The organism is Maritimimonas sp. 2304DJ26-3, assembly GCF_056591635.1.
Genome location: NZ_JBWQOK010000003.1, coordinates 173015 through 230685 on the forward strand (window position 1 = coordinate 173015; position 57671 = coordinate 230685).

The following is a 57671-nucleotide window of genomic DNA, read 5'->3' on the forward strand; positions in this document are numbered from 1 at the left end:
ATTCATTTAGTAAATTTTCAAATGATTTTAGATCCGCACCAGAAGGTGCGATATACATGTTTTGATCAAAACCAGCCAATGCTGTTTTATCATTTCTAGCTATGCGTAGACATCTATACATAAAAATACGTTCGGTATCAATAAGATGTTGTAAGACTTCTTTAATGCTCCATTTTTCTAGTTGATACTTATAATCTAACTTATCATTAGGTATAGATTTAAAGAAACGTATAACATTTTGCTTACCAGTTGAATAACTGTCAATAAGTTCACTATCATTTGGTAATTTATCAATATATCTACCATAATACTCATTAAAGTCTGACGACTTCAAGTCTGATTTTTTCATGTGCTGTTAATTTTATAATTCAAAAATACTACATTTATGGACTGTTATTTTCATCCAGAATAAATATAATCAATAGTCCAGATGTTTCCTTATAAAACAAGTCTTAAAGTCAATAGAAATAATAACCAGCCAATTTATGTACAACTTTCTAATCAATTTATTGAATTGATAAAAGATAGAAGGTTACCACCTGACACTAAGTTACCAGGAAGCAGAACTTTATCTGAGCTTCTCAATGTGCATAGAAAGACAATTGTTGCATGTTATGATGAGTTGTTAATGCAAGGTTGGGTAGAAAGTATTCCTAAAAAAGGAACTTTTGTAAATAATAGTTTGCCAAAACTGAACCGTAGAGATTTTTTAGAGAATGAAAAATTAGCCAATGCAAACAAGATCAATTTTTCATTTTACAAAGATGAAGTCTTAGATGATCAGCCATTTTCTACAGGGCAAAAATTTACTAAGATTAATGATGGAGTTTCAGATGAAAGATTGACACCAATTAATGAATTGGCAAGAATTTATAGAAAAATATCTGGACGCAGAAATAGTTTTAAACATCTATCGTATGGATCAACTTATGGAAACGATGAACTAAGAGATGTGTTAGTAGATTATCTTAATAAAACCAGAGGTTTAAAAATCACAAGAGATCAAATTCTAATAACTCGAGGTAGTCAAATGGGTATTTATTTAGCGGCTCAATTGTTATTAAAAGAGAATGATTCAATTGTGGTTGGTGAAACTAATTATCTGACAGCAGATCTAACCTTTATGTATCAAAAGGCTAATATCGAACGAGTTTCTGTAGACGAAAATGGATTGGTAACTGATCAACTAGAAGAATTATGTAAGAGGAAAACTATTAAAGCGATTTATATCACATCTCATCATCACCATCCAACTACTGTAACGTTATCCGCTGAAAGGCGTATTCATCTATTAAATTTAGCGCAGCAATATAATTTTGCAATCATAGAAGATGACTATGATTATGACTTTAATTATAATCATGCACCAATTTTACCTTTAGAGAGCCATGATACTTGTGGTAATGTAGTTTATATAGGTTCGGTTTGCAAAACGGTGGCTCCGGTATTTAGAGTAGGGTATTTAATTGCCCCTAAAGAATTTGTTGATGAAGCTGCCAGATTACGTAGAATAGTTGATCGACAGGGAGATGCTTTATTGGAATTGACATTTGCTGAATTCATAAAATCGGATGATTTAGATAGACATATAAGAAAGGTTTTAAAGATTTATAAATCTAGGCGAGATTTATTTTGCAGACTTTTACAGGAAGAATTAGGTAAGTATTTTTCTTTTGATGTGCCTAAAGGAGGAATGGCAGTTTGGGTAACTTTAAATAAAAAGTATTCTTGGAAAGATGTATCTAGAATTGCAAAAACTTATGACCTTGATATAGGGAATTGGCAACGATACGACAGGGTTAATTCAGGCCATAATTCTATACGAATAGGTTTCGCAACATATAATGAAGAAGAAATTAGAGTATTGATTGGGAAATTAAAGAAAACGATGAAAGAAATTAGTGAGAAGGGAAAATTTTCACGAATTTTTTAGGAAGTTCTTTAGTTATAGAGATAGTTTCCTCAGTAAATGGATGTTTGAACTCTAATGTTGATGCGTGTAAATACAATCCTTTACCTTTTAATATTAATCCTTTTTTATAATATTCTTTATCACCTAAAATAGGGTTTCCAATACTAGCTAAATGTTTTCTTAATTGATGTCTTCTACCTGTTTTTGGATTGAGTTCAACCAGGTTTAAATATTCAAAACGCTCCGAAATAATGGTTTTTAAAATTAGAAATTCTGATAAAGAATCTTTGTTATCTATCTTTAGATCTATCGAGCCACTTTTCTCCATTTTTTTTATAGTAATAGCGTGGTATATTTTTCTAACCTTTTTGTTTTCGAATAATTTATTCAATTCAATAATACTTGATGTAGTTTTACCAACTAATAAAAGCCCACTCGTGGGATAATCTAATCGATGCACAGGATGTGGTTTTGTACTATCTTTTAAAGGGCTATTTTTTAGATTCTGCTCTAAAGCATTATCAATTGTTGCAAACTTATTACCGCTAACTGATATTCCAGATGGCTTATTAATAATTGCTAAGTGGTCATCTTCAAATAAGACTTCTAAACTTAAATCAAAAGCTTTTGATTGCTTATTTTCGGATGTTTTATATAATTCAATGGTTTCTCCACCTGTAATCAATAATCCTGTTGAAGCCGTCTTTCCATCTACAAAAATCAATCCTTTTTTAATGGCTTTTTTAAGACTCGATTTAGTTGTAATAGAATTAAAAATGTTTATACCGTATTCTTGCAATCGAATAGGATTTTCTAGTTTTATTACCTTGTGGACTTCAATAAGTTGCATTAAAAACCAACAGCTGTATCGTCACCGCGTCTATCAGCACCACCTTCTAGTTTGCCATCTGGTAAAACCAAAATACCATCTACCTTACCAATTACTGGTGAATCTTCTTCGTTAATTTTGTAGCCCAAAGCTTCTAACTGATTAATTAACTCTTTTGAAAAAGAATTCGGTTCCATTCTAATTTCATCAGGCAACCATTGATGATGAAATCGAGGAGCATTTACAGCTTCTTGCATAGTCATATCAAATTCATGCACATTTAAAATAGTTTGTAAAACAGAGGTAATAATAGTAGAACCTCCTGGAGTGCCAACAGACATTAATAATTTACCATCTTTTACAACAATTGTTGGTGTCATAGAACTTAGCATACGTTTTTGGGGAGCTATGCTATTTGCTTCGGCTCCAATTAAGCCAAACATATTTGGTACACCTGGTTTGGCACTAAAATCATCCATTTCGTTATTAAAAAAGAAACCTAGTTCATTAGAATACAATTTAGAACCATAGGCTCCATTTAATGTTGTTGTTGCTGAAATTGCATTACCAAACTGATCTATAATAGAGTAGTGGGTAGTTTCATCACTTTCAACTATTTCAACATTTCCATGTGAAACATCAGAAGATAATGTTGCTTTATCAAAATTAATATCACTCATTCTATCAGTTAGATATTCAGAGCTTATTAACGTATTTTGCGGAACTTCAACAAAATCTGGATCACCTAGGTAAAAACTTCTATCTGCATAGGCTCTTCGTTCAGCTTCAGTTATGATTTGTATAGTTTTAGTAGAATTATGACCATGTTGAGATACATCATAAGGTTCAATCATTTTTAATATCTGAGCTAAACAAATACCACCACTAGAAGGTGGGGACATCGATACTATTTTTAAATCATCATAATTGAATGTCACTGGATCTCTCCAACGTACTTCATACTTCGCAAGATCTTCTTCGGTAATAATGCCTCCATTATCTTGAATAAATTTTGCTAAAATTTTCGCGGTTTTTCCTTTATAAAATTCATCACGACCATTTTTTAAGATTCTTGTTAAAGTTTCCGCTAAAGCGGGATATTTAATAGTGTCATTCTCTTTCCAATGGCAATCAAAAGGAATAGAATCTTTATTAGCTTCTGGAAAATATTTCTGATAATGTTTTATACGGTCTTCTTGTTTTTTGGTTACAATTACACCTCTTTTTGCAAGATCAATTACAGGTTGAATAATATCTTCTATAGGCAAAGTTCCTAATTTTTCATGAACAGCAAAAACACCTGCAACACTACCTGGTACACCTACGGCCATAGCACCTAAAGTGCTTTTTCCTTTTATTACATTGCCCTGATTATCTAAAAACATGTTTTTTGTTGCTGCCAATGGTGCTTTTTCGCGATAATCTATTGCACCAATTTCACCATCATTTTTTCTATACACCATAAAACCGCCACCGCCTATATTACCAGCATATGGATAGGCAACCGCAAGCGCTAATTCGGTTGCTGCCATAGCATCGAAAGCATTTCCGCCTTTTTTTAAAACATCAACTCCAATTTTTGAAGCTTCAGCTCTAGCTGAAACCACCATTGCTTTATCTACAATTAAACCTCTTTTTTTAGGAACTTCAACTTCTAATTCTGGCGCATTTTTACATGATGTGATAAAAAGCAGAAGGCTAAAAATCAATAAGATTTTTTTCATGATAATTCTTTTAATTTTAGGTTGGAAAAATTAATTAACTCATTAAAAAAAGATGAGAATTCATCTTCGAATTCACTATAAAATTCTTTTAATTCATTAACTGCGTTATTCATTTTTGATTTATTTTGAGTGCGTCTATTCATTCCTTCTAAAACGTTGGCAATGCCATCAATTGAAGCATAACTTAACAGCCAATTACCAGAAATCATATAGGGCATCATTTTTTGTATTCTAGCAGGGAGAATTTCAAAATTATTCTCTAAAGATTTGTAAAAATTGTCAACATATATGTCTAAGGAAATATTGCTATAATTCTTCCAATTCTTAGCTAAAAAATGATCGTATAGAATATCAACAATAACTCCAGAATAATGACTGTAGTTTTTGTGTAAACGCTTGGTACTTGTGCGAACAGTTTTATGGGTGTCCGTATAGCTGTCTATCTCGCGATGTAGTAAGATACCTTTTTGAATTTTCTCAGGATACTTTTTGTATTGTTTTCCTCTTATTCCATCGGCTATAAAGTTGCCAATGGTTACCAATTCATCATCACCAGATAAATAAATATGTGCTAAAAAATTCACATTGTGAAAATAGCAAATAAAAAAACAACTTTAAGAGTCTCTCAAAGTTGTTTTACGTGTGATTGGTTAATTGGGTTTATGTTAAGGATTTACAAAATCCCAGTTCATTTTGCTAAATAAACTGACTAATTCATCTTTTTTGTCTTTTTCACAAACCATAAATTCATAAGCTCCTTCACTGATGAGCACAGATAATCCCTTATTACTAACAGAAGAAGATAATTTTTGTAAATATGAATTTGTCCAGTCTCTATTTGATGGGTTCGGAAGACTATATTTTGAAATATATTTTACATTTTTTAGGGATTTCTTGGTGCTTTTTGCATCTTCGCCATAACCAAGTAGCCCTTCATACATTAATATTCTATGTAATGATGTTCTAAAATACTCTATTTCGTTGTCGGCTAAAGTCCAATCACTTAAATAAGGATTTGGTTCTAGTACAATTTCACCTCTAAAATTCTTCTTATTCCAATTTGGCAATGTTCTTATAGCATAATCTCTAAATACCATATCGAACTTCTTAGGATCGGTAAATGATAACCAAATTCTTTCTACAATCTCATCTCGCTCTTCTTCGGTGTAAAATGATTTACCTAATAGCTTAACTATATCGCCTACCATTTCTTTATCTAAAGGTAGAGCTTCAATATCAGGAGTGGATTTTTTATACTCTTTCGTTTTTTGCTTGAACTTTATTTGTGTATAATCTGGCTCCTCACTCTGACCATAAATGGTTAAGCAAGTTAGAAATAGTAGCGTAAAAAGAAAGGGCAACTTCTTCATTATAAACTCTTTTCTTTATTATTAATTAACAGTTAGAAAAACTGCTCATAGTAGAACGGTTTTTTTTACAGTTAATTATATTATCTCTTAAATTTATGGTGTTACGAGTTCCCATTTAATCTTTTTAAACAAATCTGTTAATTGATCTTTTTGCTCTACTTTACAGACCAAAATATCATAATAACCTTTTGTTACTAAGGCAACTAACCCTTTTTTAGCTAGTTCAGAGTTTGTAGTCTGTAAATAAGAATATGCCCAGTCATCATCTTTTGGTTCTTCTAATTTTATATTTTTTGTTATTAATAGTTCGTTAAAAGAAGACTTTACAGCAACAGCATCATCACCATAGGCTAATAAACCATAATGATCTAATATTTTATTTAATGCCAATTGAAAATAAGGGTATTCATTGTCATTAATTGTCCATTCTGTAAGATAAGGATTAGGTTCTAAGACCATTTCTCCTTTAGAATTAACTTTGCCCCAACTATCGTTTGTTTTTATTGCAAAATCTTTATAAACAAAATCAAATGTTTCTGGATTTTTAAATGCTAACCAAGCTTTATTAATAATCTCAGTTTTTTGCTTTTCATTATATAAAGAATTACCAAGTAAATCGATAATATCGGATAATAATTGCCTATCAATACCTAACTCAGTAGTTCTTGGTATTGCTTTTTTGTACTTATATATCTTACTACTGAAGGTAACTTTAGAATAATCCGTTTGTCCAACAATAGGTAGAGTAAAAGTCAAAAATGTAAGGGTGAATAGTATTTTTTTAATCATATGTTTTATTTAGTTAGACATCATTTTAAAATGTCGGTTTAAATTGCTATTGATATAACAACATAAACACTAAAAGTCCTACCAATAGATGATAGAAAATTTAACTAAACTAAGCACCTGAAAATTAATGGTTTATAAGGGGTGTTCATAGCTTAACTGCTGCAATATACAAAAAAACTACTTTTAAAATAGAATAATATATAAATAGCAACAAATAACCAATAAATGGTTATTCGCAGTTATTAAAATGAATAAAGTGCTAAAAATTAACTATTAAGCATTACCGGCATTACCAACATAGTGATGTTTTCACCATCTTCTAAACCATCTATTGGAGTTAAAATACCTGCTCTATTTGGTAAAGACATCTCTAATAAAACATCATTAGAATTCAAGTTACTTAACATTTCCTGTAAGAATTTAGAATTAAACCCAATCTGCATGTCATCACCTTCATAGTTACATTGTAACCGCTCGTCAGCTTTATTAGAAAAATCTAGATCTTCAGCAGAAATATTTAAAGCAGTACCAGCCATTTTTAAACGAATCTGATGTGTGGTTTTACTTGAGAAAATAGAAACCCTACGTACAGAGTTTAAAAAAGTACCTCTGTCTAATGTCAATTTATTAGGGTTTTCTTTAGGAATTACTGCTTCGTAATTAGGATACTTACCATCAATTAGTCTACAGACTAAGATACTACTGTCAAAAGTGAATTTAGCATTAGATTCGTTATATTCTATAGTAACATTATCCTCAGAACCAGCTAAAATATTTTTAAGTAGGGTAAGAGGTTTTTTTGGCATAATAAACTCTGCTACTTCACTTGCGGTAACATCAGTTCTAACATATTTCACCAATTTATGAGCATCTGTAGCTACAAATGTTAAACTTTCTGGCGAAAACTGAAAGAATACACCACTCATTACTGGTCTAAGATCATCATTACCAGAAGCAAAAATTGTCTTGTTAATAGCAGTCGCTAAAATGTCGCCAGCAATAGTTGTGGAACTAGGAGATTCTAACTCAACCGCTTTAGGGAATTCAGCGCCATCCGCGTAGGCGAGAGCATATTTACCGCTATCTGAACTAATTTCTATGGTATTGTTGTCTTCAACAACAAAGGTTAAAGGTTGCTCAGGAAATGTCTTTAAAGTATCTAGTAACAAGCGTGCAGGTACAGCAATAGAACCAGCTTCATCAGCTTCAACAGCTATAGTTGTACTCATAGTAGTTTCAAGATCGGATGCAGATATTTTTAATTGATTACTTGTTAAATCGAATAAAAAATTATCTAAAATAGGTAAGGTGTTATTACTATTTATAACACCACCTAATACTTGAAGTTGCTTTAATAATTGCGTACTAGAAACAATAAATTTCATTAAAATGAATTTTTAAAAATGGAATACAAATATATTTTATTTATACGAAGTTGCAAAGGATAAATTCTACTCAATTTAATAAGTTAATAACAAAAATGTTAAGGTTTTCACAATTAATTATTATTGGCTAATTTTATGTTTAGATTTGCTCGCAATCGATAGTTAAACCTTTTATGAAACAGTATATTTTACTAGCCTTTTGTTGTTTTTTTACTTCCTTAAATTTTGCTCAAAAACCTTTAAGACAAAACTCATCTGAGATTTATGAGTCTTTACAAAAACTAAACTTTCTAGGGTCAGTTTTATATGTTGCAGCACACCCAGATGATGAGAATACAAGGCTTATTTCTTACTTTTCAAATCATGTAAAAGCAAGAACTGCTTATTTGTCTTTAACTCGTGGAGATGGCGGTCAAAATTTAATCGGACCAGAAATTCGAGAATTATTGGGCGTAATTCGAACACAAGAACTCTTGGCAGCTAGAAATGTAGATGGAGGAGAACAGTTTTTTACTAGAGCAAATGATTTTGGTTATTCAAAGCATCCAGATGAGACATTGTCAATTTGGGATAAAGATGAGGTACTAAAAGATGTAGTCTCTATAATTAGAAAGTTTAAACCAGATATAATTGTAAATCGATTTAACCATAGAACACCTGGTTCAACGCATGGGCATCATACCACTTCAGCTATGTTAAGCGTTGAAGCTTTTGATTTAGCCAATAATCCAAATTATAAGACGCACTTTGGTAAACCTTGGCAACCTAGACGTATATTTTTTAATACGCATTGGTGGTTTTATGGTAGTCGAGAGAAGTTTGCGGAAGCAGATAAAAGCAATATGCTAAATTTTAATACTGGTGTTTACTATCCGTCTAGAGGGTTGTCTAATAATGAAGTGGCAGCCATTGCTAGTAGTCAGCATTTATGTCAAGGTTTTGGAAGATTAACTACTAGAGGTGCTGAAGATGAATATATTGAGTTGTTGAAGGGAAATTTACCAAACAATAAAAACAATGCTTTTGAGGGAATAAATACTTCTTGGAATAGAGTAAAAGGAGGAAATGCAATTGGAGATATATTATATACTATTGAGAAGAATTTTGATTTTAGAAACCCATCTGTTCATGTACCTAAATTATTAGAAGCATATCAATTAATTGAAAAGCTTGAAGATGAACATTGGAAGAAGATTAAATTAAAACAAGTCAAGCAGATTATTGCTTCATGTTTGGGATTGTATCTAGAAGCTTCAGCTTCTAACAATTACGCAAACCCTAACGGAAATGCCGATATAAATATTGAAGTGCTAAATAGAAGTGAAGTAGAAGTAAAATTAATAAAGGCAAGTTTTAATGGTACTTCTTTTGACTTAAATCAAAATTTAGAGAACAATGAAAAATATACATCAAAGCAAACTATTAATATAGATGCTACCAAAGAAGTGACTGCACCTTATTGGTTGCTAGAAAATGGTAGTTTAGGAATGTATACGGTAAAAGATTATCAGCTTATTGGTACTCCAGAAACAAAACCTTTAGAATTACTTTTTTTGTTACAAATAAATGGAGTAAATATAGTGCTTAACAAGCCAATTATTCGTAGGTATTCCAAACCAGATAAAGGTGAGTTGTATGAACCGTTTCAAATTGTGCCTAAAGTAACTTCAAGCATTGTTGAAGATGTAATCATTTTTGCAGATGAGAAATCGAAAGAAGTTGTAATAAAGGTTAAGGCTAATGCTGATAATGTTAAAGGAAAAGTGTCTTTAAATCATTCTAAAGGATGGCAAGTGAGTCCTTCTTCTATCGCTGTTTCTATTAAGCAAAAAGGTGGTGAGAAAACAGCGACATTTAAAGTGACTCCGCCAGCTACTCAGAGTGAAGGAAAATTAAATCCTGTTGTTGCTGTAGATGGACAATTGTTTGATAAAGAATTGATCGAAATTATTTATGATCACATTCCCAAGCAGTCAGTTTTGTTACCTTCTAAAGCTAAGGTGGTAAGATTAGATATAGCCAAGAAAGGACAACGAATAGCTTATATTCAAGGAGCAGGAGACCAAATACCCGAAAGCCTTCGCCAGATAGGTTATACCGTGATTGAATTAAAAGATGATCAAATCACTTCAGACAATTTACAAAATTTTGATGCGGTTATTCTCGGTATAAGAGCATATAATGTAAATGATCGTTCTAAATATTATCAAAAAGATCTACATGACTATATTGAGAACGGTGGTACGTTAATGGTTCAATACAACACAAGTAGAAGGCAGACTGTTGATAAGGTTGCTCCTTATAATTTAAAGCTTTCTAGAGACCGTGTAACGGATGAAAATTCTAAAGTTACTATTTTAAACCCAGGGCATGAGGTAATGAGTTATCCTAATAAAATTACCGATACTGATTTTGAAGGATGGGTTCAAGAACGTGGCTTGTATTTCCCAAGTGAATGGGGATCTGAATTTACACCTCTGCTAGAAATGAATGATAAAGGAGAAACTTCTAAAAAAGGAAGTTTATTGATTGCAAAGCATGGGAAAGGACATTTTATTTATACCGGACTAAGCTTTTTTAGAGAATTACCAGCTGGCGTTCCTGGGGCTTATAGATTGTTTGCAAACCTTTTGTCAGTAGGTAAAAATGACATTGAAAAACCAATTAAAAATTAAACTATGGAAGAAGATAAACCACCATTTTTGGGTTCATGGAATAAAGTCTATGCTTTTGTTCTTATTTTTCAAGTAGTCCTTATTATCTTTTTTACAATTTTCACCAAAATATACTCTTAATGCATATTCTAGATTGGATTATTTTAATCAGTATTTTGATTTTTATCGTCGGATATGGCGTCTGGAAATCTAGAAATATCAATAGTACAGAATCATTTTTGCATGGTGATAAAAGTTTAAAATGGTATACCATTGGCTTATCAGTTATGGCAACTCAAGCTAGTGCTATTACATTCTTGTCTACTCCTGGACAAGCTTATGAAGACGGAATGCGGTTTGCTCAATTCTATTTTGGACTACCATTAGCGATGGTGATATTGTGTATTTTTGTACTACCATTATTTTTTAGATTAAAAGTATTTACTGCCTACGAATTCCTTGAAGGTAGATTTGATTTAAAAACACGCTCTATAACGGCTATTTTATTTTTAATCCAACGAGGATTAGCTGCGGGACTTACCATATTTGCGCCATCAATTATATTGTCCTCTATTTTAGGATGGAATCTTAATATCACTAATTTATTAATAGCCGCCCTAGTAATTATTTATACCGTTTCTGGAGGTACAAATGCCGTGAGTCAAACGCAGAAGCAACAGATGATTATTATCTTAACTGGTATGTTTGTAGCCTTTTTAATTTTGATTTTTAAACTACCACCAGATATTACTTTAAATGAAGCAGTTGGTGTTGCTGGTAAAATGGGTAAATTAAATGTTGTCGATTTCGAATTTGATTTATCAAATCGCTATAATATCTGGTCTGCATTGCTTGGAGGTACATTTTTATTTCTTTCCTATTTTGGTACAGATCAATCTCAGGTGCAACGTTATTTATCGGGTAAGTCGCTTACAGAAAGTAGGTTAGGATTGTTGTTTAACGGTATTTTTAAAGTACCAATGCAGTTCGCCATCCTATTTGTAGGTATTATGGTATTCATGTTCTATCAGTTCAATGCTTCACCATTGCACTTTAATAAAGCAAATGTAGATGCTATTCAAAATTCTGAATATGCTACCGAGTATAGTCAGCTAGAAAGTGAATTGGCAACTGTAAGTAAAGAAAAACAGGATGCAATCTATAAAGTTGTAGAAAATAAAAATGATGCTACAGCTGTAGCGGAAATGAAAGGTTTATTGAATAAAGAATTAAGTATTCGACAATCTGCTAAAGAGCTTATTGCTGATTATGGAGAGAAAAGTAATCAAGATTTTGAAGTAGAGGATGGAGATTATGTTTTTATTACGTTTGTAACTAAACATCTACCTATTGGTCTCATAGGGTTGCTTTTAGCAGTTATATTTTCTGCTGCTATGTCTTCGACAGCATCTGAGTTGAATGCTTTAGCTACGACTACTGTAGTTGACATATACAAGCGTTCTTTTGTAAAAGATAAAGATGATCAGCATTATTTAAAAGCATCTAAGTTATTCACCTTTATGTGGGGGATTATAGCTTTAATATTTGCTTCTATTGCTTCATTGTTTGATAATTTAATTGAAGCCGTAAATATTATAGGTTCGCTTTTTTATGGTACTATTCTAGGGATTTTTGCTGTTGCATTCTTTGTAAAAAAAGTAAAGGCTAACGCGGTTTTCATTGGAGCTATTGTGGCTGAACTTTTTGTAGTAGCACTATTTGTTTTAGATAAGCAAGGCACAATTTCTTTAGCCTACCTTTGGCTAAATCTTATCGGATGTTTAGCGGTAATAATAATTTCTTATATAGTACAACAGATAATAAGTAATAGAGAATAAAAAAACCTCAGCAAAAGCTGAGGTTTAAATTTATTTAAAAAATAATCTCCTTACTTTGTAGAAACTGGGATAATTAATCTAGCTTTTTCCCAAGCAAAATTAATAGCATCTTTACCAACTTCATAAGCTAAAGATTCTTGGTTATCTTCTACAAATTCAGGTTTTACCTTTACTCTAACAGCATCATCACCTTCTTTGTAAGAATAAGCTCCCCAAGCATCATTCTTGGTATTGAAAATAGCTACCCATTCACCATCTTTTTTAGGAATAATAAAGAAGCCATATTTACCAGCTTTTAAAGACTTGCCACCAATAGTAACGTTATTGTCAAATGTAACAGTAGTGTTTTCATTCGCGCCAGCTCGCCATACTTTGTCATACTTTTCTAAACCACCCCATACAGTTCTACCTTTTACACTAGGTGAACCATAATCAACAGTTACATTTACACTATTTATCGTGCCAGTTGCACTCTTTCTAGGACTTTTTTGTGCACATGCAACACTAGTTACAAGCACAAAACATAGTAAAAAACTCAGTTTTTTCATCTATTCGTTTTTAAATTATTATTTAGTTTCTGTCGTTATTAATGAGTAGCCTTACAAATTATTTTGACCACTCGGCAATTGACTCTTTATTCATTTTTACCCAGTTTGCATTACCAGCTTCTTCAGCACCTTTCATAGACGCAGTAGCAGCTTCGATAGCTTCTTTCTTCTTTCCTAGACCAGCTAAGATTAATGCTTTTTCACGCTTCATCCACCATGCTTTTTCATTCATTTTTGTAGCCTTGTTAATCCATGTAAGCGCTTGGTTTAAGTCTTTACCATTATTTCTGTAGTATCCTGCAGAAGCATAATACTCATTAGCAGATGGACCAGCCATTACTTTGGTAATACTTTCTACTGCTTTAGAGTCAGTAGGCACGTTGAATGGTACACCAACATATACATCTTCCCATAACATTCCAAGAGTCGCTCCGTCATTTTTTAGATCATCGAAGGTCATAGTAAATGTTTGAATTGGCATTGGCATTTTTTGCACAGGTACAATAGCAGTTAAAGCAACTTTTGCATCACTCCAATCTTGTGGAGTGCCACCACCTGCATGATCAGTATAGAAATATACTTTCCATTTATCTGCGTTAGGCTTTGTGAAAATTGCGTAAGTACCTTTTTTTAATGTATCTCCAGCAATAGTAATATCGTCTTTAAAAGTAATTTTTGTTCTAGCATTAGCGCCAGTACGCCAAACTTTGTCATATGGAACTAATTCTCCAAATATTTTTCTTCCTTTCATAGAAGGTCTAGAGTATTCTAAAATAACATCTGTTAAACCAACAGTTTGTTTCAATTTAGAAGATGGACTAGGAGCGGGAGTTTGAACTTGAGCATTGATAGAAAAACTTGTAGCAACTACCAATAAAAGCAATGAAATTTTTTTGATCATGATTTATTAAATTTAGGTTATTTTATAGTGTTTCAAAGATACTATAAATAAAGGCGGGTTAAATATGCTTTAACTTTTCTTTAACTATACTTTCTTTTACGGATGTAGCTAAAAATGAATCCAAATAGAGCTAATGAAACAAGTGGTATTAAAACATTAATCAGTTGCCATTTTGTTTTTTCAGCAAATGCTTTTTGTTTATCTAAAAATTGAAGTTTAATTGTTTTAGAACGTAAATTAATAAGTCCAGAATCATCTAATAAATAATTAATAGCATTTAATAAAAAAGTACCATTTCCATAATTTAAATTGGTCCATTTATCTAAACCTAATTCAAGAGGTTGCCTTTGATGTACTTGATTTGCTATGATATCACCATCTGAGATTAAGATCATCTTATTTAAATTGCTTTTGTCTTTAAATAAGCTGGTCTCGTACGGTTTTATTCTATTGGCGTATGCCGAGTTAAACTCACCTTCTAATAAAACACCTAATATTTTATTGCCATTATTATAGTCTTGTGGTATAGGTTTTTTAGAAACTTCTTCTAATGAGATAATACTTGGCGACCCTATTGGTTTAGAAAGTGTTGAACTCTGTAATAAAATAGTTTTACTGATGTTGTTTTTCAAAGTGTCAATAGAGCTCGCAAAACGAAGGTTGACAGGATCAGTATTTGTAGTAATTGCATGATTATTTTTTGAAGTAATTACTGGATGGTATTGCCAAAGAAAATCTTGGTATTGTGTTCTATTACCAACTTGACCAGAAGCTAAACGTATTGTAGAACTATACATATCTTTTACCAGATCATAATTTAAACGAACGCCATAGCTAAACAATAGATCTGTGATATCAAGATCTCGATTAAAAGCTAATGACTGTCCGTTTTGCATTAAACTATCCAATTCTGCAACTACATTATCTATTAACCATAAAGATTTACCTCCATTTGTGATATATTGATCTAGTGTGAATTTTTCTTGCGCAGAGAATTTTTCAGTTGGTTTAGCTATTATAGCTAAATCATAATCAGTTAATTTTTTTAAAGTTTGCTGCGGGTTAATAGCAACAGAATCTAATGTAAAAGGAGCTAAACGATAATATTGACTCAATTTTCTTAAAAAACTGGCTAGATATATGTCATCTAGTTCGCCATTTCCTTTCAAAACTGCTATTGTTTGTTGTTTTTCAGATGAAACTTTATGCAAAGCATCCGTGAAAGCATATTCTAAATTCTGAATTGAACCCTGCAATTGCTCTTCTTGCGAATTAGCTGATTGACTAGCTAATAGATTTACATTTTCCTTTTTGTCTTTGTATTCTATCGTTGCCCAAGGAAATATAACAGCTTCAGATACTTTTCCATCTTCTTGTACTGATAATCTACTTGGCTGTAATCCTTGTGTGATAAGTTCGTCAGCTTGATCTAATGGATCAATAAATCGGAATTTGATATTATTATTTAGAGCTTTTAATTCTTCTAGGTGTTGGCGAGTTTCCGTTTGAAGTCTTTTAAATTCTGATGGAAAATCTCCTTGTAAATACACAGTTACAATGGCAGTTTCATCTATTTTGTCAAGAATAGTTTTAGTGGTTTCTGATAACGTATATCGCTGATCTTTTGTTAGGTCAAAGCGTTTGTAGAGTTTATTAAATGCTACATTCAGTAAAATCAATATAATAAGTAAAACGAGTGCTTTTGAATACTTCTTCATTATTCTTGTTCCAATTTTAATTTGGTTAAAAACAAAAAGAAAACAGTGACGCTTACAAAGTAGATAAAGTCACGGGTGTCTATCACACCTCTAGAAATACTATTAAAATGTTCTTTCATTCCAAAATTTTGAATCCCGCCAAGGATATTTAAATCTGCTAAGGCTTCAAAACCGTAATACATAAAAAAGGAAATAATAACGGCTAAAATAAATGCTACAATTTGATTATTTGAGAGAGTGGAAGTGAACAATCCAATAGAAGTATAAGCACTTGCTAAAAATAACAAACCAATATATGAACCAACGGTACTACCCATATCTAAATTACCTATAGGGTTACCTAGTTTAATAATACTAAAAACATAAATAAGTGTTGGTATTAATGCTAAAATAATAAGTGCTAGAGCTCCTAAATATTTGCCCAAAACAATTTGCCAATCGGTCAAAGGTTTTGTTTTTAAAATTTCTATAGTGCCTAATCTAAATTCATCTGAAAAACTGCGCATGGTTATTGCAGGAATTAAGAATAGGAAGAACCATGGCGCAATAAAAAAGAATGCATTAAGATCTGAAAAACCTGCATTTAAAATATTGAATTCACCTTTAAAAACCCATAAAAAAAGCCCGTTGATTAATAAAAAAACAGCAATCACCAAATAACCAATCGGCGATGCAAAAAATGAATTGAGTTCTTTTTTTAGTATTGCTAACATTTATTTTAAACTATGTAATTTATCTACACTCCAAGCTTCTGGTTTATCATTAAACATGGCTTTTGTTATTTTCCAAACAGCTTTAAATAATTCAGAATTTCGATAATTCTCTAAATCTTGCTCAGTCTTCCAGTAACTGTATGTGAAAAATATATTAGTATTTGTTTTGTCTCTATATAACTCTAAGAATTGACAACCTTCAAAATCACGAATTTTATCCTTAACATTTTCAAAGTTTGTCAAAAATTCAGTTATTTTTTCGGGTTGAAAACTCATTTTTACAATACGAACAAACATACTATTTAAATCTTACAGTTATAGTATCTCGATAATCTAATCCTAATAAGCTAGAAGCACCACCAACGGTTTTTAAATTACTTCGATAAATAGCAATTTCTAAAAAATCAGCTGAATTAAAAATAGCCAACTTTTTACCATCGTCTTGTCTATTTTCTGGCAAAATATCAAAATTAACCACATCGTTATATTGTCTAAAAATAGTATTGAAAGAATAGTTACGGGCAACTACTTCGTAATCTCTTCCTTTTCCAATTTCATTAAATAGCTTTTTGCTGATATTGCTTATCACATTACCATAATTATCTATGTATATGACACTACCAACAATCTGTGTTTTCTCTTCATTTATATAAGGATGTACCTCGGTTAGTCGTTTATAATTTTCAATTTCTTTACCAATTACTTCTAATGTTCCACCCCGAGCGATATGACAAGCTACTTTTACAAAGACATCTAACACGTTAAAACTACTTATAATTGCATTGTGAATGGTTATTTCAACCATTTTTTCTGGTTTGATTTCAGAAGCTATCATAGAGATCACACCGTTATCTGGGCATATAAAATATTGATCATCAAGTTGAAGAGCAATATGTTTATTCTCTGTACTCAATTCTGAATCTACACCGATGATATGTATACTACCTTTTGGAAAGTTCTGATATGCGTTTTTAACAATATAAGCTGTTTCTGTAATATTAAATGGAGATACCTCATGTGAAATATCTATTACTTTTACATTGTCTAACTCACTGAAAATAGCCCCTTTAATAGCTCCAACAAAATGATCTTTTGTTCCGAAATCTGTCGTTAAAGTTATTAAAGGCATTTGTTAATTATTTCCGAAGGTTGTAAGTGGTTTGTATAATAAAATATGTAAATTTATTGTGCAAATCTAATGATTTATAGATTACAATTTTGCAGTTTATGCGCTAGTTTTAAACATATAATAAACATTAAAAATAATATCATTTGAACGAGAGAATTATTGAATTAACAGAAATAAATCCTAAAGATTTTTTTGGAACCCAAAACAGTAATATTGAACAATTAAAAAAATACTTCCCTAAGATTAAAGTAGTTGCCAGAGGAAGCAAAATAAAAATTTATGGTGAGAAAGAGCTTTTAGACGAATTTGAAAAACGCCTAACAATGCTTGTTGAACATTTTAATCGCTATAATAAATTGGACGAAAACAGCATAGAACGATTATTAACCGCTACCGAATTAGAGGATAAAAGCTCTAGAAAGGCTGGCGAAGTGTTAGTGCATGGAGTTAGCGGAAAGTTGATTAAAGCACAGACTACTAATCAGCGTAAAATGGTAGATGAGATTGCTACCAATGATCTTGTATTTGCTGTTGGCCCAGCAGGTACTGGTAAAACATATACTGCTGTTGCCTTAGCTGTTAAAGCATTGAAAGAGAAAGAAGTGCGTAGAATTATCTTAACAAGACCTGCTGTAGAATCTGGCGAGAACCTTGGGTTTTTACCTGGTGATTTAAAAGAAAAATTAGATCCTTATATGCAACCATTGTATGATGCTTTGCGTGATATGATTGCTCCAGAAAAATTGGCATCGTATATAGAAACTGGTGTTATACAAATTGCACCATTAGCATTTATGCGCGGGCGTACCTTAGATAATGCTTTTGTGATTTTAGATGAGGCTCAGAATACTACGCATGCGCAAATGAAAATGTTCTTAACACGTATGGGTAAACGGGCTAAATTTATTATTACAGGTGACCCTGGTCAAATTGATTTGCCTCGTAAACAAGTCTCAGGATTAAAAGAATCATTATTAGCCTTAAAAGATATTAAGGGTATTGCAATGGTATATCTAGATGATAAAGACGTGATTCGTCATAGACTTGTTAAAGATATTATCTCGGCATATAAGAGTATAGAAACTGAATAAATTTTAGTTGTTCGTCAAGCGTCTTTAACTTATTTTTGCGGCTTTCAACGCAACACAACATGAATACAATAAACAATACCGATTTTAACTTTCCTAAACAGAAATCGGTATATCGAGGTAAGGTACGTGAAGTTTACAATATCAACAATGACTTATTGGTAATGATTGCTACCGACAGGTTATCGGCTTTTGATGTGATTATGCCTCGGCAAATACCATATAAAGGACAAATCTTAAATCAGATTGCAGCAAAAATGATGAAAGCTACTGAGGATATTGTTCCTAATTGGATCATGGCTACTCCAGACCCTAATGTAGCTATTGGCCATTTGTGTGAGCCTTTTAAAGTTGAAATGGTTATTAGAGGGTATTTATCCGGTCATGCAGCACGTGAGTATAAAATTGGTAAAAGAGAATTGTGTGGCGTAGAAATGCCCGAAGGTATGAAGGAAAATGATAAGTTTCCTGAGCCAATTATTACTCCTGCAACAAAAGCAGAAAATGGAGAGCATGATGAAGATATTTCTCGTGAGGACATTATTAGCAAAGGCATAGTTTCTGAAGAGGATTATACTATTTTAGAAGATTATACTCGAAAGCTTTTTTCCAGAGGTACTGAAATTGCCGCTAAACAGGGATTAATTTTGGTAGATACCAAGTACGAATTTGGAAAAACTAGAGATGGTAAGATTGTGTTGATTGATGAAATTCATACTCCAGACTCTTCGCGTTATTTTTATGCTGACGGTTATAGAGAACGACAGGCTAGAGGAGAAGCTCAAAAGCAACTATCTAAAGAATTTGTCCGTCAATGGTTGATAGCTAATGGCTTTCAAGGAAAAGAAGGACAAGTTGTGCCAGAAATGTCTAATGAAAAAGTGCTAGAAATTTCTGATCGTTATATAGAGTTATATGAGAATATAACTGGAGAACGCTTTGTAAAATCTGATCTTTCTAACATAGTAAATCGAATAGAGGAAAATGTTTTGAATTATTTGAATAAGTAAAAATTCAAAAGCTACCATTTGACTAAGGAAGAAAAAATAAAGAAAATCAAATCAGAAATATTTGAATGTGAAAATTCATTGAAGAGAATGAAAAAGAGGATTCCAATTGGAGTTCTTTTTGGTATAATATTTTCTTTTCTTTTACCCTTTCTTCCAGGTAAAGGAGGACAGGAGCGAATAATTGAGAGATTTGAATATCATTTTGCGGTAATATATTCAGCAATTTTGATTTTTATTATTTATGCTATTAGTTATGAAATAAGTAGGAGAAAAATTAAAAAGAGAATTAGAGAATTAAGGTTAAGCAAATATTTAAAGGAAAAAGATTAAGGTTTTACTTTACCTAATATCTAATACAACTTCTTTTTTTAAGATATTCAACTCAATCATACAGTTTTTCATTTCCTCGTAGGTTCTTTCAATATCATTATCTAAACCAATAGAGAAACGAATTAATCCATCAGACAGGCCCATTTCTGTTTGTTCATCTTCAGGTATTTCAGATGAGGTTCCGGTACCTGGGGCATTAAATAATGTTTTATAGAATCCTAAACTTACGGCTAAGTACCCTAAGTTACGGTCTTGCATTAATTCCATGAACTCATTTGCCTTTGCCAAAGATCCAACATCAATTGCTAACATTCCGCCAAAGCCATATTCTTCGTTATACATAGACTTGAACAATTCATGTTGCTTATGGTTTTTTAATCCAGGATAACTTATCCTAATACCATCTTGCTCAAACTTTTCAGCCAAGTATTGCGCGTTTTCACTATGTTTTTTAATACGAATATGTAAAGTTCTTAAATTCTTTAAAACACTAGAAGCACGTAAACTATCCATCACGGGGCCTAACAGCATAGAAGCGCCATCATTTACATTACGTAACTCATTAATAAAATCTTGTGTTCCGCAAACTACACCACCAACGGTATCACTAGATCCATTAATAAATTTAGTTAATGAATGGATTACAACATCAGCTCCCAACTGAGCCGGAGAAATGTTTAGAGGCGAAAAAGTATTGTCAACAACTAATTTTAGATTGTATTTTTTTGCCAATTTCGCTAAAGCTGGAATATCTGCAACTTCTAATAAAGGATTACTAACCGTTTCACAATAGATAACCTTGGTATTCTCTTTAATTGCTGCCTCAACTTTTTCTAGATTGGTAATATCTACAAACGTATTTTCTATATTAAATTTAGGTACAAAATTCTTTAAAAAGGCATATGTACCACCATAAATAGTTCTTGCAGAAACAATATGATCACCTGCATTACATAATTGCATTAGCACGGGAGTAATAGCTCCCATACCAGAAGCGGAAACATTAGCTGTTTCTGTACCTTCCATTGCAGCTAAGGCTTCACCTAAATATAAATTACTTGGGCTGCTATGACGTGAATATAAATAGCATCCTTCTGAGTTGCCTTCGAACGTATCTGACATTGATTTAGCGGCCATAAAGGTATATGTAGATGAATCTGAAATAGATGGATTTACACCTCCGAATTCGCCGAAGTATTGTAAATCTTGAATGTTGTTTGCAGGTTTAAATTTCATTGGTGTTATTTTTTGCAAATAACATTATTTTTAGTTTATTTTTCAAAATAAATACTATAATTTAGATAATTAATCTATTAAAACTAATAATATATTATATTTTATCTATATTTGATTTAATTTTTAGAACTAATTAGATAAATTTTCTTTATGGAATTCGATAGTATTGATAAAAAGCTATTATATCTACTTCAAAAGGACAGCAAAGTAACCACCAAAAGACTTTCTCTAGCACTTGATTTATCTGCTACAGCTGTTTATGAACGTATAAAAAAACTTGAAAAAGCTGGTGTTATTGAAAAATACGTAGCGGTTGTAAATAAGGAAAAAGTAAACAAAGCTTTTGTAGTTTTCTGCCATATTAAATTAGTACAACATAGTAACGAATACTTAACTAAGTTTGAATCGGATGTTATTAGATTAGACGAGGTTTTGGAATGTTATAACGTTAGTGGAGAGTACGATTATATTCTAAAAATTGTAGTTAAGAATATGAAGGCGTACAGAGAGTTTATCAATACTAAGTTGACTAAGTTGCAACACATTGGTAGTACACATAGTATATTTATAATTAGCGAATTAAAGAATAGTACAGAGATTTCTATATAAAAAAATCCGGCTGTAGCCGGATTAAATATTCTATTTATAGATTAATTCTATTTTTTAGCTTTTACATTAACGGTAATTACTATATCATCATAGATTAATTTATTTTTTAGATTATCAAAAAACTTACCTGATCTAAATCTAATATTCCACTTGGTTCTGTCAATTTTGAACTCTCCTGTTTTTAGCGTTACTACTCCATCATCGTTAGATACATCGGCTAAAAAGCTGACATCGTTAGTTATTCCTTTTATTGTTAGTTGTCCATTCACCAAGGTTTTATCATCTTTAGCTTCGCTACCTGTAATTTTAAAAGTACCTGTTGCATGATTTTCTACATCGAAGAAATCAGCTGACCTTAAATGATCCACTAATTTTTGATTATTCTTTCCTGGTTTTATGTCTAAAACTTTAATGGTATTCATATCAATAATAAAATCACCGCCTACAAGTTTGTTATCTTCAAATACAAGATTTCCTTGAGAAATTGATAATGTTCCGTCATGTGTTTTGCCAGGCCTTGAGGCTGCCCATGTAATTGTTGAATTTTCTACTAGTGCGGTATACGTTTCAGATTCGATTGTTTTAAAGGATACAAATACAAAAGCTATTAGTAAGATTGACAAAGCTATTTTCTTCATTTTAATTTTATTTAGTGATATAATAGTCGAATAGATATATTTCCCTTACAAATATATTGTTGAAATGCTATATTAATTGAATTGTCATTCTTTGATTTCTTTTAAAAAGAGGTTACTTTCATTTAAAAATATTTCGATGAGTTCTAGTATTCTATTTTCATCATAAAGAACAACAATATTGTCTTTCAGACAAAAGTCAAGAAAGTTGTCTATTTCTGTTAAAGGAATATTGGCAGTTTTAGTAAAGAAATCATCTTTAAAATGCCGGCGAATTTTTTTTAATGTCTGGTAATTAAGCTCACTAATTTTGTCTCGTTCACGTAGCTTATTTAATTTTTTATCTTCTTTACGTTTGCCAGAAAATAGGTAATATAGATTGTCTATCCCACCGCGTTGATTTAACAACGCAGCTAATGCTACTATTGCGGTTGGAGATTTATTATGTGCGCTCAGTCTATTCTCAACACTATTTAATGGTTTTTTATCAGCATTAGGTAAACCTAATTGCTTAGCAATACTTACGGGTTTTATAATGACTTCTTCTAATAAGTTTATTTTAGGACTGAGTTTTATAACGACTTGTAATTGTTTTAAATCAGTTTCTGAAATTATTCTACTATAAGCTTCAAAATGAACTGCTGAAAATTCTAAAATGTCATTTACTTTTACAGGAATTGCAAAATCACCATGTTTGTTGGTATATGTACCTTTGCTTGTACTTTTGTTTATGATATGAATTCTTTCAATTGATAAAGAATCGCTTATTATTTTTCCACTTAAAACTCTACGGTTATTTTGTGAATGAAGCTTTAAAAGACTAGAAAAAAATAAAAAGAGTGTAAGTATAAGTAGTTTTTTAAGCATAAGCAATTGATTTTCATAAAGTAATTACTCAATATCACAAATAATTATTAAATCTGTTGTAAACTTTTGTTAAACGTTTAATTTTGGGTATTAATCAATTAAAATGAAAAATTTAATAATTGCTAGTACATCAACAATTCATGGAAGTGAATATTTAGAATATTTGATGCCCGAATTGAAGAGTTTATATAGTGGTATAGATGAAATTTTATTTATCCCATTTGCTCGGCCAAGCGGTATTTCTTATGATGAATATACTGAGATTGCAAAAGAAGCATTTTCTAAAATAGAAATTGATGTAAATGGAATTCATGAATTTGATGATTATGCTGAATCCATAAAGAATGCACAAGGAATTTTTGTTGGAGGAGGCAATACATTTGTTTTGGTTAACGAATTATATCTGAATAATTTAATAGAGGCTTTAAAAGAAGCAATTGAAAATGGCACTCCATATTTAGGTACTAGTGCAGGAAGCAATATCTGCGGACTTACCGTGCAAACTACTAATGACATGCCGATTGTTTATCCGCCTAGTTTAGAAACTATGGGCATTATTCCTTTTAATATTAATGCTCATTATTTAGATCCAGATCCTAATTCCACACATAAAGGTGAAACTAGGGAAGTTAGAATTAAAGAATTTCACGTTTATAATAATATTCCTGTATTAGGTTTGCGAGAAGGAAGTTGGTTAGAAGTTAAAAATGATCAAATTATTTTAAAAGGTAATCTTATGGGAAGGTTGTTTAAAAAAAATGAAGAGCCATTAGAATTGGAGCCCTTAATAGAATTATCTTTTTTAAGGTAAAGAATCTTTTGTGATTTTTTTAACTTCTAATAATATAGCTATATTATTAGAGAATTCACTTTTTTTAACACCGTCAGATAATTTAGAGTATAATGTGGCTATAGTGTCTCTATGGATGTTTTTATTATCTATTAAAGAATACAAAACCATTGAGGCTACAAATGAATTTGGATTGTTTCTAACAAAATCTAAACTATATTGATTGTTTTCGGCCTGAATAGCTTTCATTTGTTCGTTAATTTTATTTAGTTCATTCACATTATTTTCTGCTCTAGCCTTTTGAAATTCATGAAAAAAATCATTCATTTTAGAAGAGATTGTTTTTGAATTTTCTTTATAAGATTTTAATTGTTCATTAAGTTCTGTTCCTGTTATGATAGCATCATCTAAATTATTTGAATTTACTTGAATATTGATAATTCCTTTTTCAATTATTGGGAATATACCTTCTTTTTCATTGTTAATAAAAATTCCATAAACTTGTGGCAAATCTATTTTGCCATTGAATGAAGCTTTTCCATTTTTTAATACCGCTGAATCTATAACTATGGCTATATTGTTTTCTTGCCTTTTAAGGATTGCATTTGAATCCTTAGGAAAGTTCATCGCATTTATATTAATAGTATAATTATTAGACGCATCCTTTACACTTTCCTCTTTACATGATAGGAAAAAGATTATAATAAAGAAAAGCATTCTATACATATGTGTAGTTATCTTAACCCAAATATATGATTTAGATAAAAAGCGACCTATTTGTTAACAAAAAAAACCATTTATTAACAAAACTACGCCATTTGTTCAGAATCTATAGAATCTTCAGATTTCCTTCAGATTTCTAAAATACTTTCGCAGCGTTTTTCATACAGAAAATGTTGTGAATGAATAGTATACAATTTATCACTTTTTTTTCCGTTTAAGAGAAACGTCGCTAAGAAAAGAAAATCCGTTCATTTAATAATTGTATCTCCCTTGATGCCTATAGAGCCTAGTGCTTTATTGACGTTAAGATGAGGTATGTATTGCTAAATGATAAACTATTAATAACAAACAAAGATTATTAATTATTTATATAAGGATTTAATATGTTTAAAAGATTATTCTCAGTTATTTTAGCCCTCTTTAGTTTCACTTGTATTTTTGCTCAAAACACTCCGGTTTTATCAAACTTTAGAGTTGAAGACTCTCAAAAGAGTAGAGTATATTTTGATAGTAATAAATCAATAACAGGCTCTTCAACTGCGGGTTTTTCAATAACGGGTAAAACAATTTCAGGAATTACAATAAACTCAGGGCAATTGACAGGACATTATTTCACGGTATCATCGGCTTTTGATTATTGGGATAATAATACGATAAGATATGAGGGTGGAAGTAATCTACAAGATGAAGATGCAAATCCTTTATATGATTTTACACTTACTTATATCGAGAATAATATATCTGAGCCAAATGCCCCAACTTATAGATATGTTACAACCACTGGAGGAGGTACACATGATGGAACAAGTGAGGCTAATGCTTGGACAATACAAGAAATGGCTAATGCATCTTTATCGCCCGGAACAACTGTTTGGGTGAAAGCAGGGGATTACGGGGATGTAGAGTTAACTTTTGATGATGACGATGGAACGGCAGTAGCACCTGTTAAAATAGTTGGTTATAAATCTTCTGTAGGGGATATAAATTCAATGTATTATAATTACGAAATAACTCCATCGATAACATCTTTAGAATCATCAGAAATGCCTTTGATAGATGGTGTTTATGGGGGTTATGGTATTGGTTTTTCAATAAGAAGCAATTATTTTATTGTTAGAAATTTTCAGGCCAGAAATTACGCGAATATGATTTATTCTACAAGTGCACCTATAGGAGTAATAATTGATAATGTTGTTTTACATACTTCAGGTCGTACAGCGGCTAATGGCCAAACGGGAAATGGAAATCAGGGTATAGGTGTAAATTTTAATTCTCCAGGAAGCAATAAAAATAGAGTTCTCAATAGTGTTATTGTTAATTCTAGCATAACTGGTATCGCTGCATCTGGAGAACATTTTTTAATTGAAGGAAATAAAATTTATAATGATAGAACTAGTAGTGGAGCTGGTGAAGCCCAAGATTATTATATAAACCTTGATGCAGGACACAGTATTATTAGAAATTGTTATGTAGAGAGAGTTATTGAAGATAATCATGGAGGGCATGGAATAGCGTTAAGAAATGGAACAGATGATTACCCTGTTCATTACAATTTAGTAGATAATTGTGAAGTTATTGGAGTTAATAATAGTATAGAATTAAGACATAGAAATATTAGATATAATGTAGTTAAGAATTCTTATTTTAATAGGGGTAATGTTTCATCTTCTGCAACTTATAGTACGGGAGGAGTTCCATATATAAGAGATGGAGCTAGTTTTAACATATTTGAGAACAACCATTCTTATGATATGGATAGAGGAATAAAATTTAGGGATACCACTGAAGAATATTCTCAGTTTGGGTGGTTGCCTGCCGGAGAAGATAATATTATTAGAAATTGTGTTTACGATAAAATTACTTTGGGAATACAAGCAATGCCTCAAGGTGATGATGGTACTGTTAACCGTAATGAAATAGTAAACTGTACATTTAATAATTTAGACTATTTATATTCAGATGGAGGAATTTTAATGGGTACTGGAGCTAATGTGAATACAATGACAAATTGTATAATTAGTAATATTAATATAGATAAAGGTGAGTTTAATGAATCAATACGGGGCCATTTTGAAGAAACTTATTGTGCATATTACAATATAAATTATACAATGCCTGTGGGTGAAGGCAATGTAGAAATGAATCCATTATTTGTAAATGCTAGTACTGGTAATTTTCGTTTACAGCCTACATCGCCAATTAAAGATTTAGGAACGGGCGTTAATGGAGTAAATTATGATAAAGATGGAGTTGAAAGAATCCCAGGAAAACATTCTATTGGAGCTTACGAAGATGCAACTCCTACAGTTGGGTCAATAGGACCAGATGTAAATATATGTGTTGGTGATAATACTACATTAGTTGCCTCAGGAGGGGCTTCTTATTCGTGGAATACGGGAGAAACTACTGAAAGTATTACAGTGAATCCTACAACAACTACAACTTATACAGTAACAATTTCGGATGGAACAAATTCTGATTCACATAATGTTGTTGTTACAGTAAATACGTCGCCAATTGTTGATGCGGGATTAGACCAGACGATTTGTGAGGGCGTTAGTGTTACTTTAACAGCTACAGGTGAGGGTGATTTTCTATGGAGTACAGGTGAGACAACTTCGAGTATTACGGTAAATCCAAATACAACAACTACATATTCAGTTACGGCTAGTAATTCATGTGCTACAGACGCTACAGATGACGTAGTGGTAACTGTAAATTCTGGAGTTACTTTGGATGTTGGTTCAGATGTGTCAATTTGCCAGGGTGAAAGTGTAACATTAACTGCTACTGGTACTGGTCCATTTAATTGGAGTACGGGTGAAACTACAGCAAGCATTACAGTAAATCCTAACAATACAACTACGTATACAGTAGTTTCCGATAATGGTAACTGTTCGCTTACCGATGATGTTATTGTTACAGTAAACACATCACCAAGTGTTGATGCAGGATCAGACCAGACGATTTGTGAGGGCGAGAGTGTTACTTTAACAGCTATAGGTCAGGGTGATTTTTTATGGAGCACGGGCGAGACTACAGCAAGTATTACAGTAAATCCAAATAGTACAACTACTTATTCAGTTACGGCAACTTCTAGTTGTGCGAGTAGTTCAGCAGTTGATGATGTTGTTGTCACCGTTGAAGAATTACCAACTTTATCAGTTACTGAAGATTTAACTATAGACGAAGGTGAAAGTGTAACTTTGTCTGCAACTGGTACGGGAGATTTTTTATGGAGTACAGGTGAAACTACATCTAGTATTACAGTCAAGCCTTCAGTAACAACCCAATATACTGTTACATTGACTTCTAACGGAGGTTGTTCAGAAAAAAGCACTATAACTGTAACTGTTACTGAATCAGCGGATGGTGCAACTGTGGTAGCTTATGCAGGTGAAGATGTAACAATTTGTGCATATGATAAAATTACTTTAACAGCATCGGGAGGTGATTCATACGAATGGAGTACTGGGGAGACTAAACAAAGTATCACTGTAGAGCCTAGTGAGTCAACAATATATTCTGTTAAAGTTACTTCCGGAGAAAGTTCAGACATAGCTTTTGTTAAAGTAACTATAGATGGTTCTTGCTCTTCGGTAATTGAACCAGAAATGGTGGTCTATCCTAATCCCACAGAAGATAAAATCAATTTAGATTTAAGTGGTTATAGTAATAGGATAAATATTCAATTATACACTCTCAACGGTGGTTTAATATATTCAAAAGATATTAAGAACAATCAGTCATTAAGTAGTATAAGACACCAAATTGATTTATCAAAATATGCTAAGGGAGTATACTTTATTAGATTATTTAATAAAGGTAAGACCGAAACAAAAAAAATTATACATATCTAAAACAAAAAATGAATTTTTAGTAAAGATTGTTAAAACACCTTGGTCAGCATGACCAAGGTGTTTTTTTTATAAGATTTTTTTAATAAAAATGTTTACATTTGGTGTGTTATTGAAAAAGAATTGTTAATGATTATCTCCTTATTACCTTTAAGACTCAATGTTATATACTGGTAAATAGCTAATTATAATGAGTTTTTTTATTTGTTTGTTGACTAAGTATTAGATGATGTTATTTATAATGATGTATTAATTTATATATTATAATTGCATATTTATTTTTATAAGTTGTTGATTAGTAAATTCATTTTCAATTAATAATTTGGTAAATAGTTTTATTTTTAGAATATTATTCTAATCAATACGTTGTAACATAAAAATAAAACTATTTAATTAATTTTTAGTTAAGTGAACATGAAAAATTTTGCACTAATAGGTGTTGGTGGTTATATTGCAGAAAGGCATCTAAGGGCTATAAAAGAAACTAATAATAATTTATTAGTTGCATTAGATAAATTTGATAGTGTAGGCATTATGGATAGTTATTTTCCAGATGCTTCGTTTTTTGTTGAATTTGAGCGATTCGATCGACACATAGAAAAACTTCGACAAAAGAGAAATCTAAATTTAGATTACGTTAGTATTTGTACACCTAATTATCTACATGATTCACATATAAGAATGGCTTTACGAAGTGGAGCACATGCAATATGTGAAAAGCCTTTAGTTTTGAATCCTTGGAATATAGATGCTTTAGTGGATGTTGAAAAACAATTTGATAGAAAAGTTAATACTATTTTACAACTACGTCTTCATGAGAGTATCATAGATTTAAAGAAAAAAATAGACAATGGACCAAAAGATAAAATCTATGATGTAGATTTAACTTATTTAACCTCAAGAGGTAGTTGGTATTACACATCATGGAAGGGTGATGCGTCAAAATCTGGAGGAATATCTACTAATATAGGAATTCATTTTTATGATATGTTATCTTGGGTATTTGGCAAAATAAAAACAAATACTGTTCATTTACATAATCATGATCGAGCTGCAGGTTATTTAGAATTTGAAAAAGCTAGAGTGCGCTGGTTTTTATCTATAAATTATGATGTTTTACCTGAAAATGTAAAAGAAAAAGGACAGCGTACATATCGTTCAATAACTGTAGATGGTAAAGAAATTGAATTTAGCGGCGGTTTCTTTGATTTGCATACGAAAAGTTATGAAAATATAATTAAAGGAAATGGTTTTGGCTTAGAAGACGCTAGGCAATCTATTAATATTGTTCATGAAATTCGAAATAAAGAGATAACTCCTCTTAAAGAGGATTATCACCCTTTAGCGAAGTTGGCTAGTACAAATCATCCTTTTGACAGCATAAATAAATAAAAATCACATGAAAGTATTAATTTTAGCAGGAGGATTTGGAACTAGACTTTCCGAAGAAACGGGAATAAAACCTAAACCAATGGTGGAAATAGGGGGAAAGCCTATTTTATGGCATATTCTAAAATCATATTCTCAACATGGCTTTAATGAATTCGTAATCCTTCTAGGATATAAGGGTTACATGATAAAAGAATACTTTGCTAATTATTTTCTTCACAATTCTAGTGTTACAATTGATCTTAAAAACAATGAGATGAAAATGTTAGATAATCAATCAGAGAATTGGAAAGTAACACTATTAGATACTGGTTTGAATACCATGACAGGAGGAAGGATAAAGAAGGCAAAATCGGTTATTGGCAATGAAAAATTCTTGCTTACATATGGCGATGGGGTATCAGATGTTAATCTAAACAAACTTGTCAATTTCCACGAAGAACATAAGGGTGTCATAACTATGACTACAGTTCAACCCCAAAGTAGATATGGTACAATCGATTTTGGTACAGATGATAAGTTGGTAAAATCATTTGAAGAAAAACCTGCAGGCGAAAGAGGTTGGATAAATGGCGGTTTTTTTGTTTGTGATCCTCAAGTATTTGATTATATCTCAGATGACGCTTCTGCAGTTTTTGAACGAGACCCTTTAGAGAATATGTCTAAAGATGAAAAATTATATGCTTTTAAACACAATGGTTTTTGGAGGGCAATGGATTCTTTAAAAGACAAAAATATTCTTGAAGAAATGTGGAATACTAATAATGCAAAATGGAAAACTTGGGAGTAGATTCTTTATTAAATCTTTATAAAGGAAAGAAAATTCTCATAACAGGTCACACTGGTTTTAAAGGATCATGGTTGGCTATTTGGCTAGAAAAGTTAGGTGCTCATGTTGTAGGAATAGCTCTAGATCCAAAAACTGAAAATGATAATTTTAATTTAAGTAAAATTGGGACTTTAATTAAGGATATACGATTAGATATTAGAGATAAAAAAGCTCTTATTGAGATTTTTTCAAATGAAAGACCAAACATTGTTTTTCACTTAGCAGCACAACCTCTCGTTTTAGAAAGTTATGACAATCCTTTAGAAACTTTTGAGACAAATACTCAAGGTACAGCAAACATTTTAGAAGCAATTAGGCTTACTCCTTCTGTTGAAGTTGCTCTGATGATTACCACAGACAAAGTCTATCATAATGAAGAATGGGTATGGCCTTACAAAGAAAATGACAGGCTAGGAGGGTACGACCCTTACAGTGCAAGTAAAGGAGCTTCCGAAATAATAATTTCTTCCTATAGAAACTCTTTCTTTAATCCGTTGAAATATGATCAACATAAGAAGTCTGTGGCATCTGTAAGAGCTGGTAATGTAATTGGCGGTGGAGATTGGTCTGAAAATCGTATAATTCCTGATTGTATTGATTCTTTAGAAAAAAATATTGATATTGAAGTTAGAAGCCCGAAATCGGTTCGCCCATGGCAACATGTTTTGGAACCTCTTTTCGGATATATTTTATTAGGAGCTAAAATGCTAAAAAATCCTATTAAATATAGTCAAGCATGGAATTTTGGCCCTGAAGTTGAGAATGTTGTGACGGTAGAAAAATTGGTTTCTATATTAATTGAAAAATACGGTTCCGGTACTTGGTCAGATAAATCAGACAAAACGACTCTGCATGAAGCTAAACTACTATCTTTAGATATTAATAAGGCTAAGTATCATTTAAATTGGAAACCCGCATTAAATATAGAAGAAACAATTGGGTTTACTGTTAACTGGTATAAAAAATATAAAGAAGCTAATGTGTTGAATTTATGCTATCAGCAAATTGATGCTTATTACAAGCTATGGAAATTAAAGAACGAAAATTAAAGGGTGTTTATGAAATCGTATTAAAGCCCCTTGGTGATAATAGAGGCTTTTTTATGAGAGCCTTTGATGACACCATTTTTAAAGAAAATGGAATTGATAGAAAATGGGTGCAAGAGAACCATTCTCGATCAGAAACGAAAGGAATTATTAGAGGGCTACACTTTCAGATGCCACCGTATTCAGAGACCAAGATGATCCGTTGTATTAAAGGTGTTGTTTTAGATGTATTTGTAGACCTTAGAGAAGGTTCAGATACTTTCGGCGAGTGGGATAGTATTGAACTTAGCGAAGAGAATAAAAAAATGGTTTTTATCCCTAGAGGCTTTGCCCACGGCTTTTGCACATTAACAGATATAAGTGAAGTATTATATAAAGTAGATAATTACTACACGCCATCAGCAGAATTAGGCCTTTTATGGAATGATGATGATATAAATATTAGTTGGCCATTTGCAAAGCCAAAGCTTTCTAAAAAAGATACAAAAAACCTCACGTTGAAAGATTTTGTTTCAAAATATAATGCAATAAAAATATAAATTGAATTCTATGAATGTAAGATTGTTTAAGCCTTCAGTAGGTAAGGAGGAATTACAGAATATATCTGAAGCCTTTGAAAGATCATGGATAGGTTTAGGACCAAATGTAAATGAATTTGAAAAACAATGGGCAGAATATATTGGTGTAAAACATGCTATTGGTTTAAATTCTGCTACTGCTGCTTTGCATATAGCTTTGATGGTTTTTAATTTCCCCAGAGGAAAGAAAGTATTAGTTCCATCACAAACATTTGCTGCTACAGCCTGTGCAGTACTCTACAATGGTCTAGTACCTGTATTTGTAGATTCAGACCCTACCACCTTAGGTATGGATTTAGAGGATATGAAACTAAAGTATACTGAAGATTGTGTTGCCATAATACCTGTTCATTATGCAGGACATCCTGTTCCTATGGATGAAGTGATGGAGTTTGCAAGGGAAAATACTTTGAGGGTAATTGAGGATTGTGCTCATACCACTGGAGCTTTATATAAAGGTAAATCGTTGGGAACATGGGGTGATTTTGGATGCTATTCATTTGAGGAGAAAAAACTAATGACAACAGGAGATGGCGGAATGATTGTTACCAATAACTCTGAGCTCATTAAAGATATTAAAGCGTTTCGTTGGGTAGGAATAGATAAAGATAATTGGAAAACAGCGCAATCATACACTGACGCAAATAGAGATGCAATGCATTGGTTTTATGAAATCAATGTGTTAGGTTATAAATACAATATGAATGATCTCTCTGCTTCTATAGGGCTCGCCCAATTGAAGAAACTTGATAGAATGAATGCCAGAAGATCAGCAATTATAAGAATGTATTTAAATGCTATAGAAGAGATAGATATAGTTGCCCCTTTATTGCCTTTCGAGCCTGAAACATATGTATATCAGATGTTTGGAATAAGATCAGATCGAAGAGATGACCTAATGATTTATTTAAAATCAAAAGGAATAGCCACAGGATGTCATTATACACCTTTAACATCGCAACCTTTATTTAAACCGTATGCTAAAGGTTGTGATTATATAGAAAAGGAAGCAAATAGATTTATTACACTTCCTTTGCATTCTGATTTGACAAATGAAGAGGTGAATTATGTAATTAAACACTTAAAAGAGTTTAATGCTTAAGTATAAAAATTATATATTAATAAAACCAAACTCTGAACAATCAGACAAAATATTAGATGTAATTAATAATAATGATGGGTCTGTTTTTCAGGAAGTAGATCTAAATAAGATTGTTGAAAGAGAGTTCAATACCGAGTTATTTTACCTTGTAGATAATCCTAATGATATTGTTAATCTATCACCTGTACATGTTCAAAAAAGTAAGTTTGGTTTAAAGAGATATCATTTAAAACCTTTGTATGACATTCCATATGCAGGTTTTGTAAAAGATGAATTGATAGATTATAATGATTTGTCGGTAGGTTTTTTCGATTCACTAAACTATTGTGGTCTTCCTACAATAGAAAACAAAAGAAACATTGATTCATTTTCTCAAAAAGGTGAAACTTGTGTTGTTGATCTTAGTATAGATAATGAAGACATATTTAGTAGTGTAATTCACTCCAAACGGAGAAATATGATAAGAAAGGCTCAGAAATCAGGAATTTCAGTAAAAGCTTTTTTTTCAGGTGAAGGCCATACGCATTTCTGGCCAATATTAAATGAATTGCATCAAAAATTAGGATATACGCACCTTAAAGAGCGTTATTATAAAGCACTTATTGATCATTACGGGCCTAAAAAACAAGCGATAATTTTAGTTGCATTTAAAGATGAAAAACCAATATCTGGAATTTTTATTGTTGGTAATAAAAATTCAATGCTGTATTATAAAGGCGCATCAGCTTTTAAAGTAAAAAATGAAGGGCAGGGCGAATTGTTACAATGGGAAGCAATTCAGTTAGTTAAAGATTTAGGTGTAAAATATTATGATTTGGGCAACCTTCAAAAGGAAATTTTACCAGCTATTTATAGATTTAAAACTGGTATTTCTAGTAATATTATAAATTATCCAATCTATACAAAAAACTCTTTAGGATATAAACTCATAAAGAAAATAACTAAAGTTTGAAATGAAATTTATTCTTTTAACAAATCCATCCAATACAAATAATGTCTTAAAAGAATTGATTTCGTCTGGCTTAATTCCAGAGTTTATTGTTACTGATAACCCTTTTTATGTGAAGGAGACATCTTTTATTAAAAAAGTCTTATTAAAATTTAAGAAATATATAAAGTATAGTATTGAAAATACTGAGATTAAAAAAAAATTTAAACCTTACTTTTTAGCTAAAAAACATGTTATTCCCGTATATACTTCAAATATTGTTAACACCACATTTTTTGAAGAAGTTATAAAGAAGAAACAAATTGACTACATATTTACATTTGGATTTAGAATGTTGAAAGACTTTATAATAGAAGCTCCAAAAATTGGATGTATAAATTTTCACCCTGCATATTTACCGCATAATAGAGGAGCGTCACCAACCAATTGGGTTATAAAAGAAAAACAGGATTTTACAGGTGTTACTTTTCATTATATAGATGCTGGTATAGATACTGGTAAAATTATAGAGCGGTTTAAGATTCCAATTAGTGGCTTAGAAACTACCCAGTTATTAAATAGTTATTTGTTTGGAATAGGACAATTATTACTTGTCCAGTTGATTTATAAAATAAAAAATGGATTTGACTTAAAACTGGAAGATAACATCTCCAAAGAGGGTTCATACCAAAGGCCATTTAATAAAATAGATAGTGTTATTACAGAAGGTTTGTCTTTTTTAGATATAAATAAGCTTATTAGAGGTTCTAGAGAACATAATAGGACAGCAATATTTGTTCACAACGGCCAACGATATAAAATTATTAATAGTATCGAATTAATGAAGCAACCTGAAAAGAGAATTAATTCTACATCTTTTGATGCTGACAATAATATTATTATTAAAACTTCGGATAATAAAACTATGATTTTGATTGTAGATAAAATAAGTTGATCACTTTGAATAATTTAAAACAGAAATCAATAAATGGAGTAATTTGGAACTTATTAGAGAAAATAGGTCTTCAGCTAATTAGATTGGTGTTAGGTGTGATATTAGCACGACTTTTGACCCCAGCAGATTATGGCCTTATTGGAATGATAACTGTTTTTATTGCTATATCGGTTATGTTTATAGATAGTGGATTTGGTCTTGCTTATATTCAAAAACAAGATGCAGATGATATTGATGCCAGTACAATTTTTTATTTCAATTTATCTGTAAGTATTTTTTTCTTTATCATTTTATGGTTTACAGCACCTTTAATTTCTAATTTTTATGAAGAAGTTCAATTAGTTGAGTTAGTTCGAGTGTTGAGTTTAGTTTTGATCATAAATTCTTTTGGTTTAATTCAAAGAACAAAATTGACAAAAAATGTCGATTTCAAAAAAAAGACCATTTTGATGCTAATAAGTGCTGTATTATCCGGGATATCTGGAATTATTGCAGCCTTATTAAATTATGGTGTTTGGAGTTTAGTTATTTATCGAATTGTAAAAGCAAGTGTTGAAAGTATAGGCTTATATATTCTGTATAAATGGAGACCACTTCCATATTTTAGTGTTAATTCTTTAAAATCAATGTTGTCTTTTAGTTCTTGGGCATTGTTAATGGGTATTGTAAAAACTATATTCAGTAATATTTATTTAATTGTAATAGGTAAATTTTTCCCTGCTGCCGAGCTTGGTTTTTATACAAAAGCAAAACAATTTGATCAAACAATATCACAAACAGCATCTCACGCAGTTGGAACCGTGGCATTTCCAGTTTTTTCTAAGTTACAAGAGGATAAAACGAAGTTAAAAAATGCAATGAGGAAATTCTGTCAACATACCTTATTTTTTGTTGTGCCGTTAGGAGCCATTTTTTTTGTTATGGCAAAACCATTCTTTTTGATCTTATTAACTGAAAAATGGACACCTATGGTACCTTATTTTCAATTATTATTAATCTCAGGAGTTCTATATCCAATTCATATGGTTAATGTGCAGGCCTTGACAGCACAAGGTAAAATGAAATTAAATTTTAATCTATCTGTTTTAAGAAATATTCTGCGAATTATAAATATAATTATCATGTATCGGTTTGGCGTTATATATATTATTTATGGTGAAATAGTGTGCTCTTTTTTGGGCTTATTGATTAATACATATTATACAAAACGATTGGTGAATTATGGTATTGTTGAACAATTGAAAGATGTTTTTATAATATTTATTATTTCAATCATTCTTACTGCTACAGGAGTATTTTTAATGTATGAAATTAATAATGACTATTTAAAAATTGCTTTTACTGTAATATTTATAGGGGGTTTTTATTTGATGGGTATGTATTATTTAAATAGAAAATTACTATTAGATAGTATAGATATCGTGAAAAGTAAAATAAGGAGAAAAAATTAGAGATAGAACTTTATAGTTTAATTTATTTTTGGTAAATAAAATTTAAAATATGAAAAATAAAAAACCAATACTAATTTCACAACCAATACTACCCGATCTTCATGATTTTGTTAAAAGTTTAGAAATTATTTGGGAGAAAAAATGGTTGACAAACAATGGTGAATTTCATCAGGAATTTGAAAAAAAACTTGCAGATTTTTTAGGTGTTCCCTATGTTTCCTTATTCTCTAATGGTACTTTAGCATTAATATCTGCTTTGCAAACTTTAAGAATTACAGGAGAAGTAATTACCACACCTTATTCTTTTGTAGCTACGACACATGCATTATATTGGAATGGAATTAAACCAGTTTTTGTTGATATTGATCCCGTTTACGGAAATATTGATCCTTTAAAAATTGAGGCTGCCATTACGCCTAAAACAACGGCAATTATGCCTGTTCATGTTTATGGTAACCCGTCAGATGTTGAAAAGATTGATGAGATAGCTGATATCTATGGCCTTAAAGTAATATATGATGCTGCTCATGCCTTCGGGGTTAAAAAAGAAAACAATTCAATTTTAAATTTTGGCGATTTATCTGTTCTCAGTTTTCATGCAACTAAAACATTTAATACGATAGAAGGAGGGGCTATTATATGCAAGGATGAAAAAACAAAAAAAAGGGTAGACTATTTAAAGAATTTTGGTTTTGCTGATGAAACAACTGTTATCGCACCTGGTATAAATGCAAAAATGAATGAATTACAGGCGGCTTACGGTTTATTACAATTAAAATCTTTTGAAAAGCAAACTGAAGAGCGAAAAATAATAGCGAATAAGTATAAAGAATTACTAAGCGGTGTTGATGGAATTCGTTTTTTAAATGATATACAAAGTGTAAAACATAATTATGCATATTTTCCAATCTTTATTGATCCAGCAAAGTATCTATATACAAGAGATGAACTGTATGATAAGTTAAAAAGCAAGGGCATACATGGAAGACGTTATTTTTACCCTTTAATAAGCGAATTTCCTACTTATAGAGGTTTACCATCATCAGATTCTATAAATTTAAAAAATGCGACTGAAATTACCCAACAGGTAATTTGTTTGCCAATTTATCCGGGACTGTCAAAAGAAACCATTAAAGAAATTGCAAAAATCATATCTCAATAGATACCAAGAACATTAAATAAAATGTATTAATTATTTAAAAACGTCGTTTAGAAATTATAGATTAAATTGTAGAAATTCCCTCATTTAAGATAGGGCAATTGAGATATTAATATGAATAAATTTATTAGGATAAGACATGAATAAAAAACGCCTCTTGATTTTAGGTGGTTCATTTTTCCAGGTATCTGCAATAAAGTATGCTAAAAAATTAGGGTATTATGTAATAACATGTGATTATTTACCCAATAACCCTGGACATAAATTTTCAGATGAATATCATAATGTTAGCACAACAAACCTAGAAGGTGTATTAGAACTTGCAAAAAAATTAAAGATAGATGGAATATTAGCCTACGCATCGGATCCAGCTGCACCTACAGCTGCATATGTTTCTGAAAAACTAAACCTTCCAGGAAATCCTTATCAATCTGTAAAAATTCTTACTGAAAAGGATTTATTTAGAGATTTTTTGAGTAAGAATAATTTTAATGTTCCGTATTCCAAAGGTTATACACATTATAACGAAGTTTTAGAAGATATAGATAAGTTTACCTTTCCTATTATGGTTAAACCCGTAGATTCTTCAGGGAGTAAAGGTGTGACTAAAATTATGGCCCTTTCAGAATTAGAAGACGCTTTCAATTTTGCGTTATCGTATTCGAGAAATAAAAGAATTATAATTGAAGAATTTATAAATAGTACAGATTATCAATTACATGGAGATGCTTTTGTTTTTGAACAGAAAGTTGTATTTTGTTACTTGGGAGATCAATATTTTAATGAAGATGTTAATCCTATTGTACCCGTTTCAACAACTTTGCCTTCAATTCAAGATGAGTCTAAACTGCTTGAGATTGAAAATGAATTACAAAGATTGATTAATATTCTTGATATCAAGTATGGTGCTTTCAATATAGAGGCAAAAATGGATTTACAAGGAAGAATGTTTCTCATAGAAGTCGGACCTAGAAGTGGTGGTAATTTAGTCCCACAATTAGAGCAATATGCAAGTGGCTTCAATATAGCAGAAGCGTCAATTGAAGTTGCTATGGGGAACTATAAAAATGTGCAATCATACAGTAAAAAAGGATATTATGCCCAATATATTTTGCATAGTGAAATTTCAGGTAAGTTTAAAAAAATAGTGATTTCAGATTCTTTAGAAAGTAATATTCTCGAAAAACATATTTTCAAAATTAGAAGCGAAGAAGTTATTACTTACAATGGCTCAAATACGGCGATCGGTGTTTTATTGCTTCAATTTTCTACTGCCAAAGAAATGCATGATAAAATATTGAATATGAGTAAATACGTGAAAATTGAACTTATATAGTTATATACTGTAAGAATTTATAAAAGTATAATACTATTTCAGATCTGATATAAGTGAATTTATCATGATTAAAAAATAATTTGATTACAATTAGTAAAATTTCTGTTAATATAAGTATGCCTAAAAAAGAAGAATTTCTTCGAAGATATCAGAAAATTCCAGTTAAAGAATTTCAGAATGATGTTTGTAAGAAACCTCTTGTGTCTGTATGTGTTCAAACCTATCAGCACATTAATTACATAGCAAAGTGTTTAGATGGAATTTTAATGCAGCAAACAAATTTTGATTTTGAAATTTTGGTGGGTGAAGATGCGTCTTCAGATGGCACAAGAGATATTTGCATAGAATATGCAAAAAAATATCCAGGTAAAATTAAATTATTTTTGCATTCTAGAGAAAATAATATTCAGGTGTTTGGAAAGCCTACCTCCAAGTTTAATTCAGCTTATAATTCATACGCCGCTAGAGGAAAATATATTGCTTATTGTGAGGGAGATGATTTTTGGACTGATTCGTTAAAATTGCAAAAACAAGTCGATTTTCTGGAATTAAATAGCGATTACGGAATGATTTTTTCTGATATTATTATGATTGATGAGAATGGTAACATACTTAATACTACAGATTTTCATAAAAAAATAAAGTCTTTGTATAAAAGTGGATTCATTTTTTGGGAACTTTTGGAATGCAATTTTATTAATACATTAACTGTATGTGTTAAGAAAAGTTTACTTTTAGATTATTTAGAAAGATTTGATGAAGAATTCACATATGATTATAGATGGTGGCTACATATTTCTAGTTATGCTAAAATTAAGTATATAGATGAGAAATTGGCTCATTATAGATTTCATAACTTAGGAATTAGTAGATCTAGCGATTTTTTTGCTAAAAGAGTACCACTTGTACAGCAATCTGGACTTGTGAACTATATGTCAGTAGTGAATTTTAAATCTGATTTTATTAATCGCACTATTTTTTCGAAAACTACATACAATATTTTAAAAAATAAAAGTATATCTTGGCAAGAAAAGTCTCCTTTAATAGAAATGTTAAAAAAGTCTCCAAAATTATGGATTTATTTATTCAAATGGATTGTTATTGATAAATTCATAAAAACATTGTTTAGAAAACTTCACTTATTGTAAGTCAAAAGAATGACTAAAAAGGAATATAAAATTATTGATTATATTTTCTGGGCATTATTTATAATTTATGTTAACCCTGGTGGAATCTTGCATGCGTCAGGTCTTATCAGTGGAGAAGGAGGGTCTATAAACATACGAGATCTTATACTAGTATTATTGTTAGGATGTTTGGTATTGATATCATTTAATACTAAAATAAAAAATGATACCTACAACAAGTTAATCAAGTATTTATTTATTTTCGGCTTATATTATTTCTTAATTTTTGGATATGTTGTACCTACACTTAAATTAAGCGAAGGGTACACATTTTTTAATTTTTTCAAAAAGAGTAGGACAACAATCTATAGTTTTTTACTCTTTGTAATTACGTATCACTTTTATTTGAGAAGTAGCGTGTTATTCTTTAGAACGCTCATTTTATCTTCTTGTGTCATTTTAATACTATTTATTATTACAATTATTACTGGGGTTGAAATATTGCCGATAGAGAAGTTTAATAGAAATTTTGCCGATGCGGATAGAATATTTTTAAAAAGTTATGGTTTTATGCCTTTATTAATACCAATTGGTGTTATAGTAATAGTCTTTTTTAAGAAAAAATTTAAATGGAAAAACTTAGTTCTAATAGCATTTTCTTTAATGTTTTTATCATGGCTTTTATCCATTACAAGGCGACATATTATTGGTACTTTTGTTTATTTATTTATTGCAATAATATTGTTTAATTATTTTCAGCATAAAGCATTATTTTCTCTCAAAAAGGTTCTTTCTGTAATGTTATATGCGTTGGTTATTGGATTTATAGTTTCTTTGAGCTTCCCAAAATATCTTGAGGCAGGTCGCTCTGGGGTAAACGACGCTGTAAAATTAGTTACTGAAGGAGAAAATTCAGCTGGCAGAAAAGATAAAAGACTTGGGTTAGGTAAACCTTTTATGAGACAGCTAATTATAAATAACCCTTATTTTGGGACAGGTTTTGATAACCGCTGGAGAACTAAGGACGGAGATGAACAAGGTTATGAAGCGGCCGATTATCCTTTTCTAGGGGCAATAGCCATGACCGGAGTTGTAGGACTCTTATTTTTCTCTCCGATATATATATTATTAGTAAGCTCTTTATTTTATGATCTGAAATATTTAAGAAAACACAGGGTTAATTATCATTCTTTTGAATTCTTTAACCTCATTATATTTATTGTTTTCTTTATTTATGATCTAGTTCAATATATGAATTGGTTTGAACCAGTATCTGGGTCAGGAAGGTCGACATGGTATATATATTTAGCAATGTATTTTGCGTCTAGGCAACTATTCTATAAATCACAAAGAAGTTTTGAATATGCAAAATAAAAAAGTTTTAGTTCTTATTTTATCTTATAACGGGAAATACTTGCTTGATGATTCTATTTCTAGTTATCTTTTAAATAATTACAATAATTTTGAAGTTGTTATAATTGATAATGGATCAACTGATCAAACTAAGGAATATGTTGAAAGCAGATGGCCTAGTGTTAAGGTTTTAAGAACTGACATAAACCTTAAGTATTCAGGGGGATTCAATTTTGGGATGGAGTATGCGTTTAATGAAAAAAATGCTGACTATGTTCTAATAACTAATAATGATGTAAAAGTAGATAAAAACCTGATTAAAGCTACGGTTAAAGTCGCTGAAGAAAATGAAAAAGTTGCTTTTGTGACTGGAAAGGTCTATTTCTATGATGAACCTGAAGTATTTCAAACATGTGGTCGTGAATGGGATGAGAAAAATTGGAGAGGGGAAGATATTGGGCTTGGAGAAAAAGACGAAAATCAGTATGATGTTGTGAGAGAATTACCATGGTGTGATGATATTTTTTGGTTAGTAAACAAAGATGTTTATGATAAAGTAGGTGGATACAATACTGAATTTGCATTTCAAGCTGAAGATTTTGAATGGCAAATTCGGGCGAAAGAAGCCGGATATAGAATATTTTATACACCCGAAGCTAAATTATGGCATAAAGAGAGTGCAACAATAGGTAAAGTTTCTCCTTTTAAAATGTATTATAATTTTCGAAACCCTCTTATTGCGCATATGATGCATAGAGATTATAAAGATTATAAATATTACTTTCGTGCTAAGAGGAAACATTTATTTATTCTAACTATGAAGACAGTAATTAATTTTAGAATAAGATATACAATAAGAAGTTGGCAAGGTTTTTTTTCAGCATTAAAGTGGGGCATTAAGAATAATCGTATAAAACCATTACAAATAATAAAATAAATAATGAATATTAGTATTTTCGGATTAGGTTATGTTGGATGTGTGAGTTTAGGTTGTCTTGCCCAAAATGGTCATAATGTTATTGGTGTGGATGTTTTATCGACCAAAGTTAATATGATTAATAGAGGCATACCCACAATAATTGAAAAGGACATTGATAAGATTATTGGAGAACAATTTAAAGAAGGTCGTATAAGAGCAACGACTAACTTTAGGGATGCGGTATTAAATTCTGAAGTAAGCATTATTTGTGTTGGCACGCCTTCTACAGCTCAGGGACATTTAAATTTAGAATATATATATAATTGTGCCAGAGAAATTGGTGAAACACTTAAAGAAAAAGAAGGTTTGCATATAGTCGCAATTAGATCTACCGTTTTACCAGGTACAAATCATAAAGTCGGTGAAATAATCGAATCAGTTTCTGGTAAAAAGAGAAATGTCGGATTCGCAGTAGTATCAAACCCAGAATTTTTAAGAGAAGGTACGGCAGTTAATGACTACTATAATCCACCAGTGACTATTATTGGAAGTGATAATCAATTAGCACTTAATGTAATGAGTGATATTTATTCAAAAGTGAATGGATCTGTCGAAAAGGTAGAAGTAAAAGTAGCCGAAATTATTAAATATGTTAATAATTCTTTCCATGCTTTAAAGATCGTTTTTGCTAATGAGGTAGGTAATATATGTAAGAAACTTGATATAGATTCACATGAAGTTATGCGAGTATTTTGCCTAGACAAACAGCTTAATATTTCTAATTATTATTTTAAACCAGGATTTGCATATGGTGGCTCATGTTTACCGAAAGATTTAAAAGGCTTAAAAATGTTAGCGCATGATAATTATATTGATTCTCCTGTATTAAACTCAATTGAAAATAGTAATACTTATCATAAAGAAATAGCATTGAATGCAGTTCTCGATACTAAAAAACAGAAAATAGGATTTTTAAATATAAGTTTTAAATCAGGAACTGATGATCTAAGATATAGCCCATCTGTCGAAATAATTGAAAAATTACTTGGTAAAGGAAAGACTGTATTAATATATGATGAGAATGTTAGTTTATCTAAGCTAATTGGTGCTAATAAAAGTTATATAGAAGAAAAATTGCCGCATATATCCACATTGTTGTGTGACAATATTCAAGACTTAATTGAAAAAAGCGATGTGGTTGTTATACCAAATAAAACTAAGGAAATTGAGAATATGAATATAATGGATGATAAAATTATAATTGATTTTTGCCGAATTGAGAAATTAAGAAATCATCCAAATTATAACGGATTAAATTGGTAATATATGAAGGTCTGTTTTATCTCAGCGTCTTGGGTTAGAGAAAGAGAAATACTTAGTGAACTGAATAAAAAGGTTGATTTAACATTTATTTGTCCGTATCAAAAAAATGGAAATTATTCAATTGATGATGTTTCTACTTTTTGCAAGGAAAACAAAATAAAATATATTATAAATGACTTTTCAAAGAAACGAGCGAGAAGTTTTGCGAAATTAAAGAGTGATTATAAACTTATTAAGAGTATTAAAAAATCAAAACCAGATGTAATTTATATTGAAGCTTTTGGAAGTCCATATTTTGCAATATTTAGTAGATTATTTTTAGGGAATAAAAATACTATAATTAGTATTATGGATTATAAATTACATGAAAGATCAGTAGGAAATTTAAAATTCAGCGAAAAATTTTACAGATTTATTCAATTAAATTTTTATAAATATTTCCAATTCTTTTCATACTCTCAAGAGAACCTTTTTAAAAAAGATCATCTTGATAAAAAAAGTTTCACCATTAGACTTTTTTTAGTAGCTACAGACTTAATGAAATCGACAGATAATTTGCAAAAAAATAATAGAGTAAATTTTTTATTTTTTGGTAGAATCTTTTATTATAAGGGAGTAGATGTATTAATAAAGGCAACTAATATTTTAGCTCAAAAATATGACAATTTTTTTGTTACAATAGCAGGGAATTGTAAAACATGGAACGATGAATATAAACCATTAATAAATAAGAGCGATGTTTTTGATTTGAAGATAAGGTATATTGAAAAAAATGAACTTTCTGATATTTTTTCAAAAGCAAATTTTTTTGTTGTCCCCTATAGAGATGTAACACAAAGCGGACCATTGTTAAGAGCTTATAATTACGATTTGATTCCTATTTGTTCTGATGAAGAAGGGTTTTTAGAATACGTAGAAGATGAGAAAAGCGGGTTTATTTTCAAAAATGAATCACCAAAATCGTTGGCAGAATCAATGGAAAAAGCACTTAATTTAGATGATGTAAGCAAGCAGACAATATTTAATAATATCAATGAATTTAAAAAATCGGAATTTAATATTGAAAAAGTATCGCAAAAATATATAAGAATGTTTAAGGCTGTTTTAAATGATTAAATTTACGTTATGAAAAAGAGAATAGTTATATTGACAGATTACAAAAATAATTTTGGCTCAAAATGGAATAATGTTACTTATCGCGGCGGTATGGATAAGGAAATTCTTAAAAAGAATTTTGAAAAATCTGGATATTCGGTAAGATTTATGAATATCTCAAATGTAAAATTTGACGACGAATTTTCTAAAGAAGATACAATTTTATATACCTCAAGTGAGGATATCGGTTACCATTATAAGAATTATATTGAGGATGTTATTTTTGGGCTAAAAGAGAAAGGGTTGAGAGTATTACCCGATTTTAAATTTTTGAGAGCTAATAATAATAAAGTTTTCATGGAGATTCTTAAGAGCATAATTTTCACAGATTCAGTTAATAATCTTTCTGCTACTCATTATGGGGTACTCGAAGACATTGATATAGATGGTTTAACCTATCCTGTTGTTATTAAAGAATCTACCGGTGCAATGAGTAGAGGGGTAGCATTAGCAATTAATAGGCAAGATTTTTTGAAGAAAGTTAAAAAAATTGGTAGAACGCGAAATATAAAAAAAGATTTAAAAGACTTTTTAAGATCAAAAAAACATAAGGGATATGTGAGAGAATCTTTATACAGAAATAAATTTATAATACAACAGTTTATCCCGGAGTTAACATCAGATTTTAAAATTTTAATTTTTGGTGAAAGGTATTACATATTTGAAAGACCCGTCAGAAAAAATGATTTTAGAGCTAGTGGTAGTGGTAATGCAAATTATATTTATGGATCTAATGTCAATTGTCCAGATGGAATATTCAATTTTGCAAAAAATGTTTTTGATCAGGCAGAACTACCTAATATATCAATAGATATTGCATATGATGGCAATAAGTTTTATTTGCTAGAGTTCCAAGCAATTTATTTCGGAACAGTAGGCCATGCGAAAGCCGATGGTTACTATATATTGAACAATGGAAATTGGGAGTTTGATAAAAAGAAAGTTGATATTGAAGAAGTTTATGCAGACTCTATTGTTAATTTCTTAAAAAATTAATGAATCAAATAATTAATGAGGGTTCTTTTTATAAGTCGAGCGAAAACAAATGATACAATATCTTGTATAGTTAAAAATCAAGGAGAATCATTAAAAGAAAAAGGCATAGAATTAACTTACTTTATTATTAAAGGGTCAGGAATAAGAGGATACTTAAAGTCTATTGTTGAATTAAAAGGATATTTAAAATACAATAAGTATGATATAGTTCATTCTCATTATTCTTTGTCTGGCTTTACTGCAGCTTTTGCAAGAGCCAATCCATTAATAGCGTCCCTTATGGGTAGTGATGTTAAATCTAAATTATATTATCGATTTATTATTAAGCTTTTTGAAAATTTTTATTGGTCTAAGACAATAGTGAAATCTGATGATATGCGTACTTCTTTAAAATCTAAAAAAGCTATTGTGGTTCCAAATGGAGTCGACTTCAATATTTTTAAACCTATTGAAAAAGAGCTAGCATTGAAACATACTAATTGGAACCCTTCAAAAAAAAATATTTTATTTGCTGCTAATCCAGAAAGAATTGAAAAGAATTTTAAGTTGGCAAAAGAAGCTTTTGATTTATTAGATAGAAATGATGTTGAATTACATTATTTAGATAATGTACCCAATAATCAAATGTCATATTACTATAATGCTTCTGATGTTATTTTACTTACAAGTTTATGGGAAGGAAGTCCTAATGTTATCAAAGAAGCTATGGCATGTAACGTTCCGATTGTAGCAACTAATGTGGGAGATATTGAGCAGGTCATTAAGAATACTAAAGGTTGCTTTTTAACTACATTTAATGTTGAAGATGTTTCGTCTAAACTTAATAAAGCACTATCTCATAATGCTGTCACAAATGGTAGAGAACATATTCTACATTTATGCTCTCGACATATAGCAGACAAGGTCATTTCAATCTATAAAAGTGTAATTTAAATCAAGGTCTTTATAGTATATTAAAAAGAAATTTAGACAAAAAAAGTATTTGTATTATATGTTAGATGTGATAAGTAAGGTTGAAAATAAAAAATGGGCTGAGTTTGTATTGTCGCACCCTAAAGGAAATATTTTTCAATCACCGGAAATGTATGAAATATATAAGAAAACAAAGAATTATGAACCATTTTTTATTAGTACTGTTGATGAGAGTGGCAAACTAGTGGGCGTTATGCTGGCCGTTATCCAAAAAGAACATAAAGGATTTTTGGGTAAATTCTCCTCACGTTCAATTATTATTGGGGGACCAATTGTAAAAGATAATAACCCCGAAGTTATGGACATATTATTAAAGAAATATAATAAACAAATAAAGGGAAAAGCTATCTATTCACAATTCAGAAACATGTTTGACCAACATGATATGCGGAGTATTTTTGAAATTAATGGTTTTAAATACGAAGCTCACCTAGATATTTTAATTAATCTGAATACAAGTGTAGATAAACTTAAAGCTAGAATACAAAGAGGTAAAAGAAGAAATTTTACAAAATCGAAAAATAAAGGAGCAAAGTTTAAAGAGATAACAAGTTTAAATGAATTTAAAGAGGGGTTAATTTTAATAAAATCTACCTATAATAGAGTTAAGCTACCAATGCCCGATTTCACTTTTTTTATTAGTGCTTTTAATGAGCTAAAAGATTCTTCCGCGATTAAGGCTTTTGGAGTTTATTTTGAAGATAAAATGATAGCTTTTAGGGTTTCATTAATATATAAAAATTTAGTCTATGATTGGTTTGCCGGTGCTGATGATAAGTATAGAAGTATGTACTCAAACGATTACTTAATTTATAATATTTTACTTTGGGGAGTTGATCAAAAATACGAAACATTTGATTTTGGTGGTGCGGGTAAGCCAAATGTTCCGTATGGTGTGCGTGATCATAAAATGAAATTTGGAGGAGAGCTGGTTGAATTTGGAAGGTTTGAGATAATACATAACAAATTGATGTTCAAAATAGCCAAACTTGGTTTAAAATTAATTCAAAAGTTAAAGTAGTATGAATATTTTTATTTTCACCACTGAACTCAATGAATGGAACTCAATAATCATTAGAGAAATACTTAATAGTAAAACTATTACAGTCAAAGGTATCTATACATCTAAGTCATTAGGAGGAGATAAGGGATTAAAGCAGAAAATTAAACGACTTTTGAATTATGGTTTATTTAATTTGTTTTTAATTTTTTTTCAAAAAATTAAAAACAAAAAGAAAAATGAATCCATTGCCAATTGTTCAAAATTACTTTTAGAAAAAGCTACACCAATATTTTCGGGAAAGAAAATGTCGATTTATTTAGATAAGGCTATTGAGCAAAAGAGTGATCTAATAGTCTTACTTTATTTTAATCGTATTATTCCGAAGCGATATATTCGAGATGACGTAAGAATGATTAATATACACCCTGGTAAATTACCGCTTTACAGAGGTGCTCAGCCTGTTTTTTGGGCTATGCTCAATGAGGAAAAAGAACTTGGAATTTCTATACACAAAGTAGAAAAAGGAATAGATACTGGCGATATATTTGTTGAACAGACTATTGAAATAAAAACAAAATCACTTTATCAAAATATGATTAATGTTTCTGAATATATTTCTAAGATATTACCAGAAGCAATTGAAAAAATTCTTAAAAAGGAAATTGTACCTAAAAAGCAAAAAGAGAGTGCTATTTATTATACGCGCCCTAATTCCGATAAAGTAAGAGAGTTTTTAAGAAAAGGGAATAAATATTATTAAACTAAGTGGGACTAATACCAAGATTTTATTATACGCTTCCATTTTTTTATTATTGTAAATCTTTAATAAAAAAAACTAGTTCTGTAGACGGCATTTATGATAAGTCGAGTGATAATTATTGGTTTAACAATTCAAGGGTTGGGTTAAGATTATTATTGGATTCTATGTCTACTAATAAACCTCTTAAAGTTGGAGTCCAAGCATATACATGCCATACCGTTTTTCAAGCTATTGTCAGAGCTGGTCATTCCCCAATTTTCTTGGATTTAACAGATGATTTTAAGCTTGACTTAAACCACCTTAAAAAGAATATCTATAAGATCGATGTACTGATTGTAACACATACATTCGGCTTTCCAGATGATATGGCTTCTATAAAAAAAATAGCTAGAGAGATCGTGATTATTGAGGATTGTGCTCATTCTTTTCTTTCTAAATATAAGAAATCATATACAGGAATGATATGTGATGCTGCAATTTATTCTACTGGACTAGCAAAGTTTCCAGCTATTGGAAGCGGTGGATGGTGTGCAATTAATAAACCGGGTAAATTTCCTTTGTTTATAGATAAATATGCAGAAATTCCTAAGAAAACTCAACTTTCTTCCATTAAAAATTTTTTGAAAGTACTAATATATTCTATAATGATGAAGCCACCGTTCTATGGATTAATTACTTATAGGCTAGGAAAAAAACTAGATAAAAAATTAGATTTAGGAAATAAATATTCATTTGATGAATATAAGGGGTGTACCTGGAGTCAAAATATTTTAATGAGAAACTCTCCATTTTTTTATAAAATGCTTGTTAAGAACACCGAAAATGCAAAACTACTTTCATCTTTATTGAAAGTAAGAACGTCTACTTTAAATCAACCAAAATATAACACACTAAATTATTATATTTTTCCATTGTTAATTGATAATAGAGACGAATTATATGATAAGTTAATAAAGCAAAAGATTGAACCAGGAAAACATTTTCATAAATCTTTAATATGGGCTTCTGAATTTGGTTATACAAAAGGTGATTGTTCAAATACTGAAAGAATAATTGAAAGGATAATTACTATCCCTACTCATAACGGGGTCAATAAAAAGACAATTACAAAAATTTCAAACATTATAAATGAGCACAAAAGTTAAGAAAAAATTTCTATTTCAATTAAATCACCCTGCTCATTTTCATTTGTTTAAGTATACGATAGAGGAGTTGAAGCGGCACGGTCATGATATACTTATTTCTATTAAGGATAAGGATATATTGAAAGAGTTGGTTAAAAATTATCCATATGTACAGCTCTCTGTTGGTTATCGTAAAAAGAACATCTATTCTATAGTAAAGTCTGTGATTGATAGAGATAGAAAGCTGTTAAAGATTGTCAAGGATTTTAAACCAGATTTAATGATTGGCACTTCTCCGGAAATAGGTCATATATCGCCTTTTGTGAAAATTTCAACGCTGTTTTTTGGTGAAGATGATGTTGATTTGTCAATACCAATGTACTTAGGAGCTTTAACATGTTATCCTTTGTTTACGAACATTTTGGCACCAAAGGGAGTTAATAACAGTATATGGAATGGTAAAACCATAAATTATCAAGGGTTTCAAAAGTTAGCTTATCTGCATCCAAATAGGTTTAATCCAGATAGATCAAGAGTCAATATACCTTTAGAAAAAAAGTATTTTTTAATTCGTTTTGCCAACCTTCAAGCATATCACGATATGAATGCTAAAGGAATTTCTGATTCATTAGCAGTTGATTTGATTGAAATATTAAAAACAAAAGGTCAGGTAATAATATCATCAGAGCGAGAATTACCAGAAGAGTTTAAGCAATATGAATTTGGTGGAAATAAACAAGACATTCATCATTATTTATACTTTGCAAACCTTTTTATTGGTGACAGTCAGAGTATGGCAGTTGAGGCCGCAATGTTGGGAACACCTAATATTAGATTCAATGATTTTGTGGGTAAAATTAGCGTTTTAGAAGAAATAGAGAATATTTTTGAATTAAGTAATGGAATAAATTCTAATTTTCCAGCTAAATTTTTAGCTTTAGTTAAAGATATTATTAATGATGATGAAATAATTAAAAAGTATAAGGAAAGAAGAAATAATCTCCTTAAATCTAAAATTGATGTGACGGCTTTCATGGTTTGGTTCATCGAAAACTACCCCAAAAGTGTTAAAATCATGAGAGAAACACCAGAATTTCAGTATCAATTTAAATAAAATGGATTTTACAGTTAAAATTTATAAAGAACTTTTAGATGCTCTAAAAACGAATGGATATGAATTTCAAACGTTTCAAGAATTTATTGACAAGCCTAGTGATAAAAGCATTGTATTAAGACACGACGTAGATTTATTACCACAAAACTCTTTACACTTCGCTAAAATTCAACATGAATTAGGTATAAAAGGTACGTATTACTTTAGAGCTGTTCCAGAGAGTTGGAAGGAAAACGTTATCAAAGAAATTGCTTCATTAGGACATGAAATAGGATATCACTATGAATGTTTAACAACTTGTAAAGGCGATATAATAACCGGAATCAAAGATTTTGAGAATAATCTAAAAGAATTAAGAAAATTAGCTCCTGTTTCCACTATATGTATGCACGGAAGTCCTATGTCTAAATATGATTCAAAAGATCTTTGGAAAGAGTATAATTATAAAGATTATAAATTAATTGGAGAACCATATTTTGATATTGATTTTAATGAAGTTTTTTACCTTACTGATACAGGTAGAAAATGGGACGGAAATAAAGTAAGTGTTCGTGATAGAGTTGATTCTTCATTTGAACTATCTTTTCATACAACTGATGAAATTATAGTGGCAATAAATAAAGGGAAGCTACCAACTAAAGTTATGTTTACTTTTCACCCTCAGCGTTGGAGTAATAATTTTTATATGTGGTTTAAAGAGTTAATTTTTCAGCGTGTAAAAAATTTGGTTAAGAGATTATTTTATGTTAAAAAATGAAATATACATTTACCTTATATTGTTAACATTTAACCGTTTATAGGTAAAATAATAGCATATGCAGTTTTTTTAAAAGAAAATCACGTTATTCTAATAAGAATGTAATATATTTGTACTTGCTATAAAAAGAATCCCCTTAAATGCCAAATTCAGTAAATAGCTATTTTAAATTAAATGTGTACAATTATTTGTAGTTATTTTACATATAATTATATAGGCTTGTTTACTTATATGGTCTTTTGTCGGTTGTATTAATTCTTTTTTTAGTCATAAGAAATTATTAATGAATTTACCAGAAATATGGTGGTTCGTGCAAATTTTGTGCTATGATAAAAGAATACTTTAATGATACTTTAGAGTTAGGTGACTTTCTAAAGAATGATGTATTATTAAAAAAAGATTTTATTTACCAACGTAGTGAATTTACTTCGAACACTGCGCTTGATAAAACTAAATTAATATTTAATAAACTTGGTGGTAAAAGAACTCAGTTAAGATCTTCAGAAGAATTCTCCTCATTGGAGAGAATTAGAATTGTTGTTGATAGTTTAATTGATGGTACTAAGATCGAGTCTGTATGTGCTAGAAAGAATATATCTAAAGAGACTTATTTAGTATGGAAGAAAGACTTTTTAGAAGCATTTAAATTATATTCTGAAGAATTATTAACTCGAGATAAAGTTGCTGCATCTAACAAGAAATTAATACTTCAGTCAACAAATGAAGATGTATACAATTTTTTTAAGGAGCATGTCCCTGAAATTGATAAGGGGAAAAATTTGGTTATTCCAAAAAATGAAACATTAACTTCATATAGTAATTTCTATAAAATTCAAAATGTCTTCATTCTTAACAGAATGAATGATTTTAGAATGCTAAATAAGCATTTGGAAGAGGTTAATGAGAAATTACCTAAAGACGGTGTCTTAATTGGATGCTTTGAAACTTTTAGAAATAGAAATGCCAAAAAGAAAATTTGCCAGATTCCTATTATTAAGGACTTGTATAAAACTGCTCAATTTGTTTTTTTGAGAGTGATACCAAAATTACCAGTATTAAAAAAGATTTACTTTTCTGTTACAAAGGGTAAAAGTAGATTATTATCAAAGGCAGAAAGCCTTGGTAGGTTGGTTAGTTGTGGTTTTGATATTATCGACTATAAAGTAATAAATGGTATTCACTATTTTGCTGCTAAAAAAGTTAATGAACCTTCTTTCGATTTGAACCCTAGTTATGGACCTTTATTTAAGATGAAGAGGGTTGGCAAGAATGGTAAAATTATTGGAGTTTATAAGTTTAGAACTATGCACCCATATTCAGAATATTTACAAGATTATATTCTTAAACTTAATGGCTATGGACAAAACGGTAAGCCTGCTAATGATTTTCGCTTAGTACCGTGGGGCAAGTTTTTAAGACGTTATTGGCTAGATGAATTGCCTCAGTTAATAAACGTGTTTAAAGGCGAGTTAAAATTAGTTGGTTCTAGACCAGTATCTCAGAGATATTTTAATGATATACCTAGAGATATACAAGAATTACGTTTAAAATATAAACCAGGATGTATACCGCCTTATGTAGCTTTAAATAGAAATAGTTCTGTTGAAAGTGTTTTACAGGCTGAAAGAGAGTATTTAACAGAGAAAAGCAAAAGCCCTTATTTTACAGACACCCGGTACTTTGTTAATGCTATTTATAATATTTTATTTAAAGGCAAAAGAAGTGCTTAAAAAAGGTAAAATCTTATAAACTGTTTAGGATCGTCTCTAAGGGTTTTAGATTAAAATCTGTTCTTTGGGTTTTCATAGAGCTAGTCTCTAAGGATTAGTTGTTAAGTCTGGACATGCTCTAATTCTATACCTCAAAATCTATTGTAGAGTTGTTGAATAATCAAACTCCAATTGCGTAGTGAGTTAGTCTGTAAACTTACCCTAATGCTTAATGTAGTTTATGATTGTTACAATCATCAATCGATAGCCTCGTCTGTTTTCTTACTTGATCGAAATGTTTTCACAAATATGTTTTTATTTAGAACTCCACTTTTATAACAATTATTTAAATGTTCTAGAGAAGCAATTTAAACAGGTTAATTGAGTCGTATATAATCGAAGCTCCATATCTTCGTATATCTCGCTCCATTATTAAGTTATCTTGCTATAAATTCTGGACCATTATTGCATCATAAAGTCTTAGATAAATCGATCTCTTGTACTAATTGTTTTAAGACCTCCATCACTTTTTTAAATGGGTAGAATCCTTACATTTTTTGAAAGCCTACTGACATAAAAGTGTTGCTAACTACTTCAATGACATATTCGCTGCTCTTAATATTATACAACTTTAAAGATAGATAAAGCTTAATAATGTTAGAATCGTTAAGCTTTATTAAGTATTGTACTTTTTATAGGGGTGATATAGCTTTTGTATTGCTTGTGTTGTTAATATAAAGTTTCACAGGTAAGCAGGCGGCATAATTTTAGTTGTTGATGTTTCAAGAGTCAGATCACGATATTCTTTTTTTACCTGGCTTTTTGTTAATAGGCTTATTCTATTTACTAGATTAACGAAGTAGAAATTTAGGAGATACAATATAATTTTTTAAATATCTATTGCTTGTTGATTTTTTTATTAAATCAAGAATGTTTAGCGTCTGTTAAAACCTAACTAAATTTCCACCAAGATTTCTTTTTTGATTTTTCAAAACTGGCTCCATAACCATAACCATAACCATAACCTTTTTTTGAATCTATTCCATTTACTAGTAAAGCTAAATTCGGAAATCTTTTCTCTTTGTAAATTGATTTAACATAACTTAAAAGTCTTTTATCTAAAAAGTTAACTCTTATCACATAAATAAAAGCATCAGCATGGTTTTTTATGACGGTTGTATCAGTTATAATACTTGAGGCAGCAGTATCAACTATTATATAGTCATAAATTTCCTTTACTTCATCAAATAGTTCTTTAACACGTGAACTGATTAACAATTCAGCAGGGTTCGGGGCAATATCTCCTGAAGAAATCAAATCTAAATTTTCAACTTTTGGTACGCTAATAATAATATCTTTTAATGATAAATCATTATCAATTATGTAATTTGTTACACCTAGAGAACCACGAATACCTAAATATGATTTAATTGAGGGAGCTCGAATATCCATACCTAAAATTAATGTTTTCTTACCCGCATACACTAATGAAGCTGCTAAATTTGAAGCAACAAAAGATTTTCCTTCATGAGCTATGGTTGATGTAACAAAAATTGTCTTCCCTTTATTGTTAGAATTAGTCAGTAAAAAATTTAAATTGGTCCTAAGTATTCTAAAAGCTTCAGCTGTGCTAGAATGATCTTCTTTATTAATTAAAAAACGTTTTTTCGATTCTAACTTTGGTATATCACCAAGGATGGGGATATTTAATATTTTTTCAACCTCTTCACGACTTTTAATTGTTGTATTAAGAAAATCTCTAATATATATAATAGCAAAAGGAATAATAAGGCCAATAAATATGTGTACTAAATAAAAAACCTTTTTCTTTGGCGAAATTGCACTACCCACACTTTCAGCTATTTCAATTACCTTAGCATTAGGGTCAATAACACCAAGTGTAATCGCCGTTTCTTCTCTTTTTTGTAAAAGGTATAGATATAATGCCTCTTTGATTCCTTGTTGACGCTGCACATTTCTAATCTGTCTTTCTTGCTTTGGTGCAGAATATAATCTTGAATTGATTATGGCATCTTGTCTATTAAGTGCATCTATAGATATTTGTTGAGTAGAACTCAAATTATTTAGTCCTTGTTTAATATTATTTTCTAAGGCTTTTAATTGATCATTAATATTAACAACAATTGGATTTTTATCAGTAGAATTCTTTAATAAACGTTGTTTTTCAATTATAAGATTATTGTACTGTGCAGATGCAGATTGTACATTATTATCATCTATTCCTAAATTTTGTGGTATAGGTTGGTTAGGATCTTTTTCGCTTACATATTCTTTTAGAGATTTAATTAATTGGAGTTTAGCATTTGCACCAACTATTTGATTTTCTAAATCCTGCCCACTTTGCATACTAAGGTTAGTATCAGAACCTGCGTAACGAGTCTTAAGTGTTTCTGTTCGAAGGTCTACATCCGAAAGTTCGTTAGATATTATCTCGAGCCTTTGATCTACAAAATTTGAAGTACTTTTTGATAGTTCTTCTTTGAGAAAGATAGCACGCTCATTATATTTTTTAATAAGCTCATTTAAGAAGTCTCTAGACCTTTGTCGAACATTATCTACTATCGATACATCTAAAATACTTGATCTTTCTGATTTAGGTTCTATAGATATGCTTCTTGCTAATGCTCGAGCCAAACCATTAACAGAGTTAATTTGAACTAGAATGTTAGAGCCAATTAAATTACGTTCCTTTAAGTCAGTAGCTGGAACAATGATGATATCTCCAAATCCAATATTAATTTTTTCACCAAAATCATGCTTTTTCCTAAATGTTTTGTCTATGTCAGTAACCGAAAAACTATTTAATGAATTTACCGTAATTATAAAGGAATAGCTTATTCTATAGGATGCTGAATCACTCATTAAAAAATTAATTTTTAATGGAGGATCGGTATAATTTTCAGTCTCATAATACTCAGTATTTAATCCGATTTTATTATCTAAAAAATTACTTAGATAGTTCTTATTAGTATAATATCGAACATTAAGTCCAAGTGATTTTACTACTTCCTTAACAATACTTTTAGATTTTAGAATCTCTATCTCATCTTCAATTTTATCGTTAGAACCATTCACAACACCTAAGTCTTGAAAAACTGAAAGCGTAGAATTACCTTCATTTTCTTCATCTTTAATTTTTATTGTGGTTGTCGCTCTATATTTAGGACGTTCGAAATTTAATTTATAGAATGCAAAAATGATGCTTAGTAGAATTGACAAGACGAACCATTTCCAGTGACTGAGATATTGAATAATGGTATCTTTAATATTTACATTAACACTGTCAATGTTCTCACTTTCATGATGAATATTTTGTTGCTTATCAAATTCCATCTAATTTTCCGTATTATATTTATCTTGTAATGCTAAAAACCAAAGCAACAGCAGTAAGTAAAATTGAAGCTATTCTCAAAGTTTGGGTTGAATTCGGACCTACAGTAGAAGATTTAGCTCTAGAATTATTTGGCTCCACGTAGATCACATCATTTTGAGTAAGGTAATATACAGGAGAGTTAAATACATCTTCCGATGTCATATCTACTCTAATATATTTTTTATTACTATTCTCTTCTCTAATCACTAAAACATTTTTTCTTTCAGCCTGTATGGTCATGTCTCCAGCTAAACCTAAAGCTTCAATAATTGTTATACGCTCATTAGGAATAGTATATGAACCTGGACTTCTAACTTCTCCAAGAACAGTTATTTTAAAATTAACTATTCTAATGTTTACAATAGGGTCTTTTACATATTCTTTTAACATATCTTTAATCAAAGATGTGGCTTGTATTCTATTTAATCCAGCTAATTTCAGTTTTCCAAGTACAGGAAAATCTATATTACCATTCGAATCTACTAAATACGATTGTTGATTTCTTCTGCCCGTTGAATTTGCTTCATCACTAAAATT

Annotated in this window: 51 protein-coding genes (2 of these 51 running past the window's edge); 32 read left to right on the forward strand and 19 right to left on the reverse strand. The window is 30.4% G+C overall.

What is annotated here, in order from left to right; all coding sequences use genetic code 11:
• Positions 1 to 349, reverse strand: partial view of a DinB family protein gene (locus AC1EUV_RS09435; protein ID WP_480198448.1) — the 5' portion only. It extends 170 nt beyond the left edge of the window; 349 of the gene's 519 nt are visible here — the first part of the coding sequence; its start codon is at positions 347 to 349; its stop codon lies beyond the left edge, outside the window.
• An 81-nt stretch (positions 350 to 430) separates the two neighbouring features.
• Between AC1EUV_RS09435 and pdxR the strand changes: the two genes are divergently transcribed.
• A complete protein-coding gene (gene pdxR, locus AC1EUV_RS09440; RefSeq protein WP_480198449.1) occupies positions 431 to 1933 on the forward strand; it encodes a MocR-like pyridoxine biosynthesis transcription factor PdxR in 1503 nt (500 codons plus the stop codon).
• Here pdxR and AC1EUV_RS09445 read toward each other — a convergent pair.
• From AC1EUV_RS09445 to dnaN, 6 genes are all read right to left on the reverse strand, one after another.
• Positions 1899 to 2762, reverse strand: a complete 864-nt coding sequence (locus tag AC1EUV_RS09445; RefSeq protein ID WP_480198450.1) for an RluA family pseudouridine synthase — start codon at positions 2760 to 2762, stop codon at positions 1899 to 1901. The genes pdxR and AC1EUV_RS09445 overlap by 35 nt on opposite strands.
• Positions 2762 to 4465, reverse strand: coding sequence for a gamma-glutamyltransferase (ggt, locus tag AC1EUV_RS09450; RefSeq protein WP_480198451.1), 1704 nt, complete (start codon positions 4463 to 4465; stop codon positions 2762 to 2764). The genes AC1EUV_RS09445 and ggt overlap by 1 nt, the downstream gene beginning before the upstream one ends.
• Entirely contained in the window at positions 4462 to 5049 is a 588-nt protein-coding gene (locus AC1EUV_RS09455; protein WP_480198452.1) for an acyl carrier protein phosphodiesterase, read from the reverse strand. Before AC1EUV_RS09455 ends, ggt begins: the two co-directional genes overlap by 4 nt.
• Before the next feature lie 81 nt (positions 5050 to 5130).
• A complete protein-coding gene (locus tag AC1EUV_RS09460; RefSeq protein ID WP_480198453.1) occupies positions 5131 to 5835 on the reverse strand; it encodes a hypothetical protein in 705 nt (234 codons plus the stop codon).
• Between the two features lie 93 nt (positions 5836 to 5928).
• Positions 5929 to 6624, reverse strand: coding sequence for a hypothetical protein (locus AC1EUV_RS09465; RefSeq protein ID WP_480198454.1), 696 nt, complete (start codon positions 6622 to 6624; stop codon positions 5929 to 5931).
• A gap of 266 nt (positions 6625 to 6890) precedes the next feature.
• On the reverse strand, positions 6891 to 8009 hold the full coding sequence (dnaN, locus tag AC1EUV_RS09470) for a DNA polymerase III subunit beta (RefSeq protein ID WP_480198455.1): 1119 nt from the start codon (positions 8007 to 8009) through the stop codon (positions 6891 to 6893).
• Between the two features lie 173 nt (positions 8010 to 8182).
• On the opposite strand from dnaN, the gene AC1EUV_RS09475 reads away from it, so the two are divergent.
• Positions 8183 to 10684, forward strand: a complete 2502-nt coding sequence (locus tag AC1EUV_RS09475; RefSeq protein WP_480198456.1) for a PIG-L family deacetylase — start codon at positions 8183 to 8185, stop codon at positions 10682 to 10684.
• A 119-nt stretch (positions 10685 to 10803) separates the two neighbouring features.
• Positions 10804 to 12501 (forward strand): sodium:solute symporter family protein, encoded by a 1698-nt coding sequence (locus tag AC1EUV_RS09480; RefSeq protein WP_480198457.1) that lies wholly within the window; start codon positions 10804 to 10806, stop codon positions 12499 to 12501.
• Positions 12502 to 12551: 50 nt separating this feature from the next.
• On the opposite strand, the gene AC1EUV_RS09485 is transcribed toward AC1EUV_RS09480, so the two are convergent.
• The 6 genes from AC1EUV_RS09485 to AC1EUV_RS09510 form a co-directional block, all read right to left on the reverse strand.
• Positions 12552 to 13049, reverse strand: a complete 498-nt coding sequence (locus AC1EUV_RS09485) for a DUF2911 domain-containing protein (protein ID WP_480198458.1) — start codon at positions 13047 to 13049, stop codon at positions 12552 to 12554.
• A 58-nt stretch (positions 13050 to 13107) separates the two neighbouring features.
• Positions 13108 to 13950, reverse strand: a complete 843-nt coding sequence (locus AC1EUV_RS09490; RefSeq protein WP_480198459.1) for a DUF2911 domain-containing protein — start codon at positions 13948 to 13950, stop codon at positions 13108 to 13110.
• 80 nt (positions 13951 to 14030) lie between these two features.
• Complete coding sequence (gldG, locus tag AC1EUV_RS09495; RefSeq protein ID WP_480198460.1) at positions 14031 to 15668, reverse strand: gliding motility-associated ABC transporter substrate-binding protein GldG; 1638 nt, start codon at positions 15666 to 15668, stop codon at positions 14031 to 14033.
• Positions 15668 to 16381 (reverse strand): gliding motility-associated ABC transporter permease subunit GldF, encoded by a 714-nt coding sequence (gene gldF, locus AC1EUV_RS09500; RefSeq protein WP_480198461.1) that lies wholly within the window; start codon positions 16379 to 16381, stop codon positions 15668 to 15670. The genes gldG and gldF overlap by 1 nt, the downstream gene beginning before the upstream one ends.
• Positions 16382 to 16678: a putative quinol monooxygenase gene (locus tag AC1EUV_RS09505; RefSeq protein ID WP_480198462.1), complete on the reverse strand. Its 297-nt coding sequence runs from the start codon at positions 16676 to 16678 to the stop codon at positions 16382 to 16384.
• Position 16679: 1 nt separating this feature from the next.
• Positions 16680 to 17510, reverse strand: coding sequence for an SAM hydrolase/SAM-dependent halogenase family protein (locus tag AC1EUV_RS09510; RefSeq protein ID WP_480198463.1), 831 nt, complete (start codon positions 17508 to 17510; stop codon positions 16680 to 16682).
• A gap of 143 nt (positions 17511 to 17653) precedes the next feature.
• Here AC1EUV_RS09510 and AC1EUV_RS09515 point away from each other — a divergent pair, with 143 nt between their 5' ends.
• From AC1EUV_RS09515 to AC1EUV_RS09525, 3 genes are read left to right on the forward strand one after another with little or no spacing between them, the layout of a single operon-like run.
• A complete protein-coding gene (locus AC1EUV_RS09515; protein ID WP_480198464.1) occupies positions 17654 to 18601 on the forward strand; it encodes a PhoH family protein in 948 nt (315 codons plus the stop codon).
• A 59-nt stretch (positions 18602 to 18660) separates the two neighbouring features.
• The gene (locus AC1EUV_RS09520) at positions 18661 to 19608 is read left to right on the forward strand and encodes a phosphoribosylaminoimidazolesuccinocarboxamide synthase (protein WP_480198465.1); all 948 of its coding nucleotides are present in this window, start codon (positions 18661 to 18663) and stop codon (positions 19606 to 19608) included.
• Positions 19609 to 19626: 18 nt separating this feature from the next.
• Positions 19627 to 19938: a hypothetical protein gene (locus tag AC1EUV_RS09525; RefSeq protein WP_480198466.1), complete on the forward strand. Its 312-nt coding sequence runs from the start codon at positions 19627 to 19629 to the stop codon at positions 19936 to 19938.
• 9 nt (positions 19939 to 19947) lie between these two features.
• Here the strand turns inward: AC1EUV_RS09525 and AC1EUV_RS09530 are convergent, their stop codons facing one another.
• Entirely contained in the window at positions 19948 to 21174 is a 1227-nt protein-coding gene (locus AC1EUV_RS09530) for an aminotransferase class I/II-fold pyridoxal phosphate-dependent enzyme (protein WP_480198467.1), read from the reverse strand.
• Between the two features lie 150 nt (positions 21175 to 21324).
• Between AC1EUV_RS09530 and AC1EUV_RS09535 the strand changes: the two genes are divergently transcribed.
• Positions 21325 to 21783, forward strand: coding sequence for an Lrp/AsnC family transcriptional regulator (locus tag AC1EUV_RS09535; protein WP_480198468.1), 459 nt, complete (start codon positions 21325 to 21327; stop codon positions 21781 to 21783).
• 47 nt (positions 21784 to 21830) lie between these two features.
• Here AC1EUV_RS09535 and AC1EUV_RS09540 read toward each other — a convergent pair whose 3' ends face one another.
• On the reverse strand, positions 21831 to 22421 hold the full coding sequence (locus AC1EUV_RS09540) for a YceI family protein (RefSeq protein WP_480198469.1): 591 nt from the start codon (positions 22419 to 22421) through the stop codon (positions 21831 to 21833).
• An 84-nt stretch (positions 22422 to 22505) separates the two neighbouring features.
• Positions 22506 to 23285, reverse strand: coding sequence for a carboxypeptidase-like regulatory domain-containing protein (locus AC1EUV_RS09545; protein ID WP_480198470.1), 780 nt, complete (start codon positions 23283 to 23285; stop codon positions 22506 to 22508).
• A 103-nt stretch (positions 23286 to 23388) separates the two neighbouring features.
• Between AC1EUV_RS09545 and pepE the strand changes: the two genes are divergently transcribed.
• Entirely contained in the window at positions 23389 to 24096 is a 708-nt protein-coding gene (gene pepE / locus AC1EUV_RS09550; protein ID WP_480198471.1) for a dipeptidase PepE, read from the forward strand.
• Here the strand turns inward: pepE and AC1EUV_RS09555 are convergent.
• A complete protein-coding gene (locus AC1EUV_RS09555) occupies positions 24088 to 24801 on the reverse strand; it encodes a DUF4369 domain-containing protein (RefSeq protein ID WP_480198472.1) in 714 nt (237 codons plus the stop codon). The two genes, pepE and AC1EUV_RS09555, sit on opposite strands and share 9 nt — an antisense overlap.
• A gap of 380 nt (positions 24802 to 25181) precedes the next feature.
• On the opposite strand from AC1EUV_RS09555, the gene AC1EUV_RS09560 reads away from it, so the two are divergent.
• From AC1EUV_RS09560 to AC1EUV_RS09675, 24 genes are all read left to right on the forward strand, one after another.
• On the forward strand, positions 25182 to 28658 hold the full coding sequence (locus AC1EUV_RS09560) for a T9SS type A sorting domain-containing protein (protein WP_480198473.1): 3477 nt from the start codon (positions 25182 to 25184) through the stop codon (positions 28656 to 28658).
• Between the two features lie 411 nt (positions 28659 to 29069).
• Entirely contained in the window at positions 29070 to 30047 is a 978-nt protein-coding gene (locus AC1EUV_RS09565) for a Gfo/Idh/MocA family protein (RefSeq protein ID WP_480198474.1), read from the forward strand.
• 7 nt (positions 30048 to 30054) lie between these two features.
• On the forward strand, positions 30055 to 30834 hold the full coding sequence (gene rfbF, locus AC1EUV_RS09570) for a glucose-1-phosphate cytidylyltransferase (RefSeq protein ID WP_480198475.1): 780 nt from the start codon (positions 30055 to 30057) through the stop codon (positions 30832 to 30834).
• Positions 30816 to 31922, forward strand: a complete 1107-nt coding sequence (gene rfbG / locus AC1EUV_RS09575) for a CDP-glucose 4,6-dehydratase (protein WP_480198476.1) — start codon at positions 30816 to 30818, stop codon at positions 31920 to 31922. Before rfbF ends, rfbG begins: the two co-directional genes overlap by 19 nt.
• On the forward strand, positions 31898 to 32458 hold the full coding sequence (gene rfbC, locus AC1EUV_RS09580) for a dTDP-4-dehydrorhamnose 3,5-epimerase (RefSeq protein WP_480198477.1): 561 nt from the start codon (positions 31898 to 31900) through the stop codon (positions 32456 to 32458). Before rfbG ends, rfbC begins: the two co-directional genes overlap by 25 nt.
• A 10-nt stretch (positions 32459 to 32468) precedes the next feature.
• Entirely contained in the window at positions 32469 to 33599 is a 1131-nt protein-coding gene (locus AC1EUV_RS09585; RefSeq protein WP_480198478.1) for a DegT/DnrJ/EryC1/StrS family aminotransferase, read from the forward strand.
• Entirely contained in the window at positions 33592 to 34551 is a 960-nt protein-coding gene (locus tag AC1EUV_RS09590; RefSeq protein ID WP_480198479.1) for a lipid II:glycine glycyltransferase FemX, read from the forward strand. Before AC1EUV_RS09585 ends, AC1EUV_RS09590 begins: the two co-directional genes overlap by 8 nt.
• Position 34552: 1 nt before the next feature.
• Complete coding sequence (locus tag AC1EUV_RS09595; protein WP_480198480.1) at positions 34553 to 35482, forward strand: formyltransferase family protein; 930 nt, start codon at positions 34553 to 34555, stop codon at positions 35480 to 35482.
• A gap of 5 nt (positions 35483 to 35487) precedes the next feature.
• Positions 35488 to 36933, forward strand: coding sequence for a lipopolysaccharide biosynthesis protein (locus AC1EUV_RS09600; protein WP_480198481.1), 1446 nt, complete (start codon positions 35488 to 35490; stop codon positions 36931 to 36933).
• Between the two features lie 49 nt (positions 36934 to 36982).
• Positions 36983 to 38095 (forward strand): DegT/DnrJ/EryC1/StrS family aminotransferase, encoded by a 1113-nt coding sequence (locus AC1EUV_RS09605; protein ID WP_480198482.1) that lies wholly within the window; start codon positions 36983 to 36985, stop codon positions 38093 to 38095.
• Between the two features lie 136 nt (positions 38096 to 38231).
• Entirely contained in the window at positions 38232 to 39428 is a 1197-nt protein-coding gene (locus AC1EUV_RS09610) for an ATP-grasp domain-containing protein (RefSeq protein WP_480198483.1), read from the forward strand.
• An 80-nt stretch (positions 39429 to 39508) separates the two neighbouring features.
• Positions 39509 to 40576: a glycosyltransferase gene (locus tag AC1EUV_RS09615; RefSeq protein ID WP_480198484.1), complete on the forward strand. Its 1068-nt coding sequence runs from the start codon at positions 39509 to 39511 to the stop codon at positions 40574 to 40576.
• A gap of 9 nt (positions 40577 to 40585) precedes the next feature.
• Positions 40586 to 41929: an O-antigen ligase family protein gene (locus AC1EUV_RS09620; RefSeq protein WP_480198485.1), complete on the forward strand. Its 1344-nt coding sequence runs from the start codon at positions 40586 to 40588 to the stop codon at positions 41927 to 41929.
• On the forward strand, positions 41919 to 42845 hold the full coding sequence (locus AC1EUV_RS09625) for a glycosyltransferase family 2 protein (RefSeq protein ID WP_480198486.1): 927 nt from the start codon (positions 41919 to 41921) through the stop codon (positions 42843 to 42845). The genes AC1EUV_RS09620 and AC1EUV_RS09625 overlap by 11 nt, the downstream gene beginning before the upstream one ends.
• Positions 42846 to 42848: 3 nt before the next feature.
• Positions 42849 to 44150: a nucleotide sugar dehydrogenase gene (locus tag AC1EUV_RS09630; protein WP_480198487.1), complete on the forward strand. Its 1302-nt coding sequence runs from the start codon at positions 42849 to 42851 to the stop codon at positions 44148 to 44150.
• A 3-nt stretch (positions 44151 to 44153) separates the two neighbouring features.
• Entirely contained in the window at positions 44154 to 45266 is a 1113-nt protein-coding gene (locus AC1EUV_RS09635; RefSeq protein ID WP_480198488.1) for a glycosyltransferase family 4 protein, read from the forward strand.
• Between the two features lie 9 nt (positions 45267 to 45275).
• A complete protein-coding gene (locus AC1EUV_RS09640) occupies positions 45276 to 46301 on the forward strand; it encodes an ATP-grasp domain-containing protein (RefSeq protein WP_480198489.1) in 1026 nt (341 codons plus the stop codon).
• Between the two features lie 15 nt (positions 46302 to 46316).
• The gene (locus AC1EUV_RS09645) at positions 46317 to 47234 is read left to right on the forward strand and encodes a glycosyltransferase family 4 protein (RefSeq protein ID WP_480198490.1); all 918 of its coding nucleotides are present in this window, start codon (positions 46317 to 46319) and stop codon (positions 47232 to 47234) included.
• 67 nt (positions 47235 to 47301) lie between these two features.
• Positions 47302 to 48294, forward strand: coding sequence for a lipid II:glycine glycyltransferase FemX (locus AC1EUV_RS09650; RefSeq protein WP_480198491.1), 993 nt, complete (start codon positions 47302 to 47304; stop codon positions 48292 to 48294).
• 1 nt (position 48295) lies between these two features.
• The gene (locus AC1EUV_RS09655; RefSeq protein WP_480198492.1) at positions 48296 to 49036 is read left to right on the forward strand and encodes a formyl transferase; all 741 of its coding nucleotides are present in this window, start codon (positions 48296 to 48298) and stop codon (positions 49034 to 49036) included.
• Between the two features lie 5 nt (positions 49037 to 49041).
• On the forward strand, positions 49042 to 50181 hold the full coding sequence (locus tag AC1EUV_RS09660; RefSeq protein WP_480198493.1) for a DegT/DnrJ/EryC1/StrS family aminotransferase: 1140 nt from the start codon (positions 49042 to 49044) through the stop codon (positions 50179 to 50181).
• Complete coding sequence (locus tag AC1EUV_RS09665) at positions 50165 to 51274, forward strand: DUF354 domain-containing protein (protein WP_480198494.1); 1110 nt, start codon at positions 50165 to 50167, stop codon at positions 51272 to 51274. Before AC1EUV_RS09660 ends, AC1EUV_RS09665 begins: the two co-directional genes overlap by 17 nt.
• Before the next feature lies 1 nt (position 51275).
• The gene (locus AC1EUV_RS09670; RefSeq protein WP_480198495.1) at positions 51276 to 52031 is read left to right on the forward strand and encodes a hypothetical protein; all 756 of its coding nucleotides are present in this window, start codon (positions 51276 to 51278) and stop codon (positions 52029 to 52031) included.
• Between the two features lie 326 nt (positions 52032 to 52357).
• On the forward strand, positions 52358 to 53761 hold the full coding sequence (locus tag AC1EUV_RS09675; RefSeq protein WP_480198496.1) for a sugar transferase: 1404 nt from the start codon (positions 52358 to 52360) through the stop codon (positions 53759 to 53761).
• A 930-nt stretch (positions 53762 to 54691) separates the two neighbouring features.
• Here the strand turns inward: AC1EUV_RS09675 and AC1EUV_RS09680 are convergent.
• Positions 54692 to 57094 (reverse strand): GumC family protein, encoded by a 2403-nt coding sequence (locus AC1EUV_RS09680; RefSeq protein WP_480198497.1) that lies wholly within the window; start codon positions 57092 to 57094, stop codon positions 54692 to 54694.
• A gap of 19 nt (positions 57095 to 57113) precedes the next feature.
• Positions 57114 to 57671: the 3' portion of a polysaccharide biosynthesis/export family protein gene (locus AC1EUV_RS09685; protein ID WP_480198498.1), read on the reverse strand. 234 nt of this gene lie beyond the right edge of the window; the window shows 558 of its 792 coding nt (coding positions 235-792); its start codon lies off the right edge, out of view; its stop codon occupies positions 57114 to 57116.

What these genes read in the sequence shown, in the direction of transcription:
- pdxR (WP_480198449.1), top strand. Translation starts at nt 431, where the DNA reads ATGTTTCCTTATAAAACAAGTCTTAAAGTCAATAGAAATAATAACCAG.
- AC1EUV_RS09445 (WP_480198450.1), bottom strand. Translation starts at nt 2,762, where the DNA reads ATGCAACTTATTGAAGTCCACAAGGTAATAAAACTAGAAAATCCTATT.
- ggt (WP_480198451.1), bottom strand. Translation starts at nt 4,465, where the DNA reads ATGAAAAAAATCTTATTGATTTTTAGCCTTCTGCTTTTTATCACATCA.
- AC1EUV_RS09460 (WP_480198453.1), bottom strand. Translation starts at nt 5,835, where the DNA reads ATGAAGAAGTTGCCCTTTCTTTTTACGCTACTATTTCTAACTTGCTTA.
- AC1EUV_RS09465 (WP_480198454.1), bottom strand. Translation starts at nt 6,624, where the DNA reads ATGATTAAAAAAATACTATTCACCCTTACATTTTTGACTTTTACTCTA.
- dnaN (WP_480198455.1), bottom strand. Translation starts at nt 8,009, where the DNA reads ATGAAATTTATTGTTTCTAGTACGCAATTATTAAAGCAACTTCAAGTA.
- AC1EUV_RS09475 (WP_480198456.1), top strand. Translation starts at nt 8,183, where the DNA reads ATGAAACAGTATATTTTACTAGCCTTTTGTTGTTTTTTTACTTCCTTA.
- AC1EUV_RS09480 (WP_480198457.1), top strand. Translation starts at nt 10,804, where the DNA reads ATGCATATTCTAGATTGGATTATTTTAATCAGTATTTTGATTTTTATC.
- AC1EUV_RS09485 (WP_480198458.1), bottom strand. Translation starts at nt 13,049, where the DNA reads ATGAAAAAACTGAGTTTTTTACTATGTTTTGTGCTTGTAACTAGTGTT.
- AC1EUV_RS09490 (WP_480198459.1), bottom strand. Translation starts at nt 13,950, where the DNA reads ATGATCAAAAAAATTTCATTGCTTTTATTGGTAGTTGCTACAAGTTTT.
- gldG (WP_480198460.1), bottom strand. Translation starts at nt 15,668, where the DNA reads ATGAAGAAGTATTCAAAAGCACTCGTTTTACTTATTATATTGATTTTA.
- gldF (WP_480198461.1), bottom strand. Translation starts at nt 16,381, where the DNA reads ATGTTAGCAATACTAAAAAAAGAACTCAATTCATTTTTTGCATCGCCG.
- AC1EUV_RS09505 (WP_480198462.1), bottom strand. Translation starts at nt 16,678, where the DNA reads ATGTTTGTTCGTATTGTAAAAATGAGTTTTCAACCCGAAAAAATAACT.
- AC1EUV_RS09510 (WP_480198463.1), bottom strand. Translation starts at nt 17,510, where the DNA reads ATGCCTTTAATAACTTTAACGACAGATTTCGGAACAAAAGATCATTTT.
- AC1EUV_RS09520 (WP_480198465.1), top strand. Translation starts at nt 18,661, where the DNA reads ATGAATACAATAAACAATACCGATTTTAACTTTCCTAAACAGAAATCG.
- AC1EUV_RS09530 (WP_480198467.1), bottom strand. Translation starts at nt 21,174, where the DNA reads ATGAAATTTAAACCTGCAAACAACATTCAAGATTTACAATACTTCGGC.
- AC1EUV_RS09535 (WP_480198468.1), top strand. Translation starts at nt 21,325, where the DNA reads ATGGAATTCGATAGTATTGATAAAAAGCTATTATATCTACTTCAAAAG.
- AC1EUV_RS09540 (WP_480198469.1), bottom strand. Translation starts at nt 22,421, where the DNA reads ATGAAGAAAATAGCTTTGTCAATCTTACTAATAGCTTTTGTATTTGTA.
- AC1EUV_RS09545 (WP_480198470.1), bottom strand. Translation starts at nt 23,285, where the DNA reads ATGCTTAAAAAACTACTTATACTTACACTCTTTTTATTTTTTTCTAGT.
- pepE (WP_480198471.1), top strand. Translation starts at nt 23,389, where the DNA reads ATGAAAAATTTAATAATTGCTAGTACATCAACAATTCATGGAAGTGAA.
- AC1EUV_RS09555 (WP_480198472.1), bottom strand. Translation starts at nt 24,801, where the DNA reads ATGTATAGAATGCTTTTCTTTATTATAATCTTTTTCCTATCATGTAAA.
- AC1EUV_RS09560 (WP_480198473.1), top strand. Translation starts at nt 25,182, where the DNA reads ATGTTTAAAAGATTATTCTCAGTTATTTTAGCCCTCTTTAGTTTCACT.
- AC1EUV_RS09565 (WP_480198474.1), top strand. Translation starts at nt 29,070, where the DNA reads ATGAAAAATTTTGCACTAATAGGTGTTGGTGGTTATATTGCAGAAAGG.
- rfbF (WP_480198475.1), top strand. Translation starts at nt 30,055, where the DNA reads ATGAAAGTATTAATTTTAGCAGGAGGATTTGGAACTAGACTTTCCGAA.
- rfbG (WP_480198476.1), top strand. Translation starts at nt 30,816, where the DNA reads ATGGAAAACTTGGGAGTAGATTCTTTATTAAATCTTTATAAAGGAAAG.
- rfbC (WP_480198477.1), top strand. Translation starts at nt 31,898, where the DNA reads ATGGAAATTAAAGAACGAAAATTAAAGGGTGTTTATGAAATCGTATTA.
- AC1EUV_RS09585 (WP_480198478.1), top strand. Translation starts at nt 32,469, where the DNA reads ATGAATGTAAGATTGTTTAAGCCTTCAGTAGGTAAGGAGGAATTACAG.
- AC1EUV_RS09590 (WP_480198479.1), top strand. Translation starts at nt 33,592, where the DNA reads ATGCTTAAGTATAAAAATTATATATTAATAAAACCAAACTCTGAACAA.
- AC1EUV_RS09595 (WP_480198480.1), top strand. Translation starts at nt 34,553, where the DNA reads ATGAAATTTATTCTTTTAACAAATCCATCCAATACAAATAATGTCTTA.
- AC1EUV_RS09605 (WP_480198482.1), top strand. Translation starts at nt 36,983, where the DNA reads ATGAAAAATAAAAAACCAATACTAATTTCACAACCAATACTACCCGAT.
- AC1EUV_RS09610 (WP_480198483.1), top strand. Translation starts at nt 38,232, where the DNA reads ATGAATAAAAAACGCCTCTTGATTTTAGGTGGTTCATTTTTCCAGGTA.
- AC1EUV_RS09620 (WP_480198485.1), top strand. Translation starts at nt 40,586, where the DNA reads ATGACTAAAAAGGAATATAAAATTATTGATTATATTTTCTGGGCATTA.
- AC1EUV_RS09625 (WP_480198486.1), top strand. Translation starts at nt 41,919, where the DNA reads ATGCAAAATAAAAAAGTTTTAGTTCTTATTTTATCTTATAACGGGAAA.
- AC1EUV_RS09630 (WP_480198487.1), top strand. Translation starts at nt 42,849, where the DNA reads ATGAATATTAGTATTTTCGGATTAGGTTATGTTGGATGTGTGAGTTTA.
- AC1EUV_RS09635 (WP_480198488.1), top strand. Translation starts at nt 44,154, where the DNA reads ATGAAGGTCTGTTTTATCTCAGCGTCTTGGGTTAGAGAAAGAGAAATA.
- AC1EUV_RS09640 (WP_480198489.1), top strand. Translation starts at nt 45,276, where the DNA reads ATGAAAAAGAGAATAGTTATATTGACAGATTACAAAAATAATTTTGGC.
- AC1EUV_RS09645 (WP_480198490.1), top strand. Translation starts at nt 46,317, where the DNA reads ATGAGGGTTCTTTTTATAAGTCGAGCGAAAACAAATGATACAATATCT.
- AC1EUV_RS09655 (WP_480198492.1), top strand. Translation starts at nt 48,296, where the DNA reads ATGAATATTTTTATTTTCACCACTGAACTCAATGAATGGAACTCAATA.
- AC1EUV_RS09665 (WP_480198494.1), top strand. Translation starts at nt 50,165, where the DNA reads ATGAGCACAAAAGTTAAGAAAAAATTTCTATTTCAATTAAATCACCCT.
- AC1EUV_RS09670 (WP_480198495.1), top strand. Translation starts at nt 51,276, where the DNA reads ATGGATTTTACAGTTAAAATTTATAAAGAACTTTTAGATGCTCTAAAA.
- AC1EUV_RS09675 (WP_480198496.1), top strand. Translation starts at nt 52,358, where the DNA reads ATGATAAAAGAATACTTTAATGATACTTTAGAGTTAGGTGACTTTCTA.
- AC1EUV_RS09680 (WP_480198497.1), bottom strand. Translation starts at nt 57,094, where the DNA reads ATGGAATTTGATAAGCAACAAAATATTCATCATGAAAGTGAGAACATT.